This window comes from Pseudomonas aylmerensis (assembly GCF_001702265.1).
Taxonomy (GTDB): domain Bacteria; phylum Pseudomonadota; class Gammaproteobacteria; order Pseudomonadales; family Pseudomonadaceae; genus Aquipseudomonas; species Aquipseudomonas aylmerensis.
The window spans coordinates 454,334-509,351 of record NZ_MAUE01000012.1; the positions used below are offsets into that span (position 1 = coordinate 454,334).

The window sequence follows — 55,018 nt, forward strand, 5'->3', positions numbered from 1 at the left end:
CAGGTCGTAGACCTTGAGCAGGCGTTGCGAATGCGGGTCGAGGTCGCCTTGCGCGGGTGTTGCAGGCAAAGGGATGTCGGCATCGTCGTACAGGTCCCAGAACGGCTTGGGAATGGTGTACGGGTCGTGGGGGTGGGTCATCGACACGGTCAGGCAGAACGGCTGGTCGCCGTCTTCGCGGATATGGTCGAACAGGTATTGCTGGGCCTTGAACACCACCTCTTCGTCGAAATCCAGCTGGTTGGTGCGCACACAAGGGCCGGCTTGCAGCACCGAGGACATGTTGTGGTACCAGCTGGGGCGCACGTCCGGCTCATCCCAATTGACTGCCCAACCGTAGTCGGCCGGGTAGATATCGCTGGTCAGGCGTTCTTCATAGCCATGCAACTGATCGGGGCCACAGAAATGCATCTTGCCCGACAGCGCCGTGCGATAACCGAGACGACGCAGGTAGTGGGCATAAGTCGGGACATCGGCGGGAAAATCTGCTGCGTTGTCGTAGGCGCCGATCTTGCTCGGCAACTGGCCGCTGACCAGGGTAAATCGCGACGGCGCGCACAGCGGGCTGTTGCAATAAGCGGCGTCGAACACCACACCCTGCGCGGCGAGGCGGCTCAGGTTGGGCAACTTGATCGGGGAAGGTCCGTAGAACGGAAGCAGCGGCGCGGCCATTTGATCGGCCATGATGAAAAGAATGTTCTTGCGCTTCATGGGTCTTCGGCATTCCATAGGCGGTGTTTATGCGAATGAGCATGCAGCCCATGGAAAATGGGGTAAAGCCCATGAAAAGCAATGTCTAGGATAAGCACAGCTTATGTATGAAGCCCTCGGTGACCTGTCCCTCGACCTGTTGCGCGCCTTCGAAGTCGCCGCGCGCCACCGCAGCTTCACCGCTGCCGCTATGGAGCTGGGCACCACCCAGCCCGCGATCAGCCAGCAGATCAAGCGCCTGGAAGAACAGCTGGCGATCCGCCTGTTCGATCGCATCTACCGTGGCATCGAGCTGACCGACGCCGGTGCCCTGCTGTTCGAGCATGTGCAAGGCGGCCTGCAAAGCATTAATCACGGCCTCAGCGCGATTACCCAGCAAGACCAGCATGAAGTGCTGCAAGTGGCCACCGACTTCGCCTTCGCCGCCTATTGGCTGATGCCGCGCCTGCATCGCTTCCACCAGGCCAACCCTCAGGTCGACGTGAGCCTGGTGACCAGCGAGCGCAACCACGCGACCCTGCGCAGCGATATCGACGTCGCTGTGCTCTTCGGTGATGGCCGGTTCAAACAGGGCGACAGCCTGTGGCTGTTCAACGAGGAAGTATTCCCGGTCTGCAGCCCGCAGTGGCTCAAGGACCAGGCCGTGCCGCTGACCGTTCAGAATTTGCAGGATTTCCCCTTGCTGCACCTGCGCCAGGAAAACAACAGCCAATGGTTCGACTGGAGTGGTGTGTTCCGCGAGCTGGGCATCAGCACCGCGCCCACCCCGGGCCAACTGCGCTTCGACAACTACACCCTGCTGATCCAGGCGGCGATCGCCGGCCAGGGCGTGGCCATCGGCTGGCGCCACCTGGTGGATAACCTGCTGGAACAGAACTGGCTGTGCCGGCCAATCGGCGACACCGTGATCTCGCGCTTCGGCTATTACGTGGTGCAACCCCAGCGCAAGCGGCGTGGGCAACTGGTCGAGCGTTTTGTCGACTGGCTGGTGGCGGAGCAGGCCAGCAGCGCGCAGTCGCTGACCGGGCTGGCCCTGCCATCGATTGCGGTCTAGGATTTGGCGCACAGTGGATTCGGAGTCCGACATGCAACGTATCAAGGGCTACCACGCCCACATCTACTTTGACGCCAGCACCATCGACCAGGCGCGGGCCTTGTGCGAGGACGGTGCCAGGCTGTTTCCGCTGCGCATGGGCCGCGTGCATGAACGGCCCGTCGGCCCGCACCCGGACTGGAGTTGCCAACTGGCGTTCGACGCCGAATACATCGGCGTGGTGTTGCCGTGGCTGGCGCTCAACCGCAATGGCCTGGTGGTGTTCCTGCACCCCGATACCGGCGATGACCTGAAAGATCACACCGACTACGCGATCTGGATGGGGGCGATGCGCGAATTGGACCTGTCTATTTTCTGACCTGCGCCCTGATGCAGGATCCGCCTTGCCTGCGATGGCGCCTCAAGAGCGCTATCGCCGCCAGGCCGGTTCCTTTGCACGCGATCTCCCTATATATGGGATGTGTATTTATATATTGAGACTTGCGTACGCCTGGGTTTATATTCGCTGCATCCGCTCAGAACTCAGGTGAAGCGATGCAGGCGCAATTGATCGCGCTCGATTGGGGGACCAGCTCCCTTCGTGCTTACAAACTCGGCCCGGCGGGTGTGGTGCTGGAACAGCGCGCGCTGGCGTCCGGCATCATGCACTTGCCCAGCGAGCCCCGGGATATTGCCGGCGTGCGCTGCAGCGATGGCTTCGAGTTGGCGTTCGATGCGGCGTGCGGCGACTGGCTCGACGCCGAGCCAGGCTTGCCGGTGATCGCCTGCGGCATGGTCGGCAGCGCCCAGGGCTGGAGCGAAGCGGTTTATCGCAATACCCCCGTGGACGTCGCGAGCCTCGGCAAGGCCTTGCACACCGTGCGCAGCCTGCGCGGCGTGGCGGTGCACATCGTGCCGGGTGTGATCGAGCAGGTCGGCTTGCCCAACGTGATGCGCGGCGAAGAAACCCAGGTGCTGGGCGTGCTGCAAAGCCTGCCGAGCACCGCTGAAGTCTTGATCGGCCTGCCCGGCAGTCATTCCAAATGGGTCGAGGTGGTCGACGGCTGCATCACTCACTTCGACACCTTCATGACCGGCGAGCTGTTCGCGGTACTGAGCAAGCACAGCATTCTCGGGCGTACGCAAAAGGTCGCCGAGCAATTTCAGGCCGACGCGTTTGATCGCGGCGTGCAGGTGGCGCTCTCCAGGGACGGCCAGCGTGGCGTGCTGTCGACGCTGTTCAGCGCACGCGCCCTGGGCCTCACCGCCGAACTCGCCCCGGAGCAACAACCCGATTACTTGTCTGGCCTGCTGATCGGCCATGAACTCGCCGGCTTGCCTGGCCACGCCAAGCAAACGCCGATCATCCTGGTCGGTGCTGGCGCCCTCTGCGCCCGCTACCAACGCGCCCTCGCCTTGTGCGGTTTCGCCCACGTCAGCCTGGCGCAGGAAGCGACCGAGCGTGGCCTGTGGCAATTGGCCGTGGCGGCCGGGCTCACTCAACCTGCAACGGAGGCCTGACATGCTCAAGCAAGCACTCGCACAAAACGGTTTGATCGCGATTTTGCGCGGGGTACGACCGGACGAAGCCCAAGCCATCGGCCAAGTGCTGTACCAGGCGGGCTTTCGGGTGATCGAAGTCCCGCTGAACTCGCCCGACCCGTACACCAGCATCCGCACCTTGCGCGACAGCCTGCCCGCCGATTGCCTGATCGGTGCCGGCACGGTGTTGACGCCCGAGCAGGTCGAGCAGGTGCAAGCCGCCGGTGGCCAGGTGATCGTCATGCCCCACAGCGATGCCAAGGTGTTGCGTGCGGCGAAAACCGCCGGCTTGTACCTGTCGCCCGGCGTGGCCACGCCTACCGAGGCCTTCGCCGCCTTGGCCGAAGGTGCCGACGTGTTGAAGCTGTTCCCGGCCGAGCAAATGGGCCCTTCGGTGATCAAGGCGTGGCTGGCGGTACTGCCGGCAGGCACGTTGCTGCTGCCGGTGGGCGGTATCACCCCGGACAACATGCAGGTGTTCATCGACGCCGGCGCCAAGGGCTTCGGGTTGGGGTCGGGATTGTTCAAACCGGGTATGACAGTGGATCAGGTAGCGAGCCGCGCCCAGGCTTATGTCGCCGCCTGGAAAGCCCTGAGCTGATATCAAGTTCCGCGCCTGCAGGCGCCGCATCTATAAGAGAGATAACAGATGAAAATCACCAAACTGACGACCTTCATCGTCCCGCCGCGCTGGTGCTTCCTCAAGGTCGAGACCGACCAGGGCGTCACTGGCTGGGGTGAACCCGTGGTCGAAGGCCGCGCCCACACCGTGGCTGCTGCGGTCGAGGAACTGTCCGACTACCTGATCGGCAAAGACCCACGCAATATCGAAGACATCTGGACCGTGCTCTATCGTGGTGGCTTCTACCGAGGCGGCGCCGTGCACATGAGCGCCCTCGCCGGCATCGACCAGGCACTGTGGGACATCAAGGGCAAGGCCCTCGGTGTGTCGGTCAGCGACCTGCTCGGTGGCCAGGTGCGTGACAAGATCCGCGTGTATTCGTGGATCGGCGGCGACCGCCCCGCCGACACCGCGCGCGCTGCCGAAGAGGCCGTGGCCCGTGGTTTTACTGCGGTGAAAATGAATGGCACCGAAGAATTGCAGTTCGTCGACAGCTTCGAGAAAGTCGACCTGGCCCTGGCCAACGTCGCGGCCGTGCGCGATGCAGTCGGCCCTAACGTCGGCATCGGCGTCGACTTCCATGGCCGGGTGCACAAGCCCATGGCCAAGGTGCTGATGAAAGAGCTGGACCCGTACAAACTGATGTTTATCGAAGAGCCGGTGCTCAGTGAAAACTATGAAGCCCTCAAGGAGCTGGCACCGTTGACCAGCACGCCCATTGCCTTGGGCGAGCGCCTGTTTTCGCGTTGGGACTTCAAGCGCGTGCTCAGCGAAGGCTACGTCGACATCATTCAGCCGGATGCTTCCCATGCCGGCGGCATCACCGAAACCCGCAAGATCGCCAACATGGCCGAAGCCTACGACGTGGCCCTGGCCCTGCACTGCCCGTTGGGCCCGATTGCCTTGGCGGCCTGCCTGCAACTGGATGCGGTTTGCTACAACGCGTTTATCCAGGAGCAAAGCCTGGGCATCCACTACAACGAGAGCAACGACCTGCTCGACTACGTGCGCGACCCGGGCGTGTTCGACTATGACCAGGGCTTCGTGAAGATCCCCAATGGGCCTGGCCTGGGCATCGAGATCAACGAGGAATATGTGATAGAACGCGCGGCCATCGGCCATCGCTGGCGCAACCCGATCTGGCGGCATGCCGACGGCAGTTTTGCCGAGTGGTGATATTGACCTGAAGGGACCTGTTCGAATGTGGGAGCTGGCCTGCGATAGCGGTCTGCCTGTGCCAGATGAGTCAGCGGTCGCACCGCCATCGCAGGCAAGCCAGCTCCCACATTGACCGCGTCGACCCGTCCTCAATAAACATAACAAGAGGCAACCCCCATGCACCCTGAATCCTTCACCGGGCAGGCATCTTTAGTCACGCCTACCCGAAAGCGCTTCTTCATCATGGTGCTGCTGTTTATCACCGTGGTGATCAACTACCTCGACCGCAGCAACCTGTCGATTGCCGCCCCGGCCCTGACCAGTGAACTGGGGATCGACCCGGTGCACGTCGGGCTGATCTTTTCCGCATTCGGCTGGACCTATGCCGCCATGCAGATCCCTGGCGGCTGGCTGGTCGACCGCGTGCCGCCCCGCATTCTCTACACCGCTGCCCTGCTGCTGTGGTCGATCGCCACCGTAATGCTCGGGTTTGCCGCCAGTTTCATCGCGCTGTTTGTGCTGCGCATGGCCGTCGGCGCCCTGGAGGCGCCGGCCTACCCGATCAACAGCCGTGTGGTCACCACCTGGTTTCCCGAACGCGAGCGCGCCACTGCGATTGGCGTCTATACCTCCGGGCAGTTTGTCGGGCTGGCCTTTCTCACGCCGGTGCTGGCGTGGCTGCAGCACGCGTTCGGCTGGCACATGGTGTTTGTCGCCACCGGTGGCGTCGGTATCCTGTGGGCCGTGATCTGGTACGCGGTGTACCGCGAGCCGAAGGATTTCAAAGGCGCCAACGCCGCTGAAATCGACCTGATCCGCGAAGGTGGCGGGCTGGTGGACATGCAGGCGCAAGCCACCAAGGCGCCGTTCAGTTGGGTCGACCTGGGCATCGTGCTGAGCAAGCGCAAGCTCTGGGGCATCTACCTCGGGCAGTTCTGCCTGAACTCGACGCTGTGGTTCTTCCTGACGTGGTTTCCGACGTACTTGGTGAAATATCGCGGCATGGACTTCATCAAGTCCGGCCTGCTGGCGTCGCTGCCGTTTCTGGCGGCGTTTGTTGGGGTGCTTTGCTCGGGGATATTTTCCGACTGGCTGATTCGCCGGGGGGCGTCGGTGGGTTTCGCACGCAAATTGCCGATCATCGGTGGATTGCTGATTTCCACGGCGATCATCGGCGCCAACTACGTGGACTCGACGGCTTGGGTGATTGCGTTCCTGGCGCTGGCGTTTTTCGGCAATGGCCTGGCGTCGATCACCTGGTCGCTGGTCTCGACCCTGGCGCCTGCGCGTCTGCTCGGGCTGACGGGAGGGGTATTCAATTTCATCGGCAACCTGTCGGCGATTGCCACGCCGATCGTGATTGGCTTTTTGGCCAGCGGCGATTCGTTTGCGCCGGCGATCACCTACATCGCGGTGCTGGCGTTGCTCGGTGCGCTTTCCTACGTGCTGTTGGTGGGTAAGGTCGAGCGAATTGAACTGAATGAATAGCCTGTGGCGGATGGGCGTTTGTCGCTGATGGGGGCTTCTCTACCAGGTGAGCCTTTGTAGCAGACAGGCTCCCTGTGGCAAGCCCGCATCCTGTGGCGAGCGGGCTTGCCCCGCGTTGGGGTGCGAAGCACCCCCAAAATCTGTCGACGCGTTATTCCTGAAATACCGCAGTAGCTTCTCTATTGGGGCTGCTGCGCAGCCCAACGCGGGGCAAGCCCGCTCACCACAGGATGCGGGTTTGCCAAAGGAAGCGGGCTTGTCACAGGGAGTCTTCTTGCACAGGATGCGGGCTTGTCATAGGGAGCCTGCTTGTCACAGGAGGCAGGCTTGCCACAGACAGACAGCCTGCTTGCCTTGCAAGCTCACCCTGCCCCTCGGTTTCAGTTGAGGACGCCGTCGAGGATCTCGTAGACGATGCCGGTACCCACCGCAATCAACACCACGTCCGGGCCGGAGCGGCGCCATTCGTAGCCTGGGTACACCGGCAGGCGCGCCAGCGCTCGGTTGTCCAGGCGTTCGCCGTAGTAGCCACGGGGCAGTGGTTGGCCGCGTACCAGGCGCACATTCGGCGGCGGCGGTGCGCCGCGCGCGAACTGACCATGGTTGTCGTGGATGATCTGCCGCACCGGGCCAAAGTCCTGGGGCGGGCCGCCGCGACGGTTGTCCTGGGGGCCGCGATGGTCGTCGCCATGTTGCTCGTGCTGGCCTTGCGGGCCGCCACGGTCTGGGCCGCCTTGGTCGTAAGGCGCGGCCTGCGCCAGGGCACTTGCGCCGAGCATCAGCACGCCGAGACCAGCTATCAAGCGTTTAGGCATTTTCATGGGGTGTTTCCTCAGTACTGCACGAACAAAAAAGGGACCTCGAACGAGGTTCGAAATCCCTTGGTCTTGTCAGTTTAGGTACTGAATCGACGGTATGATTCCTCTGTATCAGGAACTTTACCTACCGCTTACGAGCCGCTTACTTACGGGCGTTGCGGACACCTTCCGACAGTGCCGCGCAGAGGCCCAAGACGCCATCAATCGCTTGCTGATCAGTTTTGGCATTCGCAATGTGATCGATCAAGGCCGACCCCACCACGACACCGTCTGCCAGGCGCGCGATGGCAGCGGCTTGTTCCGGCGTGCGGATACCAAAACCGATGCTGATCGGCAGGTCGGTATGCCGGCGCAGGCGGGTTACGGCTTCCTCGACATGCTCGAGGGTCGCCGCGCCGGCGCCGGTCACACCGGCCACCGACACGTAGTACACAAACCCGGAGCTGCCGTTGAGCACGGTAGGCAGGCGCACATCATCGGTGGTCGGCGTGGTCAGGCGGATAAAGTCGATACCCGCAGCCTGGGCCGGGTCGCACAGCTCGCCGTTATGCTCGGGCGGCATGTCAACCACGATCAGGCCGTCTACACCGGCTTGCTTGGCATCGGCGATGAACTGCGGCACACCATATTTGTGGATCGGGTTGAAGTAACCCATCAGCACCAGCGGCGTCTCGGTGTTGTCCTTGCGGAACTCACGGACCATCTGCAGGGTTTTCGCCAGGTTCTGCTTGGCGGTCAGTGCGCGGATGTTGGCCAGTTGGATGGCCGGGCCGTCCGCCATCGGATCGGTGAAGGGCATGCCCAACTCGATCACATCGGCGCCGGCTGCCGGCAAGCCCTTGAGGATCGCCAGCGAGGTGTCATAACTCGGGTCGCCAGCGGTAACGAAGGTCACCAGGGCCGCGCGGTTTTGTTCTTTCAGTTGCGCAAAACGTGTTTGCAGGCGGCTCATTTAGTGTTTCTCCTGCTGAGATGGCTCTTGTGAAGCCTGTTCCATGTGGTGCATCACGGTTTGCATGTCTTTGTCGCCACGGCCGGACAGGTTCACCACCATCAGGTGATCCTTGGGCAAGGTCGGAGCGCGCTTGAACACTTCAGCCAGGGCGTGGGCGCTTTCCAGTGCAGGAATAATCCCTTCCAGGCGGCAGCATTTGTGGAACGCGTCGAGGGCTTCGTCGTCGGTCACCGAGGTGTACTGGACGCGGCCGATATCATGCAACCAGGCGTGTTCCGGGCCGATGCCGGGGTAGTCCAGGCCAGCGGAAATCGAGTGGGCGTCGATGATCTGGCCGTCGTCGTCCTGCAGCAGGAAGGTGCGGTTGCCGTGCAGTACGCCGGGTACGCCGCCGTTGAGGCTGGCGGCGTGCTTGCCGGTCTCGATGCCGTGGCCGGCGGCTTCAACGCCGATGATCTCGACGCTGGTGTCATCCAGGAACGGGTGGAACAGGCCCATGGCGTTGGAACCACCGCCGATGCACGCGACCAGGCTGTCCGGCAGGCGGCCTTCCTGGGCTTGCAGCTGGGTGCGGGTTTCCTTGCCGATGACGGCCTGGAAGTCGCGCACCATGGCGGGGTACGGGTGCGGGCCGGCCACGGTGCCGATCAGGTAGAAGGTGCTGTCGACATTGGTGACCCAGTCGCGCAGGGCTTCGTTCATTGCGTCCTTCAGGGCGCCGGTGCCGGCGACGACTGGAATCACTTCAGCGCCCAGCAGCTTCATGCGGAACACGTTGGCCTGCTGGCGTTCGATGTCGGTGGTGCCCATGTAGATCACGCACTGCAGGCCAAACCGTGCGGCAACGGTGGCAGTGGCCACGCCGTGCATGCCCGCGCCGGTTTCAGCGATGATGCGTTTCTTGCCCATGCGCCGCGCCAGCAGGATCTGGCCGATGCAGTTGTTGATCTTGTGCGCGCCGGTGTGGTTCAGCTCTTCGCGCTTGAGGTAGATCTTGGCGCCGCCGCAGAACTCGGTCAGGCGTTCGGCGAAGTACAGTGGGCTCGGGCGGCCGACGTAGTCGCGCTGGAAGTAGGCCAATTCCTCGTTGAACGCCGGATCGATCTTGGCCGCTTCGTATTCGCGGGCCAGGTCGAGGATCAACGGCATCAGGGTTTCGGCGACGTAGCGGCCGCCGAACGCGCCAAACAGGCCGTTGGCGTCAGGGCCGTTGCGCAGATCGGTCTGGGACTGAGTCATGGGACGCTCCAGGTAGGAATTTGGGTAACCAGCAATGACGGCCACTCTACCCCTCACATCCTGCACTGAAAACCGATAAGATCGCATTAACCTGTCAGGAAAACTCACAGATGAGTCGAGACCTTCCGCCCCTGAATGCCTTGCGTGCGTTCGAAGCCACCGCCCGGCTCAACAGTGTCAGCCAGGCGGCCGAGCAATTGCATGTGACCCATGGTGCCGTCAGCCGCCAGTTGAAGGTGCTGGAAGAGCACCTGGGTGTCAGCCTGTTCGCCAAGGATGGGCGCGGCCTTAAACTCACAGATGCCGGCGCCCGGCTGCGTGATGCCAGCGCTGAAGCGTTCGAGCGTCTGAGAGATGTCTGCGCCGAACTCACCCAGGCCAGCGCCGACGCACCCTTCGTGCTGGGCTGCTCGGGCAGTTTGCTGGCGCGCTGGTTGATTCCGCGCCTGGGTCGTTTGAATGCCGACTTGCCGGACTTGCGCCTGCACCTGTCGGCGGGTGACGGCGACCTCGACCCCAGGCGCCCTGGCCTGGACGCTTTGCTGGTGTTTGCCGAGCCGCCATGGCCGGCGGACATGCAAGTGTATGAACTGGCCAGCGAGCGTATCGGCCCGGTGATGAGCCCGCGTTTTTCCGGTTACGAGCGCTTGCGCCAGGCGCCGCCGCAAGCGCTGTGCGCAGAAGCCTTGTTGCACACCACTTCCCGCCCGCAGGCCTGGCCCAGTTGGGCGCAGCAACACGGCATCGCGCCCGGCACGTTGAAACACGGCCAGGGGTTCGAGCATTTGTATTATTTGCTGGAGGCGGCGGTGGCAGGTCTTGGGGTCGCGATTGCGCCGGAACCGCTGGTGGCAGAGGATCTGCGCGCGGGTCGCCTGGTGGCGCCGTGGGGCTTCAGTGAAACCCCGGCGCACCTGGCGTTGTGGCTACCCAAGCGCGCCGCAGATGGGCGCGCCGGGCAACTGGCGCAGTGGCTCAAGGCTGAGCTGGCGCACCAGGACGTTTAGTCGCCGCGTTTGCACAGCAGGTAAGCCGCCAGCAGGCCCAGTGCGCCAACGGCGACGCCGGCGGTAGTCCATGGGTGCTCTTGTGCGTAGTCCCGGGTCGCAACACCGGTTTCGCGGAGTTTGACTTTGCTTTCTTCGTACGCGTCGCTGATCAGGTGGCGGGAGTGCTTGAGGGCATTCTCGGCATTGCTTTTCAGGGCCTTCAGCGTTTTGCGCGACTCATCAGACGCATCGTCCTTGAGGCTCTCAAGCGACTTGAGCAGGCTCGAAATCTCGGCTTCCATGCTTTCCAGCGACGCTTTGCGTAAAGAAGTGTTGGCCATGTGGACTCTCCTGAAATGATTGAGTGGCAGGTGTAGATACCGACTGCGCCCGTTTCAGAAAGTGCAGTAAATCTGAACTTTCAGGTAGGAACGGTCGCCAGAAGCAGTACGAACATTGACTGCTACGCTCACTAGAGACCTCAGGAGAAACGCTATGTCTGATCATCACACGTACAAGAAAGTCGAACTGGTTGGCTCGTCGGCGACCAGCATTGAAGATGCGATCAACAACGCCCTGGCTGAAGCCAACAAGAGCATCAAGCACTTGGAATGGTTCGAGGTGACCGAAACCCGTGGCCACATCAAGGACGGCAAGGCCGCGCACTTTCAGGTCACCCTCAAAGTCGGGTTCCGAATTGCCAGTAGTTGATCACGTCGGTTGAACTTGCCGACTGGCCGATTGCCATAACCTGCGCTACAACCAATGGGTGCCGAGGCGAAAGCGTCGGCACGCTCTTTTCGATCAGCGCAAGGAAAGTAACGGATGAAGAAGTTCCTGTTTGCGGTAGGTTTGTTGAGCATTGCGGGCACTGCCCTGGCGGCGGGCAAGCCTTGTGAAGAGCTGAAAAGCGAAATTGCAGCGAAAATCGACGCCAAGGGCGCTTCGGGTTATTCGCTGGAAGTCGTGGACAAGGGCGCAGCGCCGAGCGATCACACAGTGGTCGGCAGCTGCGAAGCCGGTACCAAGGAAATCGCCTACAAGCGCGGGTGATCCCGTGCTTCAAATATAAAATCGACGCACTTGTGGCGAGGGAGCTTGCTCCCGCTGGAGGGCGCAGCACTGCCTTTTTCGGCGGCGCTACGCAGCCCAGCGGGAGCAAGCTCCCTGGCCACAGGTGCGTCGTTTTTTTTCGCCTGAAGTTTTAGCCCTTCATCAACTGTGCCAGCAGCTCGTAGGAATGAATCCGATCGGCATGCTCGTACAGGTCGCAAGTAAAGATCAGCTCGTCAGCGCCGGTCTGTTCGACCAGCACCTCCAGTTTGGCGCGGATCTTCGCCGGGCTGCCGACCATGGCCAGGCCCAGGAAGCTGCCTACCGCATCTTTTTCATGCGGTAGCCACAGACCGTCCATGGTTTTCACCGGCGGGCGCTGCACCAGGCTTTGCCCGCGCATCAGCGCAAGGATGCGCTGGTATACGGAGGTGGCCAGGTAGTCCGCCTGCTCATCGGTGTCCGCCGCGACCAGTGGAATGCCGAGCATCACGTAAGGTTTGTCGAGCACGGCCGATGGCTTGAAGTGATTGCGGTACACACGAATCGCTTCATGCATCAGACGCGGTGCGAAATGGGAGGCGAAGGCGTAGGGCAAACCGCGCTCGCCCGCCAGCTGGGCGCTGAACAGACTGGAACCCAACAGCCACACCGGCACATTGGTGCCGGTGCCCGGTACGGCGATCACCCGTTGGTCGGGCGTGCGCGGGCCAAGGTAGGCCATCAGCTCGGCAACATCTTCGGGGAAGTCATCCGCGCTGCCCGAGCGCTCACGGCGCAGGGCGCGCGCAGTCATTTGGTCGGACCCGGGCGCGCGGCCCAGGCCCAGGTCAATACGGCCCGGATAGAGACTTTCCAGGGTGCCGAACTGCTCGGCGATCACCAGCGGTGCATGGTTGGGCAGCATGACGCCGCCCGAGCCGACGCGAATTGTCGAGGTGCCGCCAGCCAGATAGCCCAGCAAGACCGAAGTGGCCGAGCTGGCGATTCCGTCCATATTGTGGTGTTCCGCCACCCAGAAACGGTTGTAGCCGAACTTTTCCACGTGCTGGGCCAGGTCCAGGGAATTGCGTAACGACTGCGCCGGACTGCCGTTGGCCCGCACGGGCACGAGGTCGAGGGTCGAGAACTTTACGTCGGACAGCGATTTCATAAGCCTGCTTCTCCAATGGGGGCGCAGGCTTCATAGACGAACCAAAACCTGCCGCTTCATGTGCATGTCCTATGCAATGAGGGCATATACCCGAGATTCAATAGCTAGCCCGAAATTTCCTACTTAATCGCTAGGTTTCTCTTACAAGTGAACTTTGCCAAAGCTTCTATCCTCAGAACCTTACTGACGCAAAACCACCGTTCGAGGAGAAAGCTATGAGTATTGTTAAAAAGGCATCCGCGCATTGGGAAGGTGATCTGAAGACTGGCCTGGGTTCCATTTCCACCGAGACCGGCGTGCTGCGCGAAGCTCCCTACGGCTTCAAGGCGCGTTTCGAAGGCGGTAAGGGCACCAACCCTGAAGAACTGATCGGTGCGGCGCACGCCGGCTGTTTCTCGATGGCGTTTTCGATGATTCTCGGTGATGCCGGCCTCAAGGCTGACAGCATCGACACCCAGGCTGAAGTGACCCTGGACCAGGTCGATGGCGGCTTCGCGATCACTGCTGTGCATTTGATCCTCAAGGCCAAGATTCCAGGCGCGAGCCAGGCGCAGTTCGATGAACTGAGCAAGAAAGCCAAGGAAGGGTGCCCGGTATCGAAAGTGCTGAATGCGAAAATCAGCCTGGATGCCACCCTCGTAAACTGACACCGCTACCTGTAGGTCGCCGGCAAGCCGGCGCCTGCAGTTGTTTTTGGGTGGCGCCAAAACATCTGCGTTAAATCAGAACTCGTGTTTCACCGATGTGGTCCTATAGCCTATGCAGCCTTAGACGCACACCCGTGCGCAATGCATTCAGGGAGCTTCACACATGAAACGTTTTGCCTTGGCGATCATCTGCGGTGTTTTGGCCACTTCGGCCGTGGCCGCGCCAAAAGACTGCGAAGAGCTCAGGAAAGAGATTGAGGTCAAGATCCAGGCGAACGCCGTTCCGTCCTACACCCTGGAAATTGTCAGCAAGGAAGAAGCTGACAAGCACGATTCCGCCATGGTCGTCGGCAGCTGTGAGAACGGCACCAAAGCCATCGTCTACCAGAAGAACAACGACTGATCAGAGGCAGTTGACGCTGCGCTCTTCGGCCAGCAATTGGCGGGCGGCGTTGTACAGGCGGATATTCGGCGTGTAGGCCAATGAGCGCCCTTCCAGGCTATAACGTTGGCCGGCTTCGAAATGGTCGTACTGCAAGGTAATGAAGCAGGTCCGATCCGTCGTTTGTCCAAACCCGCTGAAACTGCCGCCGGTCGGCACCTCGAAATCAAAGCGCACCATCAACTCATGACTGCCGGGCGGGACCTGGAAGTAGCGCCCGTCGGGGAGGTTCTTGCCGTCCAGGCGCTGGGCCATCACCAGTTTGGCACCCGGTGTCGGGGTGGCGAAATCGATCCAGGCCTGGTGCGGGTCAACCGGCGGGATCGGGGTGTAAGCACACGCACTCAGGAACAGCGCGGTGACGGGGAGCAAGAGCTGACGCATGGCAGGCACTCATCGCAGGGAAAGAATTGAGCCTGGCGCGCACGGCAACAGACTCGCTATGAGTATAAACACGTCACGCCATGGAAAAATTCCGTATAGGCAGGATAGTCTGGCGAGCAAATCAGCCAGGAGTGGTCGGGGCATGGTCAGGCGTTTTCTTGCAGGGGCAGTGGTTGTGTTGCTCAGCGGCTGTTCCAGCCTCAGTTATTACAGCCAGTTGGCCAGCGGACAATGGCAATTGTTGCGTGCCCGCGAGCCGGTGGCCGAGGTCATCGCCGACCCGTCCCGCCCGAAGTCGCTGCGTGAGCACCTGGTGCAATCGCAAAAAGCGCGGACATTCGCCAGCGAGCACCTGCACCTTCCTGACAACCAGAGTTACCGTCTGTACGCCGATATTGGCCGGCCTTACGTGGTCTGGAATGTCTTTGCCACGCAGGAATTTTCCCTGTCGCCTGAAACCCACTGTTTCCCCATTGCCGGTTGCGTGGCCTATCGCGGCTACTACAACCAAGGTGCGGCGCGCGGTGAGGCGGCGCTGTTGAAGCAACAGGGCATGGATGTCTCGATCGGTGGTGTCGAGGCCTATTCCACCCTGGGCTGGTTCAACGACCCGATCATGAATTCGATGATGAACTGGGGTGACGAGCGCCTGGCCACGCTGATCTTCCACGAGTTGGCGCACCAGCGTTTCTATGTGAAGGATGACACCGAGTTCAACGAGTCATTCGCCAATTTCGTCGAACAGGAAGGCACCCGCCAATGGCGCGCGGCACGGGGCCTGGCGCCCCTCAGCGACTCGGCGGTGGCGCAGCGTGACCAATTCACCCGGCTGATCCTCGAAACCCGTCAACGCCTGGAAAAACTCTATGCGCAGCCACTGTCTGGCGAGGTGATGCGTCAGGCCAAGGCGGCGGAATTCGAGCGTTTGCGCAGTGATTATCGGCAACTGCGTGACAGCCAGTGGGGCGGCGATAAGCGTTATGACGTGTGGATCAACCAGCCGATGAACAATGCGCGGTTGCTGCCGTTTGGGCTGTATGACCAATGGGTGCCGGCGTTTGCGGCGTTGTTTGCGCAGCAGGGCGGGGATTGGCTGAAGTTTTATGCGGCGGTCGAGCAACTAGGGCGGTTGCCGCAGGCGCAGCGCAAGGCGGCGTTGAGGCAGTTGGAGGGTACGGGGCCATCAGGGCCTCTCGCAGGCAAGCCGGCTCCCACAGAGGGATCCGGGTATGACTCGGGGCCTCGGGTGTAAGAAGATCAAATGTGTGTGGCTTGCCTGTGAAGGCGGTGGGTCAGGCATGCACGGCATCAACTGCCAGCCCGCCTTCGCGAGCAAGCCCGCTCCCACAGGGGGCTCCGGGTATGATTCGGGGCCTCGGGTGTATGGAGATCCAATGTGGGAGCTGGCTTGCCTGCGAAGGCGGTGGGTCAGCACCGAATGCATCAACTGACACACCGCCTTCGCGAGCAAGCCCGCTCCCACAGGGGGTTCTGGTATGGCTCGGGTATGCGGGTGTATGGAGATCAAATGTGGGAGCTGGCTTGCCTGCGAAAGCGGTGGGTCAGTTGCCGAATGCATCAACTGACACACCGCCTTCGCGAGCAAGCCCGCTCCCACAGGGGGAGCCGGGTATGACTCGGGGCCTCGGGTGTATGAAGATCAAATGTGGGAGCTGGCTTGCCTGCGAAGGCGGTCTCAAGCGCGCGGCAAAAATGCCTGGTGCATCTCGGCCAGCGTTTCGAAATGCCAGGTCGGCGCCTCGGCATTCAACTCTGCAAAACTGCCAAATCCATAGCCGACCGCCGCCGAATCCAGGCCATTGCTGCGGGCGCCGATCAGGTCATGCTTGCGGTCGCCAATCATCAGGGTGGTCGAAGGATCAAGGCCTTCCTCGCTGATCAAGTGCGCAATCAGCTCAACCTTGTTGGTCCGCGTCCCATCCAGCTCGCTGCCGTAGATCACCTTGAAGTGCTTGGCGAAGTCTAAATGCCGAGCGATCTCGCGGGCAAACACCCAAGGCTTGGACGTTGCTACATAGAGCTGGCGACCCTGGTTGCCCAAGTCTTCCAGCAGTGGCATTACGCCGTCGAACACGCGGTTTTCATACAGGCCGGTGACCTTGAAGCGCTCACGGTAGAAATTCACCGCCTCCCACGCCTTGGCCTCGTCGAAGCCATAAAACTGCATGAACGCCTGCAACAGCGGCGGGCCGATGAAGTGTTCGAGCTTGGTCAGGTCCGGCTCATCGATCCCCAGCTTGCCGAGGGCGTACTGGATCGAACGGGTGATGCCCTCGCGCGGATCGGTGAGGGTGCCATCCAGGTCGAACAGGACGGTTGAGTAGTTGAGGGTCATTGATCGAATCCTTCCGCCAGGTGCAGGTCTTTGAGCTTCACGTAGTTCGCGGCGCTGTAGGTGAAAAAGGCACGCTCCTTGTCAGTCAGCGCGCGGATTTGTTTAACCGGGCTACCCACGTACAAAAAGCCGCTGTCGAGTTTCTTGCCAGGCGGCACCAGGCTGCCGGCGCCGATGATCACGTCGTCCTCCACCACGGCGCCGTCCATCACGATGCTGCCCATGCCGATCAACACCCGGTTGCCGACGCTGCAACCATGCAGCATGACTTTGTGGGCGACGGTCACGTCATCGCCGATCAGCAGCGGGAAGCCGTCAGGATTGAAGGGCCCGGCGTGGGTAATGTGCAGCACGCAGCCATCCTGCACGCTGGTGCGCGCGCCGATACGGATGCGGTGCATGTCGCCGCGAATCACGGTCAGCGGCCAGACCGAGCTGTCGGTGCCGATTTCGACATCGCCGATCACCACCGCCGAAATATCGACAAAAGCCCCGGCGCCCAGGGTTGGCGTGTGGTTCTGATAGGTGCGAAGGGTCACGATAGCCTCTCTCTTATGTGCTGATAGCTGCGGTGGGCGTTGATTGTAATTAAGATGGCCCCATCTTTGTTCTTACATGTTTCTTCAGCCAAGGTGCCAACCGTGAGCGCGAACAACCCTCTTCTGCAGTCCTACGACCTGCCGCCGTTCTCGGCGATCCGTGCCGAGCACGTGCAGCCGGCCATCGAACAGATCCTCGCCGACAACCGTGTCGCCATCGAAGGCATCCTGCAAAGCCAGGGTAAAAATCCGACATGGGCAGGCCTGGTGCTGGCCATGGACGAACTGAACGACCGCCTGGGCGCCGCCTGGAGCCCGGTCAGCCACCTCAACGCCGTGTGCAACAGCGCCGAACTGCGCGAAGCCTACGAGGCTTGCCTGCCGGCGTTGAGCGCCTATTCCACCGAGATGGGCCAGAACCGCGAACTGTTCCAGGCCTTCGAAGCCCTGGCCAACAGCCCGGAGGCTGCCGGTTTCGACGTGGCGCAAAAAACCATCCTGGAACATTCCCTGCGCGACTTCCGCCTGTCGGGTATCGATCTGCCGCCTGAGCAGCAAAAGCGCTACGCCGAAGTGCAGAGCAAGCTGTCCGAGTTGGGCAGTAAGTTTTCCAACCAGCTGCTGGACGCCACCCAGGCCTGGACCAAGCACGTTACCGATGAAGCCACCCTCGCCGGCCTGACCGATTCGGCCAAGGCGCAGATGGCTGCCGCCGCCCAGGCCAAAGGCCTGGATGGCTGGCTGATCACCCTGGAGTTCCCGAGCTACTACGCGGTGATGACCTACGCCCAGGAGCGCGCCCTGCGTGAAGAAGTCTACGCGGCGTACTGCACTCGTGCGTCGGACCAAGGCCCGAACGCTGGTCAGAATGATAACGGCCCGGTGATGGAACAGATCCTCGACCTGCGTCAGGAACTGGCCAAGCTGCTCGGCTACGCCTCGTTCTCCGAGCTGAGCCTGGCGACCAAAATGGCTGAGTCCAGCGACCAGGTGTTGACCTTCCTGCGTGACCTGGCCAAGCGCAGCAAGCCGTTTGCCGCCCAGGATCTGCAGCAACTGCGGGCCTACGCCGCCGAACAAGGCTGCGCCGACCTGCAAAGCTGGGACAGCGGTTTCTACGGCGAAAAACTTCGCGAGCAGCGCTACAGCGTGTCGCAAGAAGCCCTGCGCGCCTATTTCCCGATCGACAAAGTGCTCGGCGGCCTGTTTGCCATCGTTCAGCGCCTGTACGGCATAGAGATTGCCGAGCAAAAAGGCTTCGACACCTGGCACCCGGATGTCCGCCTGTTTGAAATCAAGGAAAACGGCCAGCATGTCGGCCGCTTCTTCTTCGACCTGTACGCCCGCGCCAACAAGCGTGGCGGTGCCTGGATGGACGGCGCGCGCGATCGTCGTCGCACCCTCGACGGCGTGCTGCAAAGCCCGGTCGCCAACCTGGTGTGCAATTTCACCCCGGCCGACAGCGGCAAGCCTGCCCTGTTGACCCACGATGAAGTGACCACCCTGTTCCACGAATTCGGCCACGGCCTGCACCACCTGCTGACCCGCGTCGAACATGCCGGCGTGTCCGGTATCAACGGCGTGGCTTGGGATGCGGTGGAATTGCCGAGCCAATTCATGGAGAACTGGTGCTGGGAGCCGGAAGGCCTCGCACTGATCTCCGGCCACTATGAAACCGGCGAGCCGCTGCCCCAGGACCTGCTGGAAAAAATGCTCGCGGCAAAAAACTTCCAGTCGGGCCTGATGATGGTGCGCCAGCTGGAGTTCTCGCTGTTCGACTTCGAACTGCATGCCACTCACGGCGATGGCCGCAGCGTGGCGCAAGTGCTCGAAGGCGTGCGTGACGAGGTGTCGGTGATGCGTCCGCCCGCCTACAACCGCTTCCCGAACAGCTTTGCGCACATTTTCGCCGGCGGTTATGCGGCGGGTTACTACAGCTATAAATGGGCCGAAGTGCTGTCGGCGGATGCCTTCTCCAAGTTCGAGGAAGACGGCGTGCTCAATGCCGAGACCGGCCGCGCATTCCGCGAGGCGATCCTCGCCCGTGGTGGCTCGCAGGCACCGATGGTGCTGTTCGTCGACTTCCGCGGACGGGCGCCGTCGATTGACGCACTCTTGCGCCACAGCGGCCTGAGTGAGGACGCGGCAGCATGAGTGAAGGGCCTGTGATTACCAAAAAGCAATTTATCGCCGGGGCGGTCTGCCCGGCGTGCAGCGAGCCGGACAAGCTCAAGATGTGGACTGAAGACAACGTGCCGCACCGCGAGTGTGTGGCCTGCGGGTATACCGATACGCTGAATGACCAGGGGTTGTCGGTGCCCAAGGAGTTGGGTACGCGGGTCAACACCTCGGCGTTGAAAGCGCCGGACCCAAAAGTGCAGGCGGTGCAGTTCTTTCCCAATCCCAAGCTGAAAAAAGACTGAAGCCTGCTTCCTGGCGGCGCTGGCTAGCCTGCGATAGCCCCAACGCGGTGTGACTGAAACACCGCGTAATTGCTTCGCAGGCAGGCTCCTATAGTTGCTCTTCAGTCTTGTTCGTTGTCGAAATCCAATCCTTCATCGAGCACAGTGCAAATGCACTGGTGCTGCAATCACCCTTCGCCAAGGCAGTGCGCAACTTGTCGACATCCGCCTGGATCATGTAGCGAACACCGTCCTTGAAGCCACTGCTGCCGCCGAAACCACCCAAGGTCATCTCGTTCAGCGCGTCTTCCTTGCTCCATCCCTGGATCACCACGCGATACATCGCCGCCATCAGGCCGGTGCGGTCTGAGCCATGCTTGCAATGCATGAGCACCGGGCCGTTGGCCTCGGCAGCCTGAATGGCCCTCAGTGCAGTGAGAACGTCGGCGTCATCGACATGGTTGGTGCGGTAGGTCAGTTGCACCTGCTTGATATCAGCGTTCTTCAGCCAGGCCGAATCGGATTCCGGCAGAAAGTTGATCACCGTACCGATCTTCAGGTTTTTCAAGACCGGCAGCGCATTGCTGTCCGGCAGCGCGCTGCGATAGAGCGTGGGCGTCATCTGGTGCAGGTTGAATTGATTGCCCACGGGTTGGGCCCACTCCGGGGAGCGCAGCGATGTAGTCTCGTCCGCTCGGGCTTGGGCGATGGCGAGCAGCGCCATACAGGCCAGGCCGAGCGCTGGCAGCAATCGAATCTTGAACATGGGTGAGTGACCGAGCAGGGCGTTGATTGATGAGCCCTAGCGTCGTTTGTCGGCGGTCAACGGCGCGTGAGGGGCTCGTCAAAGAATCGTGATTGAAGCGCCGGATCGGCTGTTTTTCTCGCTGAATCGATTCTTCAAATCCTTAGCCTGCTATCATTTGTAACTATTGATTGCCAATATGTTCTATCCCTTTGGATCCCATTTCCTGGCAAGCCTTCACGCTGCTCTCAGAAGCGGCTGATAAAACCCGTGACCACATGATGAGGTGCACCCATGTCTGATCAAGATCAAGACAACCCCCGGCGTGACTTTCTGCGCAAATCCTTGACCTTGATCCCGGTGGTCACGGTTGCCAGTACCGGCCTTGGCGGTTCGATGCTGATGGCCACGCCCGAGCCTGCCCAAGCTGCGCCGGCAAAGCCTGCGGCCAGCGACAAGGCCTATGAACCGAGCTATTTCAGCGCCGAAGAGTGGGCGTTTCTCAACGCCGCCGTCGCCCGCCTGATCCCTGCCGACGCCCAAGGGCCCGGTGCGCTGGAAGCCGGCGCGCCGGAGTACATCGACCGCCAGATGAACACGCCCTACGCCAGCGGCGCACTGTGGTTCATGCAAGGTCCATTCAATGCCGATGCCACGCCCGAGATGGGCTGGCAGAGCAAGTTGGTGCCCAAGGAGATTTATCGCCTGGGCATTGCTGCCACGGATGCCTGGTCGAAGGCGTTCAACGGTAAGGCTTTTGCTGCGCAAGACAGCGCTACCCAGGACGATATGTTGCGGCGCCTGGAAGCCGGTGGCAGTGAAGTCAGCGCACATTTCGACACAGTGCCGGCGAAGATGTTTTTCAATTTGCTGCTGCAAAACACCAAGGAAGGGTTCTTCTGCGACCCGATTCACGGCGGCAACAAAGGCATGGTCGGCTGGACCATGATCGGCTTCCCCGGCGCCCGCGCCGATTTCATGGATTGGGTGGAACGCAACGAGCAATACCCCTTCCCGGCTGTTTCCATCCGCGGCGAGAGGGCATAAACGTGGCGACCATCATGAAGAAAGTGGATGCAGTGATCGTGGGTTTCGGCTGGACCGGCGCGATCATGGCCAAGGAGCTGACGGAAGCCGGCCTCAACGTGGTAGCGCTGGAGCGCGGCCCGATGCAGGACACTTACCCGGACGGCAACTATCCGCAGGTCATCGACGAACTGACCTACAGCGTGCGTAAAAAACTCTTCCAGGACATATCCAAGGAGACCGTGACCATTCGCCATAGCGTGAATGATGTCGCCCTGCCCAACCGCCAATTGGGCGCGTTCTTGCCCGGCAACGGCGTGGGCGGCGCGGGCCTGCACTGGTCGGGGGTGCACTTTCGCGTCGACCCGATCGAGTTGCGCATGCGCAGTCACTATGAAGAGCGCTACGGCAAGAACTTCATTCCCAAGGACATGACCATCCAGGACTTCGGCGTCAGTTACGAAGAGCTGGAGCCGTTTTTCGACTATGCGGAGAAAGTCTTCGGCACCTCAGGCCAGGCCTGGACCGTGAAAGGTCAGCTCGTAGGCGAAGGCCGTGGCGGCAACCCGTATGCGCCGGATCGCTCCAACCCGTTCCCGTTGGAAGCGCAGAAAAACACCGTCTCCGCACAGCTGTTTCAGAAAGCGGCGGCTGAAGGCGGCTACAAACCCTACAACCTGCCGTCGGCCAATACCTCGGGGCCGTACACCAACCCCTACGGCGCGCAGATGGGCCCGTGCAACTTCTGCGGTTTCTGCAGCGGCTATGTCTGCTACATGTATTCCAAGGCCTCGCCGAACGTGAACATCCTGCCGGCGCTGCGCCAGGTGCCGAACTTTGAGCTGCGGCCCAATTCCCACGTGCTCAAGGTCAATCTCGACAGCACCAAGAGCAAGGCCACGGGCGTGACCTACATCGACGGCCAGGGTCGCGAATGCGAGCAACCGGCAGACCTGGTGATCATCGGCTCCTTCCAGTTCAACAATGTGCGCCTGATGTTGCTTTCGGGTATCGGCAAGCCTTACGACCCGATTACCAACGAGGGCGTGGTGGGCAGGAACTTTGCCTACCAGAACATGGGCACGATCAAGGCGTTCTTCGACAAGGACACCCACACCAACAACTTCATCGGCGCGGGCGGCAATGGCGTGGCCATCGATGACTTCAACGCCGATAACTTCGACCACGGGCCCCACGGCTTTGTGGGCGGCTCGCCGATGTGGGTCAACCAGGCTGGCAGCCGGCCGATTGCCGGTACGTCCAACCCGCCGGGCACCCCGGCCTGGGGCAGTGCCTGGAAACGCGCTACCGCCGATTACTACACCCACCAGGTGTCGATGGACTCCCACGGCGCGCATCAATCCTACCGGGGCAACTACCTGGATCTGGACCCGGTGTATCGCGATGCCTACGGCTTGCCATTGCTACGGATGACGTTCGATTGGCAGGAAAACGACATCAAGATGAACCGCTTCATGATGGAAAAGATGGGCAAGGTCGCTCAGGCAATGAACCCCAAGGCAATTGCCGTGCTCGGCAAAAAGGTCGGTGAGCACTTCAACACTGCCTCTTACCAGACCACCCACCTCAATGGTGGCGCGATCATGGGCACCGATCCGAAGACCAGTGCGTTGAACCGCTACCTGCAATCCTGGGATGTACACAACGTGTTTGTCCCAGGCGCGTCCGCCTTCCCACAAGGGTTGGGCTACAACCCTACCGGCCTGGTCGCTGCCCTGACCTATTGGTCGGCGCGGGCGATCCGCGAGCAGTACCTGAAAAACCCCGGCCCACTGGTTCAGGCATAAGGAGCGATGACCATGAAAGCACTCGTTATCGCCTCCCTGGCGCTGTTCAGCAGTTGTTCGATCAGCGCCGCTGAAACCGACCTGGTCAAGCAGGGTGAATACCTGGCCCGCGCCGGTGACTGCGTGGCCTGCCATACCGCCAAAGGCGGCAAGCCATTCGCTGGCGGCCTGCCGATGGAGACCCCGATCGGGGTGATCTATTCCACCAACATCACCCCGGACAAGACCGGCCTGGGTGACTACAGCTTTGAGGACTTCGACAAGGCCGTGCGCCACGGCGTCGCCAAGAGCGGTAGTACGCTTTACCCGGCAATGCCATATCCGTCCTATGCGCGCGTCAGCGAAAGCGATATGCAGGCGTTGTATGCGTACTTCATGAAGGGCGTCGAGCCGGTCGCGCAGGAGAACAAGGACAGCGATATTCCGTGGCCCCTGAGCATGCGCTGGCCGTTGGCGGCGTGGCGCTGGATGTTCGCCCCCGAGGTGGCGGACTACCAGGCAGCGGCGGGTGCCGACCCGGTGATCAGCCGCGGTGCCTACTTGGTTGAAGGCCTCGGCCACTGCGGCGCGTGCCATACGCCACGGGCGCTGACCATGCAGGAAAAAGCCCTGAGTGCGACTGACGGCAATGCATTCCTGTCCGGCAGCGCGCCGCTGGAAGGCTGGATCGCCAAGAGCCTGCGCGGCGACCACAAGGACGGCCTCGGCAGTTGGAGCGAGGAGCAACTGGTGCAATTTCTCAAGACCGGTCGCAGTGATCGCAGCGCGGTGTTTGGCGGCATGAGCGACGTGATCGTGCACAGCATGCAATACATGTCGCAGGACGACCTGACCGCTATCGCTCGCTACCTCAAGAGCCTGCCGGCGGTGGACCCCAAGGATCAGCCGCACGCCTACGACAAGCAGGTGGCCGAGGCCTTGTGGAAGGGTGATGACAGCAAGCCGGGCGCGTCGGTGTATATCGATAACTGCGCGGCCTGCCACCGGACCGACGGCCATGGCTACACGCGGGTGTTCCCGGCGCTGGCGGGCAACCCGGTGGTGCAGACGGCGGATGCCACGTCCTTGATCAACATCGTGTTGAACGGCGGCACCTTGCCGGCGACGCACACGGCACCGTCGACCTTCACCATGCCGGCCTTCGCCTGGCGTCTGTCGGACCAGGAAGTGGCGGATGTGGTCAGTTTCGTTCGCGGCAGCTGGGGCAACAAGGGCGCGCCGGTCAAGGCCAGCGACGTGGCGGACTTGCGCAAGAGTGATATGCGCACGACCTCGGGCGATGACCTGGGCCAAGTGACGCAAAAGCACTGATCCTGCCCTGACCGCCAGACGGCACTGGTCAGGAACCTCGCGCCTCGATACTGTATATAAAAACAGTATCGAGGCGCTTTCATGTCTACTCCGCTGCCGCCCCGGGGTCGGGGCACGGCCACCAACCTGCACAACCGCTTTGCGCCGACCGTCAGCGTGGTCGAGGACGACGGCTGGTTCCAGGAAGTGCCGCCGACCCAGGGCACTGAAGTGCGCATCGAAACGGCCAAGAGCATCATCACCCGCAACAACTCGCCGGATCTGCCGTTCGATCGCTCCATCAACCCGTATCGGGGCTGCGAGCATGGTTGTATCTACTGCTATGCGCGGCCCAGCCATGCTTACTGGGATATGTCGCCAGGGCTGGATTTCGAAACCAGACTGATCGCCAAGACCAATGCCGCCGACGTGCTGGAACAGCAGCTGTCGAAGCCGGGCTACGTGTGTGCGCCGATCAACCTGGGCTCCAATACCGACCCGTACCAGCCCATCGAGCGCGAGTACAGGATCACCCGGCAAACCCTCGAAGTGTTGCTGCGTTATCGGCACCCGGTGACCATCATCACCAAGGGTTCGTTGATCCTGCGGGATCTCGACCTGCTCACCGAACTGGCCCGGCAGCGCCTGGTCGCCGTGATGATCAGCCTCACCAGCCTGGACGACGAGCTCAAGCGCATCCTGGAGCCGCGTACGGCGGCGCCCAAGGCGCGGTTGCGAGCGATTCGGGTGATGCGCGAGGCGGGAATCCCGGTCGGCGTGCTGTGTTCGCCGATGATCCCGATGATCAACGACAGCGAGTTGGAAAGCCTGCTCACCGAAGCCCACGCCGCGGGGGCCCAGAGTGCGGCCTACATGATGTTGCGCCTGCCGCTGGAGGTGGCGCCGTTATTTGAGGAGTGGCTGGCGGCGCATTACCCGCAGCGCGCGGCCCATGTGATGAGCCTGGTGCGCCAGGTGCGCGGCGGCGAGGTGTATGACAGCCGTTTTGGCGTGCGCATGCGCGGCGAGGGGCCGTTTGCCGATTTGCTCGCCCAGCGTTTCAGCAAGGCGATCAAGCGCCTGGGGCTTAACCGACGGGAAGGGTTTAATCTGGATTGCACCGCGTTTTGCCCACCGGGCAGGCAGATGGCATTGTTGTAAACTGTAGAGGCGTATCCTGCTTTTCAGTAGGAATAGTCGCGTTTTGACATCACTGAAGCCCGCGGTCTAGAGCGGTTCATTCAGTTTGAGTTAAGTTTCGGCGGTTACCTTGTTCAGCGAGTGACTGATGAGTCGCAAGCCGGGTTTCTGGATGTTTACAACTATTCCAATGGCCCGGCGTCGAACTTGCCTGCAAGCTCCCCCTGCATTAATCAAGAGGATGAATCATGAGTGACAAGGATAAACAGCCGTTGGCTGCGTCGGCTTCTGCCCCTCAGGTGGCGGAATCCGCCGATGCAGCGCTAAAGCACATCGTCGACGGCTTTTTGCATTTCCATCACGACGTCTTCCCCCAGCAGGAAGAACTCTTCAAGAAACTCGCCACGGCCCAGAGCCCACGGGCGATGTTCATTACCTGCGCCGACTCGCGCATCGTGCCGGAGCTGATTACCCAAAGCTCGCCTGGCGACCTGTTCGTGACGCGTAACGTCGGCAACGTAGTGCCGCCCTACGGTCAGATGAACGGGGGTGTTTCCACCGCCATCGAGTACGCCGTGCTCGCCCTGGGCGTGCAGCACATCATTGTGTGCGGGCACTCCGATTGCGGCGCCATGCGCGCGGTACTCAACCCTGAGAGCCTCGAGAAGATGCCCACGGTCAAGGCCTGGCTGCGGCATGCCGAGGTCGCCAAGACCATGGTCCACGACAACTGCGACTGCGCCAATGAAGGCGAGAGCATGAAGGTGCTGACCGAAGAAAACGTCATCGCCCAGTTGCAGCATTTGCGCACCCACCCTTCCGTGGCATCGCGCATGGCCAATGGTCACCTGTTCATCCACGGTTGGATCTACAACATCGAGACCAGCGAAATCCGGGCTTACGACGCGGATCAATCGACGTTCCGACCGTTGGGCGGCGAAGGCCCGATTCCTTCCGCGACGCCTAAAGCGCGCTTCTAACACACTTCCCTGCCGGGTAAAGCGGTGGCTGCCATGGACGCAGCCAGGCTTTGCCGCGCCCGGCGAATGCCTCGGGAGAGTCATCATGCGTGCTGCTCAATTGAAAGCTGTACTGCCACGGGAGCTGCTTGCGTCCGTGGTTGTGTTTCTGGTCGCCCTGCCGTTGTGCATGGGCATTGCGATTGCTTCGGGCATGCCGCCGGCCAAGGGCCTGATCACCGGGATCATCGGTGGCCTGGTGGTGGGTTGGCTGGCAGGTTCGCCGCTGCAGGTCAGCGGCCCGGCGGCGGGCCTGGCGGTATTGGTGTTCGAACTGGTGCGCCAGCACGGCATGCTGATGCTCGGGCCGATCCTGTTACTGGCCGGCTTCCTGCAATTAGTGGCTGGGCGGCTGCGCCTGGGCTGCTGGTTTCGTGTCACGGCGCCGGCGGTGGTGTACGGGATGCTGGCGGGGATCGGGGTACTGATTGTGCTGTCGCAGGTGCATGTGATGCTCGACGGTGCCCCCAAGCCATCGGGGCTGGATAACCTGGCCGGCTTCCCGGCTGCGCTGGTCGAGGCCATTCCGACTGTTGGCGGAGGCCTGGGTTGGCAGGCTGGTTTGCTGGGGCTTTCGACGATGCTGGTGATGTACCTGTGGGACAAGTTCCGCCCGCAAACCCTGCGCTTTGTACCAGGCGCCCTGTTGGGCGTAGGCCTGGCAACGGGGGCCAGCTTGTTGCTGGCGTTACAGGTCAAGCGTGTGGAGGTCCCGGAAAACCTCGCCGATGCCATCGACTGGCTGCGTCCCAGCGACCTGCTGAACCTGGCCGATCCACAACTGTTGATCGCCGCGTTCGCCGTGGCGTTTATCGCCAGCGCCGAAACCTTGCTGTCTGCGGCGGCGGTCGACCGCATGCACAGTGGTCAGCGTTCTGATTTTGACAAGGAATTGTCCGCTCAAGGTGTAGGCAACATGCTCTGTGGCCTGGTCGGCGCCCTGCCGATGACCGGTGTGATCGTGCGCAGTTCGGCCAACGTACAGGCGGGCGCCACCACGCGCTTGTCGGCGATGTTCCACGGGCTGTGGCTGCTTGCGTTCGTGCTGTTGCTCTCGAGTGTGCTGCAAAGCATTCCGGTGGCGAGCCTTGCGGGTGTGCTCGTGTACACCGGCATCAAGCTGGTCGACGTCAAGGCGTTCCGGGCGTTGGGACGCTATGGGCGGATGCCGATGTTCACCTATGCGGCGACGGCGCTGGCGATCATCTTTACCGACCTGCTGACCGGCGTACTGGTGGGTTTCGGGCTGACGCTGGTGAAGCTGGCCTTGAAGGCGTCGCGCTTGAAAGTCAGCCTGGTCGACCTGCCTCAGGCAGGTGAAATGGAGTTGCGCCTGACCGGTGCGGCGACCTTCCTGAAAGTGCCGATGCTGACCCAGGTGCTGTCGACGGTACCTGCGGGAACCACGGTGCATGTGCCGCTGAGTAACTTGAGTTACATCGACCATTCCTGCCTGGAGCTGCTGGAAGAATGGGGCCGGGCGAATGCCGCCAAGGGCTCGACGCTGGTGATCGAGGCCCGTGGGTTGAAGCGCAGGCTGGAAGGCCGGGTGCGTACGACGGTGGGAATCGGTTCGGCGCCTTCTGCTGGCTGACGAAACCGGATCAAAAAAGTGGCAGCGGGCTTGCTCGCGAAGGCGGCGGATCAGTCAAATATTCAGTGACTGGCACGCCGCATTCGCAAGCAAGCCCGCTGCCACATTTGTTCTGCGTCAGGCTAAAGCGTTACGCCGGCTGTTCCAGCGCCAACTCAACCCCCAACTGGCGCGACAGGCACGGCCAGCGCTTCCACGCAGCTTCTGTGTTGGGGCTCTTGAGGGTTTCGCGATAGGCCTCGACTGACTCCAGCGCAAAGCTCTCCTCGTTGAGCATTTCATCTACTGCCAGGTGCACGGCCTCATCCAGCTGGTTGGCGAATTCTTCGCCGATCAGCTGGTGGGCAATCAGGTTGGCTACGGTAGTGTCGGCCGGAATCAACGGCTGGCCGAAATGCTTGATATACAGATCGTTGACTTCTTCCACCAGGCGATGGGCCAGGTAGGCCTCGTCGAGCAAGCCGTCCAGGCCTTCGTGACCGGCCAGGATCGCCGGCGGTTGCAGGAAGAAATGCTCGGCGATTTTCAGCACCGGCTTGATCTGGCTTTCGATACCGGCTTCGCGGGCCACGTCGTTGGCGGCTTCCAGCAGGTCCGGGACGAGCTCAATGTAGGCGGTGACAAAGCGGGTCATGACAATCTTGCGATCACCGTCAGCCAGGGAAATGGCCGAATGCAGGTGCGGCAATTGTTTTTCCAGTTGCTGGGCAAGCTGGCCAGTGCTGGCTTCGTGTTGATGGGCACGGGAAATCTGCTCGCGCAATGCGGCGGTGTTCATGAAAGCTCCAGTGAAACAGGCGTAGGAAAAGGGAGAGGATAAGGTAGCTCGTTTATACGAGCGCCTAAGACGCATTTGTCATAATTATTTCATGGTTATGCGCGTGCGTTATATCGAATTGCCATCGTTCGTCGGATAAACGATTCCGCCCCCGGTTTTATTGGCTTCGACCGGTCATTTTTGCTCATTTGCCCCTACACATTGCGGGGTTGCAGAGCCTGTCTATACTCGGATTTGTACGCGATTAGCTGATGACGCCAGACTGCATGAGCAGGCAAGGCTAAGCGGTTGTAAGCAGTATGGAAGCCGCTCCCTTCGACGCAGGTGCAAACCGGCGGGATAACAAGAACGATAAGGGGAACCCGCAATGATGCGACATCCACACGTTTGGATGGGCCTCCTGTTGTGGTCGGTATTCGGCCAGGCGCACGCCGCCTGGACAACGAATATGGCGCCAGGGGCGACTGAAGTCAGTCACGCTGTGTTTGACCTGCACATGACCATTTTCTGGATCTGTGTGGTGATCGGCATTGTTGTGTTTGGCGCGATGTTCTGGTCGATGATCGTTCACCGCCGGTCCACGGGCCAGGTCGCGGCCAAATTCCACGAGAGCACCACCGTGGAAATTCTCTGGACTGTGGTGCCCTTGCTGATTCTGATCGCGATGGCCATCCCGGCGACCAAGACCCTGATCAATATCTACGACAGCAGTGAATCGGACATCGATATCCAGGTCACCGGCTATCAGTGGAAGTGGCATTACAAATACCTGGGCCAGGACGTGGAGTTCTTCAGCAACCTGGCCACGCCCGCCGAGCAGATCCATAACCAGGCGGTCAAGGGCGAGCATTACCTGTTGGAGGTCGACCAGCCACTGGTGCTGCCGGTGGGCGCCAAGGTGCGTTTCCTGGTGACCGCCGCCGACGTGATCCACTCCTGGTGGGTGCCGGCCTTTGCGGTCAAGCGTGACGCCATCCCCGGTTTCGTCAACGAGGCCTGGACCCGTATCGAGAAGCCCGGCATCTACCGCGGCCAGTGCGCCGAGTTGTGCGGCAAGGATCACGGCTTCATGCCCATCGTGGTCGAGGTCAAGTCCAAGGCGGACTACGACACCTGGCTCGGCGAGCGCAAGGAAGAGGCGGCCAAGCTCAAGGAACTGACCTCCAAGGAGTGGACGCTGGAAGAGCTGGTGGCGCGCGGCGACAAGGTCTACCACACCACCTGCGTGGCCTGTCACCAGGCCGAAGGCCAGGGCCTGCCACCGATGTTCCCGGCGCTCAAGGGCTCGCCGATTGCCATCGGGCCCAAGGAAGATCACCTGCACCGCGTTTACTTCGGCAAGCCCGGCACCGCCATGGCGGCGTTCGGCAAGCAGCTCTCGGAAGTGGATATCGCCGCGGTGGTGACCTACGAGCGCAATGCCTGGGGCAATAACAAAGGCGACATGGTCACGCCTAAAGATGTGCTGGCCATCAAGCAGGCGGAAAGCAAATGACCTCCTTCATTGCGTATGCCCCTAACCGCCCCGCCCACTCGCTTGCAGGAGAACGGCCATGAGCACTGTGATCGATGACCATGGCCACGCCAGTGACCATGCCCACGGCCCCGCCAAGGGTTTGATGCGCTGGGTGCTGACCACCAACCACAAGGACATCGGCACGATGTACCTGTGGTTCGCCTTCACCATGTTCCTGCTCGGCGGTTCGTTCGCCATGGTGATCCGCGCCGAGTTGTTCCAGCCCGGCCTGCAGATTGTCGAGCCGGCGTTCTTCAACCAGATGACCACCATGCACGGCCTGATCATGGTGTTCGGCGCGGTGATGCCAGCGTTCGTCGGCCTGGCCAACTGGATGATTCCGCTGATGATCGGCGCGCCGGACATGGCCCTGCCGCGCATGAACAACTTCAGTTTCTGGCTGTTGCCGGCGGCGTTCCTGTTGCTCGTGTCGACCCTGTTCACTCCGGGTGGCGGGCCGAACTTCGGCTGGACCTTCTACGCGCCCCTCTCCACCACCTACGCGCCGGAAAGCGTGACCTTCTTCATCTTCGCGATTCACCTGATGGGTATCAGTTCGATCATGGGCGCGATCAACGTGGTCGCCACCATTCTCAACCTGCGCGCCCCCGGCATGACCCTGATGAAAATGCCGTTGTTCGTCTGGACGTGGCTGATCACTGCCTTCCTGCTGATCGCGGTGATGCCGGTGCTGGCCGGTTGCGTGACCATGATGCTGATGGACATCCACTTCGGCACCAGCTTCTTCAGTGCTGCCGGCGGTGGCGACCCCGTGCTGTTCCAGCATGTGTTCTGGTTCTTCGGCCACCCCGAGGTGTACATCATGATCCTGCCGGCCTTTGGTGCCGTCAGCTCGATCATCCCAACGTTCTCGCGCAAGCCGCTGTTCGGCTATACGTCGATGGTGTACGCCACGGCGAGCATCGCGTTCCTGTCGTTCATCGTGTGGGCGCACCACATGTTCGTGGTCGGCATTCCGCTGGTGGGCGAGTTGTTCTTCATGTACGCCACGCTGCTGATTGCGGTGCCGACGGGGGTGAAGGTATTCAACTGGGTCAGCACCATGTGGCAAGGCTCGCTGACCTTCGAGACACCGATGCTGTTTGCCGTGGCCTTCGTGATCCTGTTCACCATCGGCGGCTTTTCCGGGCTGATGCTGGCGATTGCCCCGGCGGACTTCCAATACCACGACACCTATTTCGTGGTGGCGCACTTCCATTACGTGCTGGTGCCCGGTGCGATCTTCGGCATCTTCGCCTCGGCCTACTACTGGCTGCCGAAATGGACCGGCCACATGTACGACGAAACCCTCGGCAAGCTGCACTTCTGGCTGTCCTTCATCGGCATGAACATGGCGTTTTTCCCGATGCACTTCGTCGGGCTGGCTGGCATGCCGCGCCGTGTGCCGGACTACAACCTGCAGTTCGCCGACTTCAACATGGTCTCCTCGATCGGCGCCTTCATGTTTGGCGCCACGCAGATCTTCTTCCTGTTCATCGTGATCAAGTGCATCCGTGGCGGCCCGCCCGCGCCGGCCAAGCCCTGGGATGGCGCGGAAGGCCTGGAGTGGAGCATCCCCTCGCCAGCGCCCTACCACACCTTCACGACGCCACCGGAGGTCAAGTGAACAGCTTGGCGCAGGCTGCCAGGGTCTCCTGTGGGAGCTGGCTTGCCTGCGATGAGGGCCTGACAGTTGATGGATTGGGTGACTGGCACACCGCTATCGCAGGTAATCCAGCTCCCACAGAGAGTCAAACGCAGGGTGATCGTCATGTTTGAGTCGATCCCCACCAAGCGCCTGGTCACCCGCCTGCTGATCCTGGTGGTGGCGATGTTCGGCTTCGGCTTTGCGCTGGTGCCGGTCTACGACGTGATGTGCAAGGCATTCGGTATCAACGGCAAGACCGCCGGGCAGTACGAGGGCGAGCAGGTCGTCGACGCCACGCGGCAGGTGCGGGTGCAGTTCCTGTCGACCAATGCCATCGACATGGTCTGGGAATTTCATTCCAAGGCCGATGAGGTGGTGGTCAATCCGGGGGCCGTCACCGAAATGCTGTTCGTCGCCTACAACCCTACCGACAAAGCCATGACCGCCCAGGCTGTACCGAGCATTTCCCCGGCCGAAGCGGCGATGTACTTCCACAAGACCGAATGCTTTTGCTTCACCCAGCAAGTGCTGCAGCCAGGCCAGCGCATCGAAATGCCGGTGCGTTTCATTGTCGACCGCGACATGCCCAAGGATGTGAAGCATTTGACCCTGGCGTACACGCTGTTTGATATCACTGCGCGCCAACCGCCGGTGGCTGTCCATAGCGGCGGCTAGCTACTGTTTGCCCGCTCAATCAGGAGAGCGAATACATGTCGACTCATGATACGTACTACGTACCAGCGCAAAGCAAATGGCCAATAATTGCTACCCTGGGCATGCTCATCACGGTGTACGGCCTGGCTGTGTGGTTCAACGACCTGAAGGCGGCGCGCCCGGAATCCCACGGCCCGTGGATCTTCTTCGTCGGTGGCCTGCTGCTGGCCTACATGTTGTTCGGCTGGTTCGGCGCGGTCATCAAGGAAAGCCGCGCCGGTTTGTACAGCCCGCAGATGGACCGCTCGTTTCGATGGGGCATGACCTGGTTCATCTTTTCCGAGGTGATGTTCTTTGTCGCGTTCTTCGGTGCGCTGTTTTACGTGCGGCACATGTCCGGTCCCTGGTTGGGCGGCGAAGGGCACAAGGGCATCGCGCACATGCTGTGGCCGAACTTCGAGTTCACCTGGCCGCTGCTCAACAACCCTGACCCGAAAATGTATCCCGCACCGGAGGGCACCATCAGCCCGTGGGGCCTGCCGCTGGTCAACACGATCTTGCTGGTCAGCTCCAGCGTGACCATCACCCTGGCCCACCATGCCTTGCGCAAAGGCCATCGCGGCGCGCTGAAAATCTGGCTGGCGCTCACGGTGCTGCTGGGTTGGGCGTTCCTGGGCTTCCAGGCCGAGGAGTACATGCATGCCTACAAAGAGCTCGGCCTGACACTCGGCTCGGGTGTGTACGGCGCGACGTTCTTCATGCTCACCGGCTTTCACGGTGCCCACGTGACCATCGGCACGATCATTCTGTTTGTGATGCTGATGCGCATCCTGCGCGGGCATTTCAATGCCGAGCACCAGTTTGGTTTCGAGGCCGCCAGTTGGTACTGGCACTTTGTGGATGTGGTGTGGATCGGGCTGTTTTTCTTCGTCTACGTGCTGTAGCGCGCCTTACCACGGTGCATGCGATACCAACTGGCCGCTGAAAAAGCCCCAGGCGATCAGCCCCACGGTGATCGCAGCCAGCACCACACGCACAGTCAAGGCAGTGACGAGGCGGTTGGAGTTGCCCTCGTCCTTGACCAGAAAGAACAAGCCACTGAACAGGCTCACGACAGTCGCGATCAGCATCAGGGCAATGACGGCTTTGAGCATGGTCTGGCTCCAATGGGACGGGCGGGCAATGAAAACAAGTATAGCCAGCGCCATGAAACGCTTTCGCCCAGGGCTCGCACCGACATTGGTGGTGCTCGTGTTGCTGCCGTTGATGGTGGGCCTGGGGTTCTGGCAGCTGTCTCGCGGGCATGAAAAACAGCTGCTGGTGGACAGTTATGCCGAGCGGCGGGTGGCGGATCCCGTCAGCAGCACGCAACTGAGTGAGATGGCTGATCCGGCTTTCCGTCGGGTCCGTCTGCGCGGGCAATTCGACGCCGAACACAGCGTGTTGCTGGACAACCGCATGCGCGATGGCAAGGCCGGCGTAGAGCTGCTGCAACCCTTTCACGACCAGGCCAGCGGCCTGTGGTTATTGCTCAATCGTGGCTGGCTGCCCTGGCCCGACCGGCGCACCCCGTCGGTGTTCACCACGCCTGAACAGCCGGTGAATCTCGACGCCTGGGTGTACGTCGCACCGGGTGAAACCTTCCAGTTGCACGCCGACCCGACGAGCGCGCAATGGCCGCGCTTGCTGACCGCCCTGCACCCCGGCGCGCTGTGGGCTGAGCTTGGGCGTAGCGGTTTTGCCTACGAGCTGCGCGCCGAAGCTGGCCCTGGTACGTACGAAATCACCTGGCCCATCGTAGCCATGGGTCCGGAAAAGCACCTGGCCTACGCGGTGCAGTGGTTCGCCATGGCATTGGCGCTGCTGGCCCTTTACCTCTACCTCGGATGGCACAACACAAAGGAGACGCACCATGGGAGCGGCCATGAATCCACTCAACATGTCTGAACCGCTCAATCGGCGTAAAGGCCGCTGGCAGCTGATCCTGATCCTGATGATGGTGATCGGCCCGATGGCGCTGGCCACCTTCATGTACAAGCTGCAGTTCTGGGTGCCGGACAACCGCAGTTACCACGGCGAACTGATCGGCAACGGCCAGACCCGCGCCGATATCGGCGTGCAGGCGGATGAAGAGCGCTGGCAACTGCTGGTCACGGCGCCCACGGCCTGCGCCGCCGATTGCCAGCAACTGGTGTACCTGGCGCGCCAGCTGCAAATCAGCCTCGGCCGGGATGCATCGCGCGCCAGCCACGCCTTGGCCAGCGCGCAGCCGGTGAGCACCGACTACGAGGCCAAGCTCAAGGCTGAATATCCACAACTGCAGCGCTACTCGCTGGACCTGTCGACCTTCACCAAGGACGCCGCCGCGCCGGGCGATGCGCAACTGTGGATCGTCGACCCGCACGGCAACCTGGTGCTGCGCTACGACGCCAAGGTCAAGGGCAAGGACTTGCTCAACGACCTGCGCCATCTGCTGAAACTGTCGAACATCGGATAAGGGCATCGTCATGGCCAAGCCTGGATTTCGCCTCGCGTTGTTTGCCACCCTGCTGGCGCTGATTGTGGTGCTGCTCGGCGCTTATACGCGCCTGACCCACGCCGGTCTCGGTTGCCCGGACTGGCCGGGTTGCTACGGCTTTATCAGCGTGCCCAAGACCGAGGCCCAGCTGGCGCATGCCGAGCTGCATTTCCCGGACACGCCGGTGGAGGCGGACAAGGGCTGGGCCGAGATGACCCATCGCTACTTCGCCGGCACCTTGGGCCTGCTGATCGTGCTGCTGGCGGCGCGTTCGTGGAGCCATCGACGTGATCCGGGCCAGCCGGTGAAGCTGCCGTTGTTTGTTTTGGCGGTGGTGTTCGCGCAGGCGGCCTTTGGCATGTGGACGGTGACGTTGAAGCTGTGGCCCCAAGTGGTCACGGGCCATTTGCTGGGCGGTTTCGCGACCTTGAGCCTGTTGTTCCTGCTGACCCTGCGCTTGTCGGGAGTGCTGCCCGCGTTGATCGTGCCCAAGCGCCTGCAATATTGGGCGACGGCTGGCCTGGTGCTGGTGATCGGCCAGATCGCCCTGGGCGGCTGGGTCAGTTCCAACTACGCGGCGGTGGCCTGTATCGATTTGCCTACCTGCCACGGCCAGTGGTGGCCGGCGGCGGACTTCGCCAATGGTTTCCACCTGACCCAGCACATCGGCCCCAATTATCTCGGCGGCCAGCTCGACAGCGATGCGCGAACCGCGATCCATCTCACCCATCGCATCGGCGCGGTGTTGGTCACCCTGGTGTTGCTGGGGCTGGCCTGGCAGCTGCGCGCGGTGGGCATGACGCGGCTCGCGGGCCTGTTGTTGATTGCCCTGGCGGCGCAGATCGGCCTGGGCCTGAGCAATGTGTATTTCCATCTGCCGCTGCCGGTAGCCGTCGGCCATAACGCCGGGGGCGCGGCGTTGCTGCTGACCCTGGTGCTGGTCAATTACCACGCGCGTACCAGCCTGGTACGGGTGCGCAACCAGCTGCCGTTCGGCTGGCGGTTTATTCCGCGCAAACAGGTGTCAGGCCTGATCACCCTTAAAGGAGAGATGCCATGGCGACCTTGATCGGCGCGCGTCACGGCCAGGCGATCTGGCGTGACTACCTGGAGCTGACCAAGCCGAAAGTGGTGGTGTTGATGCTCATCACCTCGCTGGTGGGGATGTTCCTCGCTACCCGCGCCGGCGTGCCGTGGGCGGTGCTGGTTTTCGGCAATCTGGGCATTGCCCTGTGTGCCGGCGGCGCGGCGGCGGTCAATCATGTAGTGGATCGGCGCATTGATGCGGTGATGGCGCGCACGCACAAACGGCCGATGGCCGAAGGGCGGGTATCGCCGGTGGCGGCGCTGGCTTTTGCAGGGTTTCTGGCGGTTGCGGGCCTGGCCTTGCTGCTGGCGTTCACCAACCCGCTGGCCGCCTGGCTGACGCTGGCTTCCCTGCTCGGCTATGCGGTGATCTACACCGGTTTTCTCAAGCGCGCGACGCCGCAGAATATCGTCATCGGCGGTTTGGCGGGGGCCGCGCCGCCGTTGCTGGGCTGGGTCGCCGTCACCGGCCATGTCAGCGCCGAACCCCTCCTGCTGGTGTTGATCATCTTCGCCTGGACCCCGCCGCATTTCTGGGCCCTGGCCATCCACCGCAAGGAGGAATATGCCAAGGCCGATATTCCGATGCTGCCGGTCACCCATGGCGAGCACTACACCAAGGTGCATATCCTGCTCTACACCTTCGTCCTGCTGGCGGTGAGCCTGATGCCCTACGTCATCCACATGAGCGGCCTGCTGTACCTGGCCTGTGCATTGGTTTTGGGCGGACGCTTTCTGCAATGGGCCTGGGTGCTGTACCGTGGCGCTCAGCCGCACGCGGCGATCAACACGTTCAAGTACTCTATCGCGTACTTGTTCCTTCTGTTTATCGCCCTGCTCGTAGACCACTACTTACTGTTGAACCTATGACTCGAACTCAAAAAACCGTCTTTATCCTGGTGGCCATCGTCGCGTTGATCATGGGCCTGACCGTCAACAAAGTGCTCTCGGGCAAAGGCCAGGGCGACCCGACCGCACTGATCGATGCCGGCATCATCCTGCTGCCGCAGAGCCGGCAGCTGCCGCCGGTGAGCATGACCAACCAGGACGGCCAGCCGGTGGTGGTCAATGAGTTGAAGGGCAAGTGGAGCCTGCTGTTCTTCGGCTACACCTTCTGTCCGGACATCTGCCCTACCACCCTCGCCCAGCTGCGCCAGATCAAGAGCGAGCTGCCCAAGGAGGCGGTGGATAAGCTGCAGGTGATCCTGGTCAGCGTCGACCCGAACCGCGATACCCCGGCCCAGCTCAAGCAGTACCTGGGCTACTTCGATCCGCAGTTCGAAGGCCTGACCGGCGCGAATGTGGACGATGTGCAGAAGGTCTCGAATGCCGTGAGCATCCCGTTTATCCCGGCCGATACCAGCAAGCCCAACTACACCGTCGACCACAGCGGCAACCTCGCGCTGATCGGTCCTGACGGCACACAGCGTGGATTCATCCGCGCACCGTTGAACAACCAGAAGCTGGTGGCGCAATTGCCGGGATTGTTGAAGCGTCCATAAGCCCTGCGCCTCTACCCCACGGCCTTGTGGGAGCCCTGGTCTGCGGGCAACCCAAAACAAATGTGGGAGCGGGCTTGCCCGCGAAAGCATCGGTTCAGTCACTGATAAGTCGACTGACACTGCACTTTCGCGAGCAAGCCCGCTCCCACATTTTTTGCTCTTCGGTGTTTCGAATCAGAACGCCGGCAGAATTGCGCCTTTGTACTTCTCGAGGATGAAGGCTTTCACTTCAGGCGTGTGCAGGGCTGCAACCAGCTTCTTCACGGCGTCCGAGTCTTTGTTGTCTTCGCGGGTCACCAGGATATTCACGTAAGGCGAGTCATTGCCTTCGATCACCAGCGCATCCTTGGACGGATCCAGCTTGGCTTCCAGCGCGTAGTTGGTGTTGATCAGCGCCAGGTCGACCTGGGTCAGCACGCGCGGCAGGGTGGCGGCTTCCAGTTCGCGGAATTTCAGGTTTTTCGGGTTGGCGGTGATGTCCTTGATGGTCGACAGGATGTTGGTCGGGTCCTTCAGGGTGATCAGGTTGTGCTTGGCCAGCAGCAACAGCGCGCGGCCACCATTGGTGGCGTCGTTCGGGATCACGACGTTGGCGCCGCTTGGCAGGTCTTCCAGCTTCTTGTACTTGCTCGAGTAGGCGCCCAGGGGCTCCAGGTGCACCGCGCCGACGCTCACCAGGTGAGTGCCCTTGGCCTTGTTGAACTCATCCAGGTACGGCTGGTGTTGGAAGAAGTTGGCATCCAGGCGCTTCTCGGCCACCTGTACGTTGGGCTGCACGTAGTCGGTGAAGACTTTGACCTGCAGGTCCACGCCTTCTTTGGCGAGGGCAGGCTTCACGAATTCGAGGATTTCCGCGTGCGGCACCGGCGACGCGGCGACCGTGATGGTCTCGGCGGCGTGGGCGGAAAACGCGGCAACGGCGGCGAAAGCAACCAGTAGTTTTTTCATCCAACAAGCTCCTTGTTCGGACATCTGCCGGCAGTTGGCCGGCAATGGCCGTTATTTTCGAGAAAAGTGCACCACCAGCTTGTCGCCGACGGTTTGCAGAATTTGCACCAGCACCAACAGCATCACCACGGTGACCACCATCACATCGGTCTGGAAACGCTGGTAACCGAAGCGGATCGCCAGGTCGCCCAGGCCGCCGGCACCGACTACGCCGGCCATCGCCGTGTAGGAAACCAGTGTAATCGCCGTCACCGTGATCGCCGCGAAAATACCCGGGCGGGCTTCAGGCAACAGGGCGTTGGTGATGATCTGGCGGGTGCTGGCCCCCATGGACTGAGTGGCTTCGATGATGCCGCGGTCCACTTCACGCAAGGCGGTTTCCACCAGGCGCGCAAAGAACGGCGTCGCGCCCACTACCAATGGCGGAATGGCGCCGGCCACGCCCAGCGAAGTCCCGGTGATCAGCACGGTGAACGGGATCATCACGATCAGCAGGATGATGAACGGCAGCGAACGCAGAATGTTCACGATCAGCGACAGCAGTGCGTACAGCCCTTTCTGCTCGAACAGTTGGCGCGGGCTGGTCAGGAACAACAGCACGCCCAGCGGCAGGCCCAGCACGACGGTAAAGAACAGCGAACCGAACAGCATGGTCATGGTGTCGCCGGTGGCCAGCCAGATTTCGGACCAGTCGATATTGGCGAAGAAACTCAACAGGACTTCCATTAGCGCAGCACCTCCATGTGGACGTCAGCGGCGGTGAAGCGCGCAAACGCGGCTTCCATATCGCCACCCGTGACGGCGAGGGTCAGTTGCCCGTAGGGGATGTCTTTGATGCGGTCGATACGCCCGGCGAGGATGCTGTAGTCCACACCCGTTTCGCGGGCGACGGTACCCAGCAGCGGCGCGTAGGTCGCTTCGCCCTGGAAGGTCAGGCGCACGATGCGCCCTGGCACGTGAGCGAAGTCATCACGCTGCTCGCTTTCGTCAACCTGCTCGGACTCCTGCACGAAACGCTTGGTGGTCGGGTGCTTGGGGTGCAGAAACACATCGGCGACCGAGCCCTGCTCGACGATCACGCCGGCGTCCATCACGGCGACCTGGTCGCACACGCGGCGGATCACATCCATTTCGTGGGTGATCAGCACGATGGTCAGCTTCAGTTCGCGGTTGATCTCGGCCAGCAATTGCAGCACCGAGGCGGTGGTTTGCGGGTCGAGGGCGCTGGTGGCTTCGTCGCACAGCAGGATCTTGGGTTTGGTCGCCAGGGCGCGGGCAATGCCGACGCGTTGCTTCTGGCCACCGGACAACTGCGCCGGGTACTTCTTGGCGTGATCCGACAGGCCGACGCGGGCGAGGAGTTCGGCCACGCGCTGGTCGATTTCCTTGCGCGACAATTCGCCGGCCAGGGTCAGCGGCAGCGCCACGTTGTCGGCAACGGTCTTGGACGCCAGCAGGTTGAAGTGCTGGAAAATCATCCCGACCTGCTGACGGAAACGGCGCAGGCCGTTGGCGTCCAGTGCAGTGACTTCTTCACCGTCGACATTGATCTGACCGCCGCTGGGCTGTTCCAGGCGATTGATCAGGCGCAGCAAAGTACTTTTTCCCGCACCCGAATGACCAATCAGGCCAAACACCTGACCGTTTTCGACGCGCAGGCTGGTGGGGTGCAGGGCGGGGATTTCCTTACCGGCGACGCGGTAGGTTTTATGGACGTTATGAAACTCGATCACGTAGCGAACCTTGTGGGGCGCATGGAAAAGGGATCAGCGGTTAGCCGGGCGCGCATTTTAGCCTGTCCGTATAGCGTTTCTTAGCATTTATTTCGCATTCAACCAGTGATTTGGCAATAACGCGATCAAAGGTCATAAAAAAGGAACGGTACAAAACCGTGTCAGTCACTACTTAAGCAACTCGATTTCCCAGGTGCCGTGCCTGGGGTTTTGCTCAAACGAGCCGGGGACCGCTCTGGCCACTTTGAATAAGGAGTTTTGTCTGATGAGTACCAAGAAGCCAGCCACCCCGCCGAAGAGTGAACTTGCCGGCACCGATACCCTGGACCGTGGCAACACCAACGCCAAGCTGCAGGCCCTGGAGGAATTCCGCTCCGATGCGACCGGCCAGGCCCTGCGTACCAACCAAGGCGTGAAGATTTCCGACAACCAGAACACCCTGAAAGTCGGCTCCCGTGGCCCGTCGCTGCTGGAAGACTTCATCATGCGTGAAAAAATCACGCACTTTGACCATGAACGCATCCCGGAGCGCATCGTGCATGCCCGCGGTACTGGCGCGCATGGTTATTTCCAGACCTATGAAAACCATTCGGCGCTGAGCAAGGCCGGCTTCCTGCGCAACCCCGAGCATAAAACCCCGGTGTTTGTGCGCTTCTCCACCGTGCAGGGCCCGCGTGGTTCCGGCGATACGGTGCGCGACGTGCGCGGTTTTGCAGTGAAGTTCTTCACCGACGAAGGCAACTTCGACCTGGTGGGCAACAACATGCCGGTCTTTTTCATTCAGGACGCGATCAAGTTTCCCGACTTCGTCCACGCGGTAAAACCTGAACCGCACAATGAAATTCCTACCGGCGGCTCGGCCCACGATACGTTCTGGGACTTTGTCTCGCTGCAGCCGGAATCGGCGCATATGGTGCTGTGGGCAATGTCCGACCGCGCCATTCCAAAAAGCCTGCGCGCAATGCAGGGGTTCGGCATTCACACCTTCCGGCTGATCAACACCGAAGGTAAGTCGAGTTTCGTGAAATTCCACTGGCATCCAAAAGTCGGCACTTGCTCCCTGGTGTGGGACGAAGCGCAAAAGCTTGCCGGTAAAGATACCGATTACCACCGTCGCGACCTGTGGGAAGCGATTGAAAGCGGCGACTACCCTGAGTGGGAATTGGGCGTGCAGATCGTCGCCGAAGAGGACGAGCACAAGTTCGACTTCGACCTGCTCGATCCGACCAAGATCATCCCCGAAGAGCTGGTGCCGATTACGCCGTTGGGCAAGATGGTGCTTAACCGCAACCCGGACAACTTCTTCGCCGAAGTCGAGCAGGTTGCGTTCTGCCCGGGCCATATCGTGCCGGGTATCGACTTCACCAACGACCCGTTGCTGCAAGGTCGTCTGTTTTCCTACACGGATACGCAGATCAGCCGTCTCGGTGGCCCGAACTTTCATGAGTTGCCGATCAATAGGCCGGTGGTGCCTTTCCACAACGGTCAGCGCGACGCCCAGCACCGCACGGTGATCGACAAAGGTCGCGCGGCCTACGAGCCCAATTCCATCGACGGCGGTTGGCCGAAGGAAACCCCTCCTGCCGCCCAGGATGGTGGGTTCGAGACCTATTACGAGCGCGTCGATGCCAACAAAGTGCGTGAGCGCAGTGAGTCGTTCGGCGATCACTTCTCCCAGGCCACGCTGTTTTTCCACAGCATGAGCCACCACGAGAAAGAGCACATCATTGCGGCCTACAGCTTCGAATTGGGCAAGGTTGAGCGCGAGTTCATCCGTGCCCGTCAGGTGAACGAGATCCTGGCCAACATCGATCTGGAACTGGCCAAGCGCGTTGCGCAGAACCTGGGTCTGCCGGCGCCGACCAAAGGCACCGTGCCGCCACGCAAGTCGTCTTTGAAGGAGTCGCCGGCGTTGAGCCAGGTGAACCTGCTGTCGGGCGATATCAAGACGCGCAAAGTCGCGATTCTGGCCGCCAACGGCGTGGATGGCGTGGCGATTGCCGCGTTGAAGAAGGCGTTGGAAGCCGAGGGTGCCCACGCCAAGTTGCTGGGGCCGACTTCGGCACCGGTGACAACCGCCGATGGCAAGAGCTTGAAGGTCGATGCGTCGATGGAAGGCATGCCGTCCATCGCGTTTGACGCGGTGTTTGTGCCAGGGGGTGCCAAGTCGGTGCAGGCATTGAGCGGCGACGGTGTGGCGCTGCACTTCCTGTTGGAGGCGTACAAGCACCTGAAGGCGATCACGGTCGCCAATGACGCCAAGCCATTGCTGGATCTGCTGAAGCTGGAGGCGGATGCGGGCTTGATCGTGGGGTCGGATGCGAAAGCGTTCAAGGCCTTCTTTGCGGCGATTGCGCAGCACCGGGTTTGGGATCGCGAGCCGAAGGCCAAGGCGATTCCGGCTTAAACGCTTGATTGACCGTTAGACCGCTATCGCAGGCAAGCCAGCTCCCACATTTTGAATTGTGAATACATTCAAATGTGGGGGCTGGCTTGCCTGCGATGCTTTTATTGCGCCTTGCGCGGAATCAGCACAACCTGCGCCGGAATATTCTTCAGAATCTGCCGGTGGATCTTCAGGTCATACCCCGAATCAATTCGCTTCACCCGTTTGGTCAGCAACGTGGCCAACCACGGGTAATCCTGCGTGCGCGGCGCCTGGATGCTCACGTCGCACTGGTAATTCACCACGTCGGTAGCGATGGCATCGAGTTGATGGCGCAGCGCTTCAATGTCGGTGAGGTTCAGCGCCACGGTGGTGCTTTGCGCGGCCGGGTCGATGACCTTGGCGGCAGGCTTGGCTTCGGCGGCCTTGAGGGCGGCCTCGGCCTTGTCCAACTCGGCTTTGCGCGCATGGGTGATGGCGCTGTTGACGCCGCCGGTCAGGGCCGGCGCCTTGGGCATCAGCGCACGGGCACGGCTCAAGGCAGTGGCGGCGGCGTTGACGTCACCTTTTTGCAGCACGATCTGGCTGCGCTGCAGGTAGGCCTCGGCCAGCTGACGTTGGTAAGTCTCCAGGGCCGGGTCGTTGGGCGACTGGGCCTGCAACGCGGCCAATTGGTCTTCGGCGGTGGCCAGCTCACTGCTGGCCAGGTTTTGCTCCAGCTGTGCGATGGCCGCAGCGCGCGCGTCCGGGGCCTCTGGGGCGGCGGGCGGTGTGCTTTGACAGGCGCCCAGCAGCAGGGAAAATGCGGCAAGGAGCAGATAACGGGAGGTGAACAGCTTCATTCCTGCGACTCTCTATTTGCGCAAAAAGCGAGCAAGTCTACACCCCTCGACGGGGCAGGACAAAACTCAGCAGAAACAGGGCGGCGGCCGTGACCACAATTGACGGCCCGGCCGGCGTGTCCTTGAACCAGGACAACGCCAGGCCCCCACACACGGCGAGCATCCCCAGCAGGCTGGCGCCGATGGCCATCTGCTCGGGTGAGCGGGCGTGGCGCTGGGCGGCGGCGGCTGGGATGATCAGCAGCGATGTGATCAACAATACGCCGACAATCTTCATCGCGACAGCAATCACCACGGCGATCAACAACATCAGCGCCATGCGCAGGGTCGGCACGGGCAGCCCTTCCACCGTGGCCAGCTCTTCATGCACGGTGATCGCCAGCAGCGGACGCCACAGGGCGACCAGCAACACCAGCACGACGGCGCTGCCGCCGAGGATCCAGGCAAGGTCGGTCGGGCTGATCGCCAGCAGATCACCGAACAGGTAGGCCATCAGGTCGATGCGCACTTCATGCATGAAGCTGAGCACCACCAGCCCCAGCGACAGTGTGCTGGGCGCCAGGATGCCCAGCAGCGTGTCGGAGGCCAGCGGCTGGCGCTGCTGCAGGGTCACCAGCAGCACCGCCAGCAGCAGGCAGCCTACGGTCACGGCGATGGTCGGGCTCACATCCAGCAAAAAGCCCATGGCCACCCCCAGCAGCGCGGCGTGGGACAGGGTGTCGCCGAAATAGGCCATGCGTCGCCAGACCACGAACGAGCCCAGCGGGCCCGCCACCAGCGCCAAAGCCAAGCCTGCCAGCAGGGCGTAGAGCAGAAAATCAGCCATGCTTGCAGCTATCTCCGTGAACGTGGGTGTGAGGTGCGGTGGGGTCGTCGACCACGGCGCCATGCAGGTCATGGGCGTGGTCGTGATGGTGGTGGTAGATCGCCAGGCTCTGGGCATTCTTGCCGAACAACTCGACGAACGCCGGGTCGCCGCTGACCTGTTCCGGGTGACCTGAGCAGCAGACGTGGCGATTCAGGCACACCACCTGGTCGGTGGTGCTCATTACCAGGTGCAGGTCGTGGGAGACCATCAGCACGCCGCAGCCATGGCGGTCGCGCAGGCGGGTGATCAGGCTGTACAGCTCGGCCTGGCCGGCCACGTCGACGCCTTGCACGGGCTCATCGAGTACCAGCAGTTCCGGCTCGCGCAGCAGGGCGCGGGCCAGCAGCACGCGCTGCATCTCGCCACCGGAGATGCTCTGCACGGGGCTGTCGATGACTTGTTCGGCGCCGACTTCCTTGAGCGCGGCCTGGGCGCGAGTGCGATCCACGCCGGGGACCAGGCGCAGAAAGCGCAGGACCGACAGCGGCAAGGTCGGGTCCACGTGCAGTTTTTGCGGCATGTAGCCGACGCGCAGCTTGGGCTTGCGCCACACGCTGCCGGTGTCGGGCTTGAGCAGGCCGAGCACGGCGCGCACCAGGGTGGTCTTGCCGGCGCCATTCGGGCCGATCAGCGTGACGATCTGTCCTGGTTCCACACTCAGCGCGATGTTATCCAGCACGTTTTGCCCGGCGAACGTGACCCCAACCTGCTCCAGGCGGATTAACGCGTTGCTCATCAAGCCCCCTGGCAGCCCGAGCAGAGACCGACCACTTCGACCGTCTGCCCTTCGACCTGGAAGCCGACGTCGGCGGAGCTCTTGATGATGGCGTCGCTGATGCTTTTTTGTTCAAGTTCGATGGCGGCGTGGCATTCGCGGCAGATCAGGAATTGGCCCTGATGCGCGTGTTCCGGGTGATTGCAGCCAACAAAGGCGTTGAGCGAGGCGATGCGGTGCACCAGGCCGTTTTCCAGCAGGAAATCCAGCGCGCGGTACACGGTAGGCGGCGCCGCGCGGCGACCGTCCTGCTCGCTGAGCACGCCAAGGATGTCGTAGGCACCCAGCGGCTTGTGGCTTTGCCACACCAGCTCCAGCACCCGGCGACGCAAGGCAGTCAGGCGCAGGCCCTTCTGTGTGCACAGGGTATCGGCCTCCGACAGCGCGGTGTGCACGCAGTGAGAGTGGTCGTGGGGACGGCTGGCAAGCGGTGTTTTAGGCATGAGCGGCGACAGATATTTGATAGAGACGTTATTATGTTACCCGTTCCTACGTCATTGAGTGGTCATCGTGTCCCGACTTTTTCCCGTTTTTGTCGTATTTGTCACCAGTTTGTTCATTACCGCTACCGCTCAGGCCGAGGTCAAGGTGCTGACCAGCATCAAGCCGTTGCAGCTGATTGCCGCGGCTGTGCAGGACGGCGTGGCGATTCCGGAGGTGCTGTTGCCGCCGGGTGCCTCGCCGCATAACTATGCCTTGCGCCCATCCGACGTACGGCGCGTGCAGTCGGTGGACCTGCTCTACTGGATTGGTCCGGATATGGAGAGTTTCCTGCCCCGCGTGCTCAAAGGTCGTACGGCGCCGACGGTCGCGGTACAAGACCTGCCGGGCATGAAACTGCGCCGTTTCGCCGAAGATAGCCATTCGCACGCCGACGATGCCGACGAACATGACCACGATCACCGTCCAGGCAGCCTGGATGCCCACCTGTGGCTGTCGACGGTCAACGCACGGGTGATCGCCGCGCGCATGGCGACTGACCTCAGTGCCGCCGATCCGGAAAATGCCGCGCGTTACCAGAGCAACGTGAAGGCCTTCGACGAGCGCCTGGACGCCCTGGACGCGCGCTTGAAAGCCCGCCTGGCGCCAATCGGCAACAAGCCTTACTTTGTGTTCCACGAAGCCTTTGATTATTTCGAAGAGGCCTACGGTCTCAAGCATGCCGGCGTGTTCAGCGTGGCCGCCGAGGTTCAGCCGGGTGCCCAGCATGTGGCGGCGATGCGCACGCGCCTGCAGGAAGTGGGCAAGACGTGCGTGTTCAGTGAGCCGCCGTTGCGTCCGCGACTGGCTGAAACGCTGGTCGCCGGCCTGCCGGTGAAGCTGGCGGAGTTGGATGCGCTGGGTGGTTACACGCCGGCTACCGCCCAGGGTTACGAGCAGGTGCTGGAGAAGTTGGGGAATGACTTGGCGGGGTGCCTGGAGTCGCTCTGACCGCTGCACCGATCTCCTGTGGGAGCTGGCTTGCTCCCACAGTGACCGAGTAGATCTTTAAAGCGCGAACGGCAGGTGAACGGTGACCTGCTGACGCTGCGCCAGCCGGTGCTCGAACTCCGCCGGGTCGTGGATCAGCACATCTTGGCCTGCGAACGACTCAGCGGCGATCAGGCGGGACAGCCAGAAGCGTACACACGCTACCCGCAGCATGGTCGGCCACAGCTCCGCTTCCTTGGCCGTGAACGGTCGCAGGCCCGCATAGGCGCCCAGCAGTGCGCGCGCACGTTGCCCATCGATCACGCCGTCCACGTCCGAACACCAGTCATTCAGCGCGATCGCCACGTCGTACAGCATCGGGCCCGAGCAGGCGTTGTAGAAGTCGATCAGGCCGGTCAGGTGCGTGCCTTCGAACATCGCATTGTCGCGGAACAGGTCGGCGTGAACGTTGGCGCGCGGCAGGGCAAGGATGTCGGCCTTGTGGGCTTCGATCTCGGTCAATGCCGCTTGCAGCAACTGCTGTTGTGCGTCGTTCAAGTGCGAAATCAGCTGCGCACCTTCGCTGAGCATCCAGTCCAGCCCGCGATCGGTCTTGCGCTCCAGCACCTTCTCGCCCTGCGTCGCCAGGTGCAGGTGGCCCAGCAGGTCACCGACCTGGGCGCAGTGCTGCGCATTGGCGTCCTTGATGTGCTTGCCGGCCAGGCGCGGTTGTAACAGCGCCGGTTTGCCTTTCAGCTCGCGCAACGCGACGCCGTCGGTGGTGCGCAAGGCGTAAGGCACCGGCAGGTCGGCGTCGTGGAGCACGTCGAGCAGCTCGATGAAGAATGGCATTTCTGCGACGGGGCCGCGTTCAACCAGGGTCAGGACGAATTCGCCCTGTTCCAGGCTGATAAAGAAATTGGTGTTTTCGCTACCAGCGGCAATCCCCTGGAAGTCAAGCAGGCGGCCGAGCCCGTAAGGGGCGAGAAAGGTTTCCAGCTCGGGCCGAGCCAGGGGGGTGAACACAGACATGGTTAAAACTGCCAGTACGGGCGCCGCAGTGCGCGGCGCCAATTTAAGTTAAGAAATCATTTCCATTCGAAGATCTTCCATGACGGGATCAGCATATCCGGCTGGTCAGAGCGGATGAAGTTCGCGTCGGTTCCGTCCGCGCGCACCAGGAAGTACGGTGGCGCACCCTTTACGGTCACCTTGATTGCGTACAGGAAACCGTTTTGGCGGTACTCCTGGATAGTCCGGTCGCCTTCCGTGCGAATGGTAACGTCCGGATCCCCCGAAGGGGCGCTGTCTGCCGCCATGGCAGCCATCGGAGCGAGTGCAATCAAGCCAGTCAACAGCAGGCGATTGAATGTACGCATGATAACCTTGTCCCTTTGTCGTCATTGGTCCGGCTATTCTAGCGCCTGACCCGCCGAAAAGGTTGATCCTGCTCATGAGCCAAGCCCCCCTCGTCCTGGTGGACGGTTCTTCTTATCTGTACCGCGCCTTCCACGCGCTTCCACCGCTGACCACCTCCAAAGGCCTGCCGACCGGTGCGGTCAAGGGCGTGTTGAACATGCTCAAAAGCCTGCGCAAGCAGTACCCGGACAGCCCGTTCGCGGTGGTGTTCGACGCCAAGGGGGGGACCTTTCGCGATGAGATGTACGCCGAATACAAGGCCAACCGCCCGAGCATGCCCGATGACATGCGCCTGCAAATCGAGCCTCTGCACCAGAGCGTGATCGCGCTGGGCTTCCCGTTGCTGTGCGTCGAAGGCGTCGAGGCCGATGACGTGATCGGCACGTTGGCCCGCAGCAGCGCGGCCGCCAGCCGCCCGGTGGTGATTTCTACCGGTGACAAGGACATGGCCCAGCTGGTGGACGGGCACATTACCTTGGTCAACACCATGACCGGTAGTTCGATGGACATCGAGGGCGTAAAGGAGAAATTCGGCGTCGCTCCGGAGCAGATCATCGACTATCTGGCGTTGATGGGCGATTCGTCCGACAACATTCCGGGCGTCCCGGGCATTGGTCCGAAGACCGCTTCCGGCCTGTTGGTAGGCGTGAATGGCGGCCTCAAAGAGCTGTATGAGCAGCTGGATATCGTGCCGACCCTGCCGATCCGTGGCGCCAAGACGTTGCCGGCCAAGCTCGAGGAGCACCGGGAGATGGCGTTCCTGTCCTATCAACTGGCAACGATCAAGGTCGATGTGCCGCTGGACGTGGGCCTGGATGATTTGCACCTGATCGAGCCGGATCGCGAAAAACTGCTGGAGCTGTACACCCTGCTGGAGTTCAAGAGCTGGATCGACGAGATTCAGCGCGATGCCAAGCGCGTCGAACTCAAGGCTTCCGCCGACGTGGTGCCTGCCGCCGCTGATCTTCTCGAAGCGATGCCTGCGACGCCCGTCGAAACGAACTACACCACGATCCTCGACCAGGCGACCTTCGACACCTGGCTGAAGAAGCTCAATGCTGCAAAATTGTTCGCGTTCGACACCGAGACCACCGGGATCGATGCCCAGCAAGCGCAGCTGGTCGGGGTATCCTTCGCTGTAGAGCCTCACGAAGCTGCCTACATCCCGCTGACGCATTCCTACATCGGTGCGCCGCAGCAGCTGGACCGCGACACCGTGTTGGTGGCGTTGAAGCCACTGCTGGAGGACCCGACCAAGCTCAAGGTCGGCCAGCACGCTAAATTCGACATGAACATCCTGGCCAACTGCGCCATCGGCGGCGACCCTGCCCAGGGCATTACCGTGCGAGGTATTGCCTTCGACACCATGCTTGAGTCCTACGTGCTGAACTCCACCGCGACCCGGCACGACATGGACAGCCTGGCGAAGAAGTACCTGGACTACGACACCGTCAGCTTCCAGGACATCGCCGGCAAGGGCGCCAAGCAGTTGACCTTCGACCAGATCCCGCTGGAGCAGGCGGGCCCTTATGCCGCCGAAGACGCCGACGTGACGCTGCGCTTGCATCAGGCCCTGCACGCGCAACTGGCGGCCATCCCGAGCCTGGCCAGTGTGCTGACGGATATCGAAATCCCGTTGGTGCCGGTGCTGGCGCGTATCGAGCGCCAGGGCGCGCTGGTGGACAAGGATCTGCTGGGCATCCAGAGCATTGAACTGGGCGACAAGATGGTCGAGCTGGAACGCCAGGCGTTCGAGATTGCCGGTGAGGCGTTCAACCTGGGGTCGCCCAAGCAGCTCGGCGCGATTCTCTACGAGAAACTCGGCCTGCCGGTGCTGAAGAAGACCGGCAAGGGCCAGGCGTCCACGGCTGAAGAAGTGTTGGCCAAGTTGGCCGAAGATGACTTCCTGTTGCCCAAGGTCCTGATGCAGTACCGCAGCATGAGCAAGCTGAAAAGCACCTACACCGATCGTCTGCCAGAGCAGATCAACCCGCGTACCGGGCGCATTCACACGTCTTATCATCAGGCCGTGGCCGCGACCGGGCGCTTGTCGTCCAGCGACCCGAACCTGCAGAACATCCCCGTGCGCACCGCCGAAGGACGGCGGATCCGCCAGGCGTTTGTCGCGCCCAAGGGCTACAAACTGCTGGCGGCGGACTATTCGCAGATCGAGCTGCGGATCATGGCGCACCTGTCCAAGGACGAGGGGCTGATGAATGCGTTCCGCAACGACCTGGACGTGCACACTGCGACGGCGGCTGAAGTGTTCAAGGTTGAATTGGCACAGGTCACGTCCAACCAGCGTCGCAGTGCCAAGGCGATCAACTTCGGCCTGATCTACGGCATGGGCGCGCAGAAGCTCGGCAAGGACATCGGCGTCGACACCAAGACCGCCAAGGCCTATATCGATGTTTACTTTGCCCGCTATCCGGGCGTGCGCGAGTACATGGAGCGCACGCGTGCCCAGGCTGCCGACCAGGGCTACGTGGAAACCTTCTTCGGTCGCCGGCTGTACCTGCCGGATATCAATTCCAACAAGCCCCAGGAGCGCGCGGCCGCCGAACGCACGGCGATCAACGCGCCGATGCAGGGCACGGCGGCAGACATCATCAAGAAGGCCATGGTGCTGGTGGATAACTGGCTGACCGAATCGGGCCTGGATGCCAAGGTCATCCTGCAGGTGCACGATGAATTGGTGCTGGAGGTGCGTGAGGACCTGGTAGCAGCCGTCAGCGAGAAGATCCGCGAGTACATGAGCGCGGCGGCGCAATTGGATGTGCCGTTGGTAGTGGACGTAGGCGTGGGCGACAACTGGGACGAGGCCCACTGATTCCGGGCCTTTGCCGCCACCCTAGGTGGTGGCAGAGTGCTTTAATCCAGAAAACGCCGTGGGTTATTACCAATAGTTTTTTGAACGTGCCGGAACTTAACCCATGAAATGCAACTCAGAGTTACTGAATGGGTGGTGAAGCCCTTCAATGCTCCTATGTTGTGTTAAGTGTTGGCAGATATCTGGACCCCGCCCTAGCGGTCCGGAACTTGAACCCCGAACTTCCCCTCCCCATACGAAGTCCGGGGTTTTTTTTGCCCGCAGAAAAGTTATTCCGCGAGTTCCGCGCCCTTGTCAGCCAATTCCATCCAGCCCGCCAGCACGGTGTAAGCCTCTTCGAGGCCCATGCGCTTTGGCGCCGAGAACAGCTGGATGGTGATCGCATCGCCCCAACCCTTACGGATTTCGGACTGCACCTTGAGCAGCGTGTTCTTGGCTGCGCCATAGGTGAGCTTGTCGGCCTTGGTCAGCAGGATGTGCATCGGCATGCCGCTGGCGACGGCCCAATCGAGCATCAGCAAATCGAAGTCGGTCATTGGATGACGGATGTCCATCATCAGGATCAGGCCTTTCAAACTCTCCCGGCCACCCAGGTAAGCCTCCAGGTGACGCTGCCAGTGCAGCTTCAGCGGGATAGGTACTTTTGCGTAACCGTAGCCCGGCAGGTCGACCAGACGCCGATCATCGTCTAGCTTGAAGAAATTGAGCAGCTGCGTGCGGCCCGGGGTTTTCGAGGTGCGCGCCAGGCTGGCATGGGTCAGGGTGTTCAGGGCGCTGGATTTGCCGGCGTTGGAACGACCGGCAAAGGCGACTTCAAAACCTTCGTCATCGGGGCATTGGTCAACTTTGGCGGCGCTGAGCATGAAGGTGGACTGTTGGCACAGGCCGAGGATGGGGTTCTTGAGTTGCATGAGATTTCCGATGTGGGCGGTGCCGAGAAAGGGTGCGGCAAGCGGTGTCGTTTCCGTTTCAGTAGCGCCAGTATATAATGCCGCAGATTTTGTGTGTGCTTTGTCCCAGCGAAGGATGAAGTTCACGGGAGCGAAAGACCTTCATTGCGCATTAGAACGCAAAACGCTCTCAAACCCTGAAAAGGTCGATGTATGACCAGATGGTTGCTCGCTTTCGGTGTCCTGATTCCGCTTTTCGGCGCTCAGGCTACACAGGATCCGGAAGCGGTGTACAACCGAGTTTGCGTGGCTTGCCATGCCGGCCAGCTGCCGAACGCCCCCAAGCGGGGTGACCAGGCAGCCTGGGCGCCAAGACTGGCGCAGGGCATGGACACGCTGGTGCAGCACGTAGACCAGGGTTTCAAGGCAATGCCGCCGCGTGGTTTGTGCATGGACTGCAGTACTGAGGATTACCAGGCCGTCATTGAGTTGATGGTGAGTAAACCCGGTAGATAACTCTTAAACCCTTAGCCGTAGTTGGATTAGCTGATGAACAAACTGATCGTGAGTCTGCTGTTGACCTTGGGCGTCACCGGTGTTGCCTTTGCTGCAGAGGGCCCCCTTAAAGGTGACGCCACTGCCGGCCAAGCGAAAGCTGCCGTGTGTGGTGCCTGCCATGGACCGGACGGTAACAGCCCGGCTCCGAACTTCCCCAAACTGGCCGGCCAGGGCGAACGTTACCTGACCAAGCAGATGCACGACATCAAGGATGGCAAGCGCACGGTACTGGAAATGACCGGCTTGCTGACCAACCTCAGCGACCAGGACCTGGCAGACATCGCGGCGTATTTTGCCAGCCAGAAAGGCAGTGTGGGAGCTGCCGATCCGAAACTGGTCGAAAAAGGCCAAGCATTGTTTCGCGGCGGCAAGCTCGCTGAAGACCAGCCCATCGGCGGCATGCCCGCCTGCAAGGCGTGCCACATTCCGGACGGCGGCGGCCTCGCCGCTGCAGGCTTTCCTCACCTGAGTGGCCAGCATGCTCAATACACGGCCAAGCAGCTGAAGGATTTCCGCGAAAAAGTGCGCTACATCGACGGCGATGCCGGCAACAAAATGATGACCGACATCGCGGCCAAGCTCTCGGACAAAGATATCGAAGCGCTGTCCAGCTACATTCAGGGTCTGCACTGATCAGCCTGGCAACGTTAACACTCGATTAATCCCGTGATGCAAGCATAAAAAGGGTGGCCCAGGCCGCCCTTTTTTGTGGCCGGTGCCGTTACACTAACGAACTCATGCCCGCGTAGACCTGTCACAACAAAGGTCGCGTGAGGCGACTTTATTTGTCCAGGAGTAAAGCATGCGTAATCTGATCCTCAGCGTCGCTCTCGTCACTGCCAGCCTCTTCGGCATGACCGCACAAGCTGCCGACGTGCCGCTTGAAGCCGGTAAAACCTACGTTGAATTGGCCAACCCTGTACCCGTATCGGTACCCGGCAAGATCGAAGTGGTGGAGCTGTTCTGGTACGGCTGCCCGCATTGCTACGCCTTTGAACCGACCATCAACCCATGGGTTGAGAAGCTGCCTAAGGACGTGAACTTCAAGCGTATCCCTGCCATGTTCGGCGGCCCATGGGATGCCCACGGCCAACTGTTCCTGACCCTGGAAGCCATGGGTGTCGAGCACAAGGTGCATAACGCGGTATTCGACGCGATCCAGAAACAAGGCAAGCGCCTGACCAAGCCGGACGAAATGGCTGACTTCGTTGCCACCCAGGGTGTCGACAAGGACAAGTTCCTCGCCACCTTCAACTCCTTCGCCATCCAGGGCCAGATCAAGCAGGCCAAGGAACTCGCGCAGAAGTATGGTGTGCAAGGCGTACCGACCATGATCGTCAACGGCAAATACCGTTTCGACCTGGGCACTACCGGTGGTCCTGAACAGACCCTCAACGTTGCCGACCAGCTGATCGCCAAAGAGCGCGCAGCCAAGTAAGGGGCCCGCCATGCGCCGCTGGGGTACCGAACGCGTTGTTGGCCTGCATGACCCGCAGGTCAACGAACATCACCTGGAATCCACAGGCCTGCCGGCAGACAGCCGCTTGCGCCTGCTCAGCTTCAATATCCAGGTGGGGATCAGTACCGAGAAATACCGGCACTACCTGACCCGTGGCTGGCAGCACCTGCTGCCGCACAATGGGCGTGCCGGCAACCTGCAGAAGATCGGCAACCTGTTGCATGACTTCGACCTGGTTGCCCTGCAGGAAGCCGACGGTGGCAGCATGCGCTCCGGCTACATCAACCAGGTCGAGCACCTGGCCCAGCTCGGTGCCTTCCCCTACTGGTATCAGCAACTCAACCGCAACCTGGGGCGCCTGGCGCAGCACAGCAATGGCGTGCTCAGTCGCTTGAAACCATCCGCCATCGAAGATCATCCGCTGCCGGGCCCCAAGGGGCGCGGGGCGATTCTCGTGCGTTTTGGCGAAGGACCTGAGGCCCTGGTGGTGGTGATGATGCACCTGGCGTTGGGTGCACGCACCCGCACGATGCAGCTGGCCTACATCCGCGAGTTGATTGGCAATTACAAACACCAGGTGTTGATGGGTGACATGAACACCCATGCCAACGACCTGCTGCAGAATTCTCCGTTGCGCGACCTTGGGCTACTGGCACCGCAAGCCGAAGCCACGTTCCCCAGCTGGCGCCCGCAACGCTGTCTTGACCATATCCTGCTCAGCCCGACCCTCACGCTGGAAAGCGTGAAGGTGCTGGCGCAGCCCATCTCCGATCACCTGCCGGTCGCGGTAGAGATTCGTCTGCCGGGTTCGCTCACGGCTGATGCATTGCCCGCGTTGAGCCCCGGCCCTCGCGGACCCCTTGCATGAGCGACGACGCCCAGCGCTGGAAAGAAAAATACCTGAAGAGTATCGAGCAACAAGAAAAGCTCGAACGCCGCTGGGCTGCGCGCCTCGACCTGTTGCGCCGTGGGCTGGTGCGCAGCACGCTGGCCGCTGAAGGCACCGACCGTGCGGTCGATCAATGCATGAAGGAAATGCGCGACG

At 61.5% G+C, this 55,018-nt stretch carries 59 protein-coding genes (2 of these 59 cut by a window edge); 37 read left to right on the forward strand and 22 right to left on the reverse strand.

Annotated features, from left to right (window positions below; all coding sequences use genetic code 11):
• Positions 1-711: the beginning of a choline-sulfatase gene (gene betC, locus BBG20_RS10290; RefSeq protein ID WP_065902728.1), read on the reverse strand. 804 nt of this gene lie to the left of the window's left edge; 711 of the gene's 1,515 nt are visible here — the first part of the coding sequence; the start codon lies at positions 709-711; the stop codon falls past the left edge of the window.
• Between the two features lie 103 nt (positions 712-814).
• Between betC and BBG20_RS10295 the strand changes: the two genes are divergently transcribed.
• From BBG20_RS10295 to BBG20_RS10320, 6 genes are all read left to right on the forward strand, one after another.
• Positions 815-1,765: a choline sulfate utilization transcriptional regulator gene (locus tag BBG20_RS10295; RefSeq protein ID WP_065902729.1), complete on the forward strand. Its 951-nt coding sequence runs from the start codon at positions 815-817 to the stop codon at positions 1,763-1,765.
• Positions 1,766-1,796: 31 nt separating this feature from the next.
• On the forward strand, positions 1,797-2,123 hold the full coding sequence (locus BBG20_RS10300; protein WP_065902730.1) for a DOPA 4,5-dioxygenase family protein: 327 nt from the start codon (positions 1,797-1,799) through the stop codon (positions 2,121-2,123).
• A gap of 176 nt (positions 2,124-2,299) precedes the next feature.
• Positions 2,300-3,265 carry a 2-dehydro-3-deoxygalactonokinase gene (locus BBG20_RS10305; protein WP_065902732.1) on the forward strand — a complete coding sequence of 322 codons (966 nt, stop codon included), beginning with the start codon at positions 2,300-2,302 and terminating at the stop codon, positions 3,263-3,265.
• A gap of 1 nt (position 3,266) precedes the next feature.
• Positions 3,267-3,887 carry a 2-dehydro-3-deoxy-6-phosphogalactonate aldolase gene (locus tag BBG20_RS10310; RefSeq protein ID WP_065902734.1) on the forward strand — a complete coding sequence of 207 codons (621 nt, stop codon included), beginning with the start codon at positions 3,267-3,269 and terminating at the stop codon, positions 3,885-3,887.
• Between the two features lie 48 nt (positions 3,888-3,935).
• On the forward strand, positions 3,936-5,084 hold the full coding sequence (gene dgoD, locus BBG20_RS10315) for a galactonate dehydratase (RefSeq protein WP_065902737.1): 1,149 nt from the start codon (positions 3,936-3,938) through the stop codon (positions 5,082-5,084).
• 159 nt (positions 5,085-5,243) lie between these two features.
• A complete protein-coding gene (locus BBG20_RS10320) occupies positions 5,244-6,554 on the forward strand; it encodes an MFS transporter (protein ID WP_065902739.1) in 1,311 nt (436 codons plus the stop codon).
• Positions 6,555-6,934: 380 nt separating this feature from the next.
• On the opposite strand, the gene BBG20_RS10325 is transcribed toward BBG20_RS10320, so the two are convergent.
• The 3 genes from BBG20_RS10325 to trpB all read right to left on the reverse strand — a co-directional run bounded on the left by BBG20_RS10325 (position 6,935) and on the right by trpB (position 9,566).
• Positions 6,935-7,375, reverse strand: coding sequence for an anti-virulence regulator CigR family protein (locus BBG20_RS10325; protein ID WP_065902741.1), 441 nt, complete (start codon positions 7,373-7,375; stop codon positions 6,935-6,937).
• A 139-nt stretch (positions 7,376-7,514) separates the two neighbouring features.
• Positions 7,515-8,324: a tryptophan synthase subunit alpha gene (gene trpA / locus BBG20_RS10330; protein WP_065902743.1), complete on the reverse strand. Its 810-nt coding sequence runs from the start codon at positions 8,322-8,324 to the stop codon at positions 7,515-7,517.
• A complete protein-coding gene (gene trpB / locus BBG20_RS10335; RefSeq protein ID WP_065902745.1) occupies positions 8,325-9,566 on the reverse strand; it encodes a tryptophan synthase subunit beta in 1,242 nt (413 codons plus the stop codon). It lies immediately after the preceding gene.
• Positions 9,567-9,676: 110 nt separating this feature from the next.
• On the opposite strand from trpB, the gene BBG20_RS10340 reads away from it, so the two are divergent.
• Positions 9,677-10,573 (forward strand): LysR family transcriptional regulator, encoded by an 897-nt coding sequence (locus BBG20_RS10340; protein WP_065902746.1) that lies wholly within the window; start codon positions 9,677-9,679, stop codon positions 10,571-10,573.
• Here BBG20_RS10340 and BBG20_RS10345 read toward each other — a convergent pair.
• Positions 10,570-10,896, reverse strand: coding sequence for a DUF883 family protein (locus tag BBG20_RS10345; RefSeq protein ID WP_003233664.1), 327 nt, complete (start codon positions 10,894-10,896; stop codon positions 10,570-10,572). The two genes, BBG20_RS10340 and BBG20_RS10345, sit on opposite strands and share 4 nt — an antisense overlap.
• Positions 10,897-11,050: 154 nt before the next feature.
• Here BBG20_RS10345 and BBG20_RS10350 point away from each other — a divergent pair, with 154 nt between their 5' ends.
• Together BBG20_RS10350 and BBG20_RS10355 are read left to right on the forward strand one after the other, a co-directional pair.
• The gene (locus BBG20_RS10350) at positions 11,051-11,266 is read left to right on the forward strand and encodes a dodecin (RefSeq protein ID WP_003187305.1); all 216 of its coding nucleotides are present in this window, start codon (positions 11,051-11,053) and stop codon (positions 11,264-11,266) included.
• Between the two features lie 114 nt (positions 11,267-11,380).
• Complete coding sequence (locus BBG20_RS10355; protein ID WP_065902747.1) at positions 11,381-11,608, forward strand: DUF1161 domain-containing protein; 228 nt, start codon at positions 11,381-11,383, stop codon at positions 11,606-11,608.
• A 151-nt stretch (positions 11,609-11,759) separates the two neighbouring features.
• Here BBG20_RS10355 and BBG20_RS10360 read toward each other — a convergent pair whose 3' ends face one another.
• Complete coding sequence (locus BBG20_RS10360) at positions 11,760-12,761, reverse strand: LLM class flavin-dependent oxidoreductase (protein ID WP_065902748.1); 1,002 nt, start codon at positions 12,759-12,761, stop codon at positions 11,760-11,762.
• Positions 12,762-12,976: 215 nt separating this feature from the next.
• Between BBG20_RS10360 and BBG20_RS10365 the strand changes: the two genes are divergently transcribed.
• Together BBG20_RS10365 and BBG20_RS10370 are read left to right on the forward strand one after the other, a co-directional pair.
• Positions 12,977-13,408 (forward strand): OsmC family protein, encoded by a 432-nt coding sequence (locus BBG20_RS10365; RefSeq protein ID WP_010207768.1) that lies wholly within the window; start codon positions 12,977-12,979, stop codon positions 13,406-13,408.
• Positions 13,409-13,571: 163 nt separating this feature from the next.
• Positions 13,572-13,811: a DUF1161 domain-containing protein gene (locus tag BBG20_RS10370; protein ID WP_010207769.1), complete on the forward strand. Its 240-nt coding sequence runs from the start codon at positions 13,572-13,574 to the stop codon at positions 13,809-13,811.
• Here the strand turns inward: BBG20_RS10370 and BBG20_RS10375 are convergent, their stop codons facing one another.
• The gene (locus BBG20_RS10375; protein WP_065902750.1) at positions 13,812-14,234 is read right to left on the reverse strand and encodes a PA0061/PA0062 family lipoprotein; all 423 of its coding nucleotides are present in this window, start codon (positions 14,232-14,234) and stop codon (positions 13,812-13,814) included.
• Positions 14,235-14,376: 142 nt separating this feature from the next.
• On the opposite strand from BBG20_RS10375, the gene BBG20_RS10380 reads away from it, so the two are divergent.
• A complete protein-coding gene (locus tag BBG20_RS10380) occupies positions 14,377-15,486 on the forward strand; it encodes an aminopeptidase (RefSeq protein ID WP_065902752.1) in 1,110 nt (369 codons plus the stop codon).
• A gap of 444 nt (positions 15,487-15,930) precedes the next feature.
• Here BBG20_RS10380 and BBG20_RS10385 read toward each other — a convergent pair whose 3' ends face one another.
• Together BBG20_RS10385 and BBG20_RS10390 are read right to left on the reverse strand one after the other, a co-directional pair.
• Positions 15,931-16,590 carry an HAD family hydrolase gene (locus tag BBG20_RS10385; protein WP_065902754.1) on the reverse strand — a complete coding sequence of 220 codons (660 nt, stop codon included), beginning with the start codon at positions 16,588-16,590 and terminating at the stop codon, positions 15,931-15,933.
• On the reverse strand, positions 16,587-17,129 hold the full coding sequence (locus tag BBG20_RS10390) for a gamma carbonic anhydrase family protein (RefSeq protein WP_065902756.1): 543 nt from the start codon (positions 17,127-17,129) through the stop codon (positions 16,587-16,589). Before BBG20_RS10390 ends, BBG20_RS10385 begins: the two co-directional genes overlap by 4 nt.
• A 54-nt stretch (positions 17,130-17,183) precedes the next feature.
• Here BBG20_RS10390 and prlC point away from each other — a divergent pair, with 54 nt between their 5' ends.
• Together prlC and BBG20_RS10400 are read left to right on the forward strand one after the other, a co-directional pair.
• A complete protein-coding gene (gene prlC, locus BBG20_RS10395) occupies positions 17,184-19,283 on the forward strand; it encodes an oligopeptidase A (protein WP_177343929.1) in 2,100 nt (699 codons plus the stop codon).
• A complete protein-coding gene (locus BBG20_RS10400; protein ID WP_065902760.1) occupies positions 19,280-19,552 on the forward strand; it encodes a YheV family putative zinc ribbon protein in 273 nt (90 codons plus the stop codon). The genes prlC and BBG20_RS10400 overlap by 4 nt, the downstream gene beginning before the upstream one ends.
• 88 nt (positions 19,553-19,640) lie before the next feature.
• Here the strand turns inward: BBG20_RS10400 and BBG20_RS10405 are convergent, their stop codons facing one another.
• Positions 19,641-20,297 (reverse strand): dual specificity protein phosphatase family protein, encoded by a 657-nt coding sequence (locus tag BBG20_RS10405; protein WP_065902762.1) that lies wholly within the window; start codon positions 20,295-20,297, stop codon positions 19,641-19,643.
• Positions 20,298-20,570: 273 nt separating this feature from the next.
• Here BBG20_RS10405 and BBG20_RS10410 point away from each other — a divergent pair, with 273 nt between their 5' ends.
• The 6 genes from BBG20_RS10410 (at position 20,571) to BBG20_RS10435 (ending at position 28,153) form a co-directional block, all read left to right on the forward strand.
• Positions 20,571-21,323: a gluconate 2-dehydrogenase subunit 3 family protein gene (locus BBG20_RS10410; protein ID WP_065902763.1), complete on the forward strand. Its 753-nt coding sequence runs from the start codon at positions 20,571-20,573 to the stop codon at positions 21,321-21,323.
• A gap of 2 nt (positions 21,324-21,325) precedes the next feature.
• Complete coding sequence (locus tag BBG20_RS10415) at positions 21,326-23,110, forward strand: GMC family oxidoreductase (RefSeq protein ID WP_065902767.1); 1,785 nt, start codon at positions 21,326-21,328, stop codon at positions 23,108-23,110.
• Between the two features lie 12 nt (positions 23,111-23,122).
• Entirely contained in the window at positions 23,123-24,421 is a 1,299-nt protein-coding gene (locus BBG20_RS10420; RefSeq protein WP_065902769.1) for a cytochrome c, read from the forward strand.
• 81 nt (positions 24,422-24,502) lie between these two features.
• Positions 24,503-25,561, forward strand: a complete 1,059-nt coding sequence (locus BBG20_RS10425) for a PA0069 family radical SAM protein (RefSeq protein ID WP_065902771.1) — start codon at positions 24,503-24,505, stop codon at positions 25,559-25,561.
• 227 nt (positions 25,562-25,788) lie between these two features.
• Entirely contained in the window at positions 25,789-26,520 is a 732-nt protein-coding gene (locus tag BBG20_RS10430) for a carbonic anhydrase (RefSeq protein ID WP_065902773.1), read from the forward strand.
• Positions 26,521-26,605: 85 nt separating this feature from the next.
• Entirely contained in the window at positions 26,606-28,153 is a 1,548-nt protein-coding gene (locus BBG20_RS10435; RefSeq protein WP_065902775.1) for a SulP family inorganic anion transporter, read from the forward strand.
• Positions 28,154-28,283: 130 nt separating this feature from the next.
• On the opposite strand, the gene BBG20_RS10440 is transcribed toward BBG20_RS10435, so the two are convergent.
• Positions 28,284-28,931, reverse strand: coding sequence for a hypothetical protein (locus tag BBG20_RS10440; RefSeq protein ID WP_065902777.1), 648 nt, complete (start codon positions 28,929-28,931; stop codon positions 28,284-28,286).
• Between the two features lie 367 nt (positions 28,932-29,298).
• Between BBG20_RS10440 and coxB the strand changes: the two genes are divergently transcribed.
• The 4 genes from coxB to BBG20_RS10460 all read left to right on the forward strand — a co-directional run bounded on the left by coxB (position 29,299) and on the right by BBG20_RS10460 (position 33,693).
• Positions 29,299-30,426 carry a cytochrome c oxidase subunit II gene (gene coxB, locus BBG20_RS10445; protein WP_065902779.1) on the forward strand — a complete coding sequence of 376 codons (1,128 nt, stop codon included), beginning with the start codon at positions 29,299-29,301 and terminating at the stop codon, positions 30,424-30,426.
• 58 nt (positions 30,427-30,484) lie between these two features.
• The gene (ctaD, locus tag BBG20_RS10450) at positions 30,485-32,074 is read left to right on the forward strand and encodes a cytochrome c oxidase subunit I (RefSeq protein WP_065902781.1); all 1,590 of its coding nucleotides are present in this window, start codon (positions 30,485-30,487) and stop codon (positions 32,072-32,074) included.
• A 144-nt stretch (positions 32,075-32,218) separates the two neighbouring features.
• Positions 32,219-32,770, forward strand: coding sequence for a cytochrome c oxidase assembly protein (locus tag BBG20_RS10455; protein WP_065902783.1), 552 nt, complete (start codon positions 32,219-32,221; stop codon positions 32,768-32,770).
• 35 nt (positions 32,771-32,805) lie between these two features.
• Complete coding sequence (locus BBG20_RS10460; RefSeq protein WP_065902785.1) at positions 32,806-33,693, forward strand: cytochrome c oxidase subunit 3; 888 nt, start codon at positions 32,806-32,808, stop codon at positions 33,691-33,693.
• Between the two features lie 6 nt (positions 33,694-33,699).
• Here BBG20_RS10460 and BBG20_RS10465 read toward each other — a convergent pair whose 3' ends face one another.
• A complete protein-coding gene (locus BBG20_RS10465) occupies positions 33,700-33,903 on the reverse strand; it encodes a twin transmembrane helix small protein (protein ID WP_065902787.1) in 204 nt (67 codons plus the stop codon).
• A gap of 28 nt (positions 33,904-33,931) precedes the next feature.
• Here BBG20_RS10465 and BBG20_RS10470 point away from each other — a divergent pair, with 28 nt between their 5' ends.
• From BBG20_RS10470 to BBG20_RS10490, 5 genes are read left to right on the forward strand one after another with little or no spacing between them, the layout of a single operon-like run.
• Positions 33,932-34,696, forward strand: a complete 765-nt coding sequence (locus tag BBG20_RS10470; protein WP_065902902.1) for an SURF1 family protein — start codon at positions 33,932-33,934, stop codon at positions 34,694-34,696.
• The gene (locus tag BBG20_RS10475) at positions 34,662-35,246 is read left to right on the forward strand and encodes a hypothetical protein (protein ID WP_065902789.1); all 585 of its coding nucleotides are present in this window, start codon (positions 34,662-34,664) and stop codon (positions 35,244-35,246) included. Before BBG20_RS10470 ends, BBG20_RS10475 begins: the two co-directional genes overlap by 35 nt.
• A 10-nt stretch (positions 35,247-35,256) precedes the next feature.
• Positions 35,257-36,336: a COX15/CtaA family protein gene (locus BBG20_RS10480; protein ID WP_065902791.1), complete on the forward strand. Its 1,080-nt coding sequence runs from the start codon at positions 35,257-35,259 to the stop codon at positions 36,334-36,336.
• Positions 36,324-37,223: a heme o synthase gene (cyoE, locus tag BBG20_RS10485; protein ID WP_065902793.1), complete on the forward strand. Its 900-nt coding sequence runs from the start codon at positions 36,324-36,326 to the stop codon at positions 37,221-37,223. The genes BBG20_RS10480 and cyoE overlap by 13 nt, the downstream gene beginning before the upstream one ends.
• Positions 37,220-37,855 carry an SCO family protein gene (locus BBG20_RS10490; RefSeq protein WP_065902795.1) on the forward strand — a complete coding sequence of 212 codons (636 nt, stop codon included), beginning with the start codon at positions 37,220-37,222 and terminating at the stop codon, positions 37,853-37,855. The genes cyoE and BBG20_RS10490 overlap by 4 nt, the downstream gene beginning before the upstream one ends.
• A gap of 174 nt (positions 37,856-38,029) precedes the next feature.
• Here the strand turns inward: BBG20_RS10490 and BBG20_RS10495 are convergent, their stop codons facing one another.
• From BBG20_RS10495 to BBG20_RS10505, 3 genes are read right to left on the reverse strand one after another with little or no spacing between them, the layout of a single operon-like run.
• On the reverse strand, positions 38,030-38,803 hold the full coding sequence (locus tag BBG20_RS10495; protein ID WP_065902797.1) for a MetQ/NlpA family ABC transporter substrate-binding protein: 774 nt from the start codon (positions 38,801-38,803) through the stop codon (positions 38,030-38,032).
• Positions 38,804-38,854: 51 nt separating this feature from the next.
• Positions 38,855-39,529: a methionine ABC transporter permease gene (locus tag BBG20_RS10500; RefSeq protein ID WP_065902799.1), complete on the reverse strand. Its 675-nt coding sequence runs from the start codon at positions 39,527-39,529 to the stop codon at positions 38,855-38,857.
• The gene (locus BBG20_RS10505; RefSeq protein ID WP_065902801.1) at positions 39,529-40,536 is read right to left on the reverse strand and encodes a methionine ABC transporter ATP-binding protein; all 1,008 of its coding nucleotides are present in this window, start codon (positions 40,534-40,536) and stop codon (positions 39,529-39,531) included. Before BBG20_RS10505 ends, BBG20_RS10500 begins: the two co-directional genes overlap by 1 nt.
• Before the next feature lie 244 nt (positions 40,537-40,780).
• Here BBG20_RS10505 and katE point away from each other — a divergent pair, with 244 nt between their 5' ends.
• A complete protein-coding gene (katE, locus tag BBG20_RS10510) occupies positions 40,781-42,943 on the forward strand; it encodes a catalase HPII (protein ID WP_264319393.1) in 2,163 nt (720 codons plus the stop codon).
• 101 nt (positions 42,944-43,044) lie between these two features.
• Here katE and BBG20_RS10515 read toward each other — a convergent pair whose 3' ends face one another.
• Genes BBG20_RS10515 through BBG20_RS10530 form a run of 4 tightly spaced genes read right to left on the reverse strand, consistent with a single transcriptional unit; the run spans position 43,045 to position 45,850 of the window.
• The gene (locus tag BBG20_RS10515; protein ID WP_065902805.1) at positions 43,045-43,764 is read right to left on the reverse strand and encodes a PA5502 family lipoprotein; all 720 of its coding nucleotides are present in this window, start codon (positions 43,762-43,764) and stop codon (positions 43,045-43,047) included.
• 37 nt (positions 43,765-43,801) lie between these two features.
• The gene (gene znuB, locus BBG20_RS10520) at positions 43,802-44,590 is read right to left on the reverse strand and encodes a zinc ABC transporter permease subunit ZnuB (RefSeq protein WP_065902807.1); all 789 of its coding nucleotides are present in this window, start codon (positions 44,588-44,590) and stop codon (positions 43,802-43,804) included.
• The gene (znuC, locus tag BBG20_RS10525; protein WP_065902810.1) at positions 44,583-45,368 is read right to left on the reverse strand and encodes a zinc ABC transporter ATP-binding protein ZnuC; all 786 of its coding nucleotides are present in this window, start codon (positions 45,366-45,368) and stop codon (positions 44,583-44,585) included. The genes znuB and znuC overlap by 8 nt, the downstream gene beginning before the upstream one ends.
• Positions 45,368-45,850, reverse strand: coding sequence for a Fur family transcriptional regulator (locus BBG20_RS10530; protein ID WP_065902812.1), 483 nt, complete (start codon positions 45,848-45,850; stop codon positions 45,368-45,370). Before BBG20_RS10530 ends, znuC begins: the two co-directional genes overlap by 1 nt.
• 58 nt (positions 45,851-45,908) lie before the next feature.
• Here BBG20_RS10530 and BBG20_RS10535 point away from each other — a divergent pair, with 58 nt between their 5' ends.
• Entirely contained in the window at positions 45,909-46,838 is a 930-nt protein-coding gene (locus BBG20_RS10535; protein WP_065902814.1) for a zinc ABC transporter substrate-binding protein ZnuA, read from the forward strand.
• Between the two features lie 57 nt (positions 46,839-46,895).
• Here BBG20_RS10535 and BBG20_RS10540 read toward each other — a convergent pair whose 3' ends face one another.
• Both BBG20_RS10540 and BBG20_RS10545 read right to left on the reverse strand, forming a co-directional pair.
• Complete coding sequence (locus BBG20_RS10540) at positions 46,896-47,849, reverse strand: homoserine kinase (RefSeq protein ID WP_065902816.1); 954 nt, start codon at positions 47,847-47,849, stop codon at positions 46,896-46,898.
• Between the two features lie 56 nt (positions 47,850-47,905).
• Positions 47,906-48,196, reverse strand: a complete 291-nt coding sequence (locus BBG20_RS10545; RefSeq protein WP_065902818.1) for a DUF2782 domain-containing protein — start codon at positions 48,194-48,196, stop codon at positions 47,906-47,908.
• 74 nt (positions 48,197-48,270) lie between these two features.
• Here BBG20_RS10545 and polA point away from each other — a divergent pair, with 74 nt between their 5' ends.
• On the forward strand, positions 48,271-51,066 hold the full coding sequence (gene polA / locus BBG20_RS10550; protein ID WP_065902819.1) for a DNA polymerase I: 2,796 nt from the start codon (positions 48,271-48,273) through the stop codon (positions 51,064-51,066).
• Between the two features lie 269 nt (positions 51,067-51,335).
• Here polA and yihA read toward each other — a convergent pair whose 3' ends face one another.
• Positions 51,336-51,977, reverse strand: a complete 642-nt coding sequence (gene yihA / locus BBG20_RS10555; RefSeq protein ID WP_010207832.1) for a ribosome biogenesis GTP-binding protein YihA/YsxC — start codon at positions 51,975-51,977, stop codon at positions 51,336-51,338.
• Between the two features lie 192 nt (positions 51,978-52,169).
• Here yihA and BBG20_RS10560 point away from each other — a divergent pair, with 192 nt between their 5' ends.
• The 5 genes from BBG20_RS10560 to BBG20_RS10580 form a co-directional block, all read left to right on the forward strand.
• On the forward strand, positions 52,170-52,472 hold the full coding sequence (locus BBG20_RS10560) for a c-type cytochrome (RefSeq protein ID WP_065902820.1): 303 nt from the start codon (positions 52,170-52,172) through the stop codon (positions 52,470-52,472).
• 33 nt (positions 52,473-52,505) lie between these two features.
• Positions 52,506-53,147 (forward strand): c-type cytochrome, encoded by a 642-nt coding sequence (locus BBG20_RS10565; protein ID WP_065902821.1) that lies wholly within the window; start codon positions 52,506-52,508, stop codon positions 53,145-53,147.
• Between the two features lie 169 nt (positions 53,148-53,316).
• Positions 53,317-53,952: a thiol:disulfide interchange protein DsbA gene (gene dsbA / locus BBG20_RS10570; protein WP_065902823.1), complete on the forward strand. Its 636-nt coding sequence runs from the start codon at positions 53,317-53,319 to the stop codon at positions 53,950-53,952.
• A gap of 10 nt (positions 53,953-53,962) precedes the next feature.
• A complete protein-coding gene (locus BBG20_RS10575) occupies positions 53,963-54,841 on the forward strand; it encodes an endonuclease/exonuclease/phosphatase family protein (protein WP_065902826.1) in 879 nt (292 codons plus the stop codon).
• Positions 54,838-55,018, forward strand: the start of a protein-coding gene (locus tag BBG20_RS10580) for a GGDEF domain-containing protein (RefSeq protein WP_065902828.1). 1,853 nt of this gene lie beyond the right edge of the window; 181 of the gene's 2,034 nt are visible here — the first part of the coding sequence; the start codon lies at positions 54,838-54,840; its stop codon lies beyond the right edge, outside the window. Before BBG20_RS10575 ends, BBG20_RS10580 begins: the two co-directional genes overlap by 4 nt.

Coding starts and splice junctions, on each gene's coding strand:
- dgoD (WP_065902737.1), top strand. CDS start 3,936: ATGAAAATCACCAAACTGACGACCTTCATCGTCCCGCCGCGCTGGTGC.
- BBG20_RS10440 (WP_065902777.1), bottom strand. CDS start 28,931: ATGAACACCGCCGCATTGCGCGAGCAGATTTCCCGTGCCCATCAACAC.
- BBG20_RS10575 (WP_065902826.1), top strand. CDS start 53,963: ATGCGCCGCTGGGGTACCGAACGCGTTGTTGGCCTGCATGACCCGCAG.
- BBG20_RS10405 (WP_065902762.1), bottom strand. CDS start 20,297: ATGTTCAAGATTCGATTGCTGCCAGCGCTCGGCCTGGCCTGTATGGCG.
- BBG20_RS10320 (WP_065902739.1), top strand. CDS start 5,244: ATGCACCCTGAATCCTTCACCGGGCAGGCATCTTTAGTCACGCCTACC.
- coxB (WP_065902779.1), top strand. CDS start 29,299: ATGATGCGACATCCACACGTTTGGATGGGCCTCCTGTTGTGGTCGGTA.
- BBG20_RS10495 (WP_065902797.1), bottom strand. CDS start 38,803: ATGAAAAAACTACTGGTTGCTTTCGCCGCCGTTGCCGCGTTTTCCGCC.
- BBG20_RS10325 (WP_065902741.1), bottom strand. CDS start 7,375: ATGAAAATGCCTAAACGCTTGATAGCTGGTCTCGGCGTGCTGATGCTC.
- BBG20_RS10500 (WP_065902799.1), bottom strand. CDS start 39,529: ATGGAAGTCCTGTTGAGTTTCTTCGCCAATATCGACTGGTCCGAAATC.
- BBG20_RS10310 (WP_065902734.1), top strand. CDS start 3,267: ATGCTCAAGCAAGCACTCGCACAAAACGGTTTGATCGCGATTTTGCGC.
- ctaD (WP_065902781.1), top strand. CDS start 30,485: ATGAGCACTGTGATCGATGACCATGGCCACGCCAGTGACCATGCCCAC.
- BBG20_RS10375 (WP_065902750.1), bottom strand. CDS start 14,234: ATGCGTCAGCTCTTGCTCCCCGTCACCGCGCTGTTCCTGAGTGCGTGT.
- BBG20_RS10300 (WP_065902730.1), top strand. CDS start 1,797: ATGCAACGTATCAAGGGCTACCACGCCCACATCTACTTTGACGCCAGC.
- yihA (WP_010207832.1), bottom strand. CDS start 51,977: ATGCAACTCAAGAACCCCATCCTCGGCCTGTGCCAACAGTCCACCTTC.
- cyoE (WP_065902793.1), top strand. CDS start 36,324: ATGGCGACCTTGATCGGCGCGCGTCACGGCCAGGCGATCTGGCGTGAC.
- BBG20_RS10455 (WP_065902783.1), top strand. CDS start 32,219: ATGTTTGAGTCGATCCCCACCAAGCGCCTGGTCACCCGCCTGCTGATC.
- BBG20_RS10515 (WP_065902805.1), bottom strand. CDS start 43,764: ATGAAGCTGTTCACCTCCCGTTATCTGCTCCTTGCCGCATTTTCCCTG.
- BBG20_RS10295 (WP_065902729.1), top strand. CDS start 815: ATGTATGAAGCCCTCGGTGACCTGTCCCTCGACCTGTTGCGCGCCTTC.
- BBG20_RS10360 (WP_065902748.1), bottom strand. CDS start 12,761: ATGAAATCGCTGTCCGACGTAAAGTTCTCGACCCTCGACCTCGTGCCC.
- BBG20_RS10400 (WP_065902760.1), top strand. CDS start 19,280: ATGAGTGAAGGGCCTGTGATTACCAAAAAGCAATTTATCGCCGGGGCG.
- BBG20_RS10425 (WP_065902771.1), top strand. CDS start 24,503: ATGTCTACTCCGCTGCCGCCCCGGGGTCGGGGCACGGCCACCAACCTG.
- BBG20_RS10545 (WP_065902818.1), bottom strand. CDS start 48,196: ATGCGTACATTCAATCGCCTGCTGTTGACTGGCTTGATTGCACTCGCT.
- BBG20_RS10540 (WP_065902816.1), bottom strand. CDS start 47,849: ATGTCTGTGTTCACCCCCCTGGCTCGGCCCGAGCTGGAAACCTTTCTC.
- BBG20_RS10370 (WP_010207769.1), top strand. CDS start 13,572: ATGAAACGTTTTGCCTTGGCGATCATCTGCGGTGTTTTGGCCACTTCG.
- BBG20_RS10355 (WP_065902747.1), top strand. CDS start 11,381: ATGAAGAAGTTCCTGTTTGCGGTAGGTTTGTTGAGCATTGCGGGCACT.
- trpA (WP_065902743.1), bottom strand. CDS start 8,324: ATGAGCCGCCTGCAAACACGTTTTGCGCAACTGAAAGAACAAAACCGC.
- BBG20_RS10345 (WP_003233664.1), bottom strand. CDS start 10,896: ATGGCCAACACTTCTTTACGCAAAGCGTCGCTGGAAAGCATGGAAGCC.
- BBG20_RS10475 (WP_065902789.1), top strand. CDS start 34,662: ATGGGAGCGGCCATGAATCCACTCAACATGTCTGAACCGCTCAATCGG.
- dsbA (WP_065902823.1), top strand. CDS start 53,317: ATGCGTAATCTGATCCTCAGCGTCGCTCTCGTCACTGCCAGCCTCTTC.
- znuB (WP_065902807.1), bottom strand. CDS start 44,590: ATGGCTGATTTTCTGCTCTACGCCCTGCTGGCAGGCTTGGCTTTGGCG.
- BBG20_RS10365 (WP_010207768.1), top strand. CDS start 12,977: ATGAGTATTGTTAAAAAGGCATCCGCGCATTGGGAAGGTGATCTGAAG.
- BBG20_RS10470 (WP_065902902.1), top strand. CDS start 33,932: ATGAAAACAAGTATAGCCAGCGCCATGAAACGCTTTCGCCCAGGGCTC.
- BBG20_RS10420 (WP_065902769.1), top strand. CDS start 23,123: ATGAAAGCACTCGTTATCGCCTCCCTGGCGCTGTTCAGCAGTTGTTCG.
- BBG20_RS10430 (WP_065902773.1), top strand. CDS start 25,789: ATGAGTGACAAGGATAAACAGCCGTTGGCTGCGTCGGCTTCTGCCCCT.
- polA (WP_065902819.1), top strand. CDS start 48,271: ATGAGCCAAGCCCCCCTCGTCCTGGTGGACGGTTCTTCTTATCTGTAC.
- BBG20_RS10560 (WP_065902820.1), top strand. CDS start 52,170: ATGACCAGATGGTTGCTCGCTTTCGGTGTCCTGATTCCGCTTTTCGGC.
- trpB (WP_065902745.1), bottom strand. CDS start 9,566: ATGACTCAGTCCCAGACCGATCTGCGCAACGGCCCTGACGCCAACGGC.
- BBG20_RS10385 (WP_065902754.1), bottom strand. CDS start 16,590: ATGACCCTCAACTACTCAACCGTCCTGTTCGACCTGGATGGCACCCTC.
- BBG20_RS10435 (WP_065902775.1), top strand. CDS start 26,606: ATGCGTGCTGCTCAATTGAAAGCTGTACTGCCACGGGAGCTGCTTGCG.
- BBG20_RS10490 (WP_065902795.1), top strand. CDS start 37,220: ATGACTCGAACTCAAAAAACCGTCTTTATCCTGGTGGCCATCGTCGCG.
- znuC (WP_065902810.1), bottom strand. CDS start 45,368: ATGAGCAACGCGTTAATCCGCCTGGAGCAGGTTGGGGTCACGTTCGCC.
- BBG20_RS10530 (WP_065902812.1), bottom strand. CDS start 45,850: ATGCCTAAAACACCGCTTGCCAGCCGTCCCCACGACCACTCTCACTGC.
- BBG20_RS10565 (WP_065902821.1), top strand. CDS start 52,506: ATGAACAAACTGATCGTGAGTCTGCTGTTGACCTTGGGCGTCACCGGT.
- BBG20_RS10460 (WP_065902785.1), top strand. CDS start 32,806: ATGTCGACTCATGATACGTACTACGTACCAGCGCAAAGCAAATGGCCA.
- BBG20_RS10465 (WP_065902787.1), bottom strand. CDS start 33,903: ATGCTCAAAGCCGTCATTGCCCTGATGCTGATCGCGACTGTCGTGAGC.
- BBG20_RS10380 (WP_065902752.1), top strand. CDS start 14,377: ATGGTCAGGCGTTTTCTTGCAGGGGCAGTGGTTGTGTTGCTCAGCGGC.
- BBG20_RS10340 (WP_065902746.1), top strand. CDS start 9,677: ATGAGTCGAGACCTTCCGCCCCTGAATGCCTTGCGTGCGTTCGAAGCC.
- BBG20_RS10410 (WP_065902763.1), top strand. CDS start 20,571: ATGTCTGATCAAGATCAAGACAACCCCCGGCGTGACTTTCTGCGCAAA.
- BBG20_RS10305 (WP_065902732.1), top strand. CDS start 2,300: ATGCAGGCGCAATTGATCGCGCTCGATTGGGGGACCAGCTCCCTTCGT.
- BBG20_RS10350 (WP_003187305.1), top strand. CDS start 11,051: ATGTCTGATCATCACACGTACAAGAAAGTCGAACTGGTTGGCTCGTCG.
- prlC (WP_177343929.1), top strand. CDS start 17,184: ATGGCCCCATCTTTGTTCTTACATGTTTCTTCAGCCAAGGTGCCAACC.
- BBG20_RS10480 (WP_065902791.1), top strand. CDS start 35,257: ATGGCCAAGCCTGGATTTCGCCTCGCGTTGTTTGCCACCCTGCTGGCG.